This is a genomic window from Microbacterium imperiale (assembly GCF_017876655.1).
GTDB lineage: Bacteria > Actinomycetota > Actinomycetes > Actinomycetales > Microbacteriaceae > Microbacterium > Microbacterium imperiale.
Window position 1 is genome coordinate 1698257 of the sequence record NZ_JAGIOK010000001.1, and the last position, 54896, is coordinate 1753152.

General features: G+C 70.2%; 60 protein-coding genes, 1 tRNA gene and 1 pseudogene (2 of these 62 running past the window's edge). 17 read left to right on the plus strand and 45 right to left on the minus strand.

Features of this window, described 5'->3' with window-relative positions:
• The 16 genes and pseudogenes from JOF37_RS08305 to JOF37_RS08380 form a co-directional block, all read right to left on the minus strand.
• A protein-coding gene (locus JOF37_RS08305; protein WP_210007726.1) for a bifunctional copper resistance protein CopD/cytochrome c oxidase assembly protein crosses the window boundary here: on the minus strand, positions 1–390 show its 5' portion. 1590 nt of this gene lie to the left of the window's left edge; only the first 390 of its 1980 coding nucleotides appear in the window; the start codon lies at positions 388–390; the stop codon falls past the left edge of the window.
• Positions 391–475: 85 nt separating this feature from the next.
• Positions 476–1477 (minus strand): c-type cytochrome biogenesis protein CcsB, encoded by a 1002-nt coding sequence (gene ccsB / locus JOF37_RS08310; RefSeq protein ID WP_114587696.1) that lies wholly within the window; start codon positions 1475–1477, stop codon positions 476–478.
• 176 nt (positions 1478–1653) lie between these two features.
• A complete protein-coding gene (lnt, locus tag JOF37_RS08315) occupies positions 1654–3261 on the minus strand; it encodes an apolipoprotein N-acyltransferase (RefSeq protein WP_245338124.1) in 1608 nt (535 codons plus the stop codon).
• A gap of 54 nt (positions 3262–3315) precedes the next feature.
• Complete coding sequence (locus JOF37_RS08320) at positions 3316–4254, minus strand: cytochrome c oxidase assembly protein (RefSeq protein ID WP_269268776.1); 939 nt, start codon at positions 4252–4254, stop codon at positions 3316–3318.
• Positions 4251–5930, minus strand: coding sequence for a cytochrome c biogenesis protein ResB (gene resB / locus JOF37_RS08325; protein WP_210006402.1), 1680 nt, complete (start codon positions 5928–5930; stop codon positions 4251–4253). Before resB ends, JOF37_RS08320 begins: the two co-directional genes overlap by 4 nt.
• Entirely contained in the window at positions 5911–6684 is a 774-nt protein-coding gene (locus JOF37_RS08330; protein WP_114587698.1) for a cytochrome c biogenesis CcdA family protein, read from the minus strand. The genes resB and JOF37_RS08330 overlap by 20 nt, the downstream gene beginning before the upstream one ends.
• Positions 6681–7277: a TlpA family protein disulfide reductase gene (locus JOF37_RS08335; RefSeq protein ID WP_210006403.1), complete on the minus strand. Its 597-nt coding sequence runs from the start codon at positions 7275–7277 to the stop codon at positions 6681–6683. Before JOF37_RS08335 ends, JOF37_RS08330 begins: the two co-directional genes overlap by 4 nt.
• Positions 7274–7591, minus strand: coding sequence for a DUF6804 family protein (locus tag JOF37_RS08340; protein WP_210007728.1), 318 nt, complete (start codon positions 7589–7591; stop codon positions 7274–7276). The genes JOF37_RS08335 and JOF37_RS08340 overlap by 4 nt, the downstream gene beginning before the upstream one ends.
• Before the next feature lie 14 nt (positions 7592–7605).
• On the minus strand, positions 7606–8085 hold the full coding sequence (locus tag JOF37_RS08345; RefSeq protein WP_307803451.1) for a signal peptidase II: 480 nt from the start codon (positions 8083–8085) through the stop codon (positions 7606–7608).
• A 67-nt stretch (positions 8086–8152) separates the two neighbouring features.
• Positions 8153–8305 carry a TFIIB-type zinc ribbon-containing protein gene (locus JOF37_RS08350; protein ID WP_210006405.1) on the minus strand — a complete coding sequence of 51 codons (153 nt, stop codon included), beginning with the start codon at positions 8303–8305 and terminating at the stop codon, positions 8153–8155.
• Between the two features lie 42 nt (positions 8306–8347).
• Positions 8348–9064: a copper resistance CopC family protein gene (locus JOF37_RS08355; RefSeq protein ID WP_210006406.1), complete on the minus strand. Its 717-nt coding sequence runs from the start codon at positions 9062–9064 to the stop codon at positions 8348–8350.
• A gap of 13 nt (positions 9065–9077) precedes the next feature.
• A complete protein-coding gene (locus JOF37_RS08360; protein ID WP_271175007.1) occupies positions 9078–10070 on the minus strand; it encodes a flavin-containing monooxygenase in 993 nt (330 codons plus the stop codon).
• A 26-nt stretch (positions 10071–10096) separates the two neighbouring features.
• Positions 10097–10765, minus strand: coding sequence for a DsbA family protein (locus tag JOF37_RS08365; RefSeq protein ID WP_114587702.1), 669 nt, complete (start codon positions 10763–10765; stop codon positions 10097–10099).
• Between the two features lie 88 nt (positions 10766–10853).
• Complete coding sequence (locus JOF37_RS08370; protein ID WP_162815388.1) at positions 10854–11300, minus strand: hypothetical protein; 447 nt, start codon at positions 11298–11300, stop codon at positions 10854–10856.
• 208 nt (positions 11301–11508) lie between these two features.
• Positions 11509–13389, minus strand: coding sequence for an alkaline phosphatase (gene phoA / locus JOF37_RS08375; protein ID WP_210006408.1), 1881 nt, complete (start codon positions 13387–13389; stop codon positions 11509–11511).
• A gap of 354 nt (positions 13390–13743) precedes the next feature.
• Positions 13744–14046 (minus strand): annotated as a pseudogene (locus tag JOF37_RS08380) (Dyp-type peroxidase); the annotation flags it as partial.
• Positions 14047–14165: 119 nt separating this feature from the next.
• Between JOF37_RS08380 and JOF37_RS08385 the strand changes: the two are divergent.
• Genes JOF37_RS08385 through JOF37_RS15775 form a run of 3 tightly spaced genes read left to right on the plus strand, consistent with a single transcriptional unit; the run spans position 14166 to position 15294 of the window.
• Positions 14166–14492, plus strand: a complete 327-nt coding sequence (locus tag JOF37_RS08385) for an ArsR/SmtB family transcription factor (protein ID WP_210007729.1) — start codon at positions 14166–14168, stop codon at positions 14490–14492.
• A complete protein-coding gene (locus JOF37_RS08390) occupies positions 14489–15097 on the plus strand; it encodes a cadmium resistance transporter (protein ID WP_210006410.1) in 609 nt (202 codons plus the stop codon). Before JOF37_RS08385 ends, JOF37_RS08390 begins: the two co-directional genes overlap by 4 nt.
• Positions 15094–15294: a hypothetical protein gene (locus tag JOF37_RS15775; RefSeq protein WP_307803452.1), complete on the plus strand. Its 201-nt coding sequence runs from the start codon at positions 15094–15096 to the stop codon at positions 15292–15294. The genes JOF37_RS08390 and JOF37_RS15775 overlap by 4 nt, the downstream gene beginning before the upstream one ends.
• Before the next feature lie 24 nt (positions 15295–15318).
• Here JOF37_RS15775 and JOF37_RS08400 read toward each other — a convergent pair whose 3' ends face one another.
• On the minus strand, positions 15319–15681 hold the full coding sequence (locus tag JOF37_RS08400; protein WP_307803453.1) for a hypothetical protein: 363 nt from the start codon (positions 15679–15681) through the stop codon (positions 15319–15321).
• A gap of 86 nt (positions 15682–15767) precedes the next feature.
• Here JOF37_RS08400 and JOF37_RS08405 point away from each other — a divergent pair, with 86 nt between their 5' ends.
• The gene (locus tag JOF37_RS08405) at positions 15768–16055 is read left to right on the plus strand and encodes a hypothetical protein (RefSeq protein ID WP_114587654.1); all 288 of its coding nucleotides are present in this window, start codon (positions 15768–15770) and stop codon (positions 16053–16055) included.
• A 12-nt stretch (positions 16056–16067) separates the two neighbouring features.
• Here the strand turns inward: JOF37_RS08405 and JOF37_RS08410 are convergent, their stop codons facing one another.
• The 6 genes from JOF37_RS08410 to JOF37_RS08435 form a co-directional block, all read right to left on the minus strand.
• A complete protein-coding gene (locus tag JOF37_RS08410) occupies positions 16068–16475 on the minus strand; it encodes a thermonuclease family protein (RefSeq protein WP_271175006.1) in 408 nt (135 codons plus the stop codon).
• Positions 16476–16594: 119 nt separating this feature from the next.
• A complete protein-coding gene (locus tag JOF37_RS08415; protein ID WP_162815384.1) occupies positions 16595–16894 on the minus strand; it encodes a hypothetical protein in 300 nt (99 codons plus the stop codon).
• 24 nt (positions 16895–16918) lie between these two features.
• The gene (locus tag JOF37_RS08420; protein WP_210006411.1) at positions 16919–17305 is read right to left on the minus strand and encodes a single-stranded DNA-binding protein; all 387 of its coding nucleotides are present in this window, start codon (positions 17303–17305) and stop codon (positions 16919–16921) included.
• 22 nt (positions 17306–17327) lie between these two features.
• Complete coding sequence (locus JOF37_RS08425; protein WP_307803454.1) at positions 17328–18284, minus strand: M23 family metallopeptidase; 957 nt, start codon at positions 18282–18284, stop codon at positions 17328–17330.
• Between the two features lie 23 nt (positions 18285–18307).
• A complete protein-coding gene (locus JOF37_RS08430) occupies positions 18308–19225 on the minus strand; it encodes a hypothetical protein (RefSeq protein WP_245338125.1) in 918 nt (305 codons plus the stop codon).
• 155 nt (positions 19226–19380) lie between these two features.
• Positions 19381–19471 (minus strand) — tRNA-Ser (locus JOF37_RS08435).
• A 71-nt stretch (positions 19472–19542) separates the two neighbouring features.
• Between JOF37_RS08435 and JOF37_RS08440 the strand changes: the two genes are divergently transcribed.
• The gene (locus tag JOF37_RS08440; protein ID WP_210006413.1) at positions 19543–21054 is read left to right on the plus strand and encodes an MFS transporter; all 1512 of its coding nucleotides are present in this window, start codon (positions 19543–19545) and stop codon (positions 21052–21054) included.
• Here the strand turns inward: JOF37_RS08440 and JOF37_RS08445 are convergent.
• Positions 20960–21811, minus strand: coding sequence for a helix-turn-helix transcriptional regulator (locus JOF37_RS08445; protein WP_210006414.1), 852 nt, complete (start codon positions 21809–21811; stop codon positions 20960–20962). The two genes, JOF37_RS08440 and JOF37_RS08445, sit on opposite strands and share 95 nt — an antisense overlap.
• Before the next feature lie 100 nt (positions 21812–21911).
• On the opposite strand from JOF37_RS08445, the gene JOF37_RS08450 reads away from it, so the two are divergent.
• The 3 genes from JOF37_RS08450 (at position 21912) to radA (ending at position 25268) form a co-directional block, all read left to right on the plus strand.
• A complete protein-coding gene (locus JOF37_RS08450; protein WP_210006415.1) occupies positions 21912–22679 on the plus strand; it encodes an SDR family oxidoreductase in 768 nt (255 codons plus the stop codon).
• A 91-nt stretch (positions 22680–22770) separates the two neighbouring features.
• Entirely contained in the window at positions 22771–23727 is a 957-nt protein-coding gene (locus JOF37_RS08455; RefSeq protein WP_210006416.1) for an L-lactate dehydrogenase, read from the plus strand.
• A 173-nt stretch (positions 23728–23900) separates the two neighbouring features.
• Complete coding sequence (radA, locus tag JOF37_RS08460) at positions 23901–25268, plus strand: DNA repair protein RadA (RefSeq protein WP_210006417.1); 1368 nt, start codon at positions 23901–23903, stop codon at positions 25266–25268.
• 770 nt (positions 25269–26038) lie between these two features.
• Here the strand turns inward: radA and JOF37_RS08465 are convergent.
• From JOF37_RS08465 to JOF37_RS08475, 3 genes are all read right to left on the minus strand, one after another.
• Entirely contained in the window at positions 26039–26446 is a 408-nt protein-coding gene (locus JOF37_RS08465; RefSeq protein ID WP_210006418.1) for a dehydrogenase, read from the minus strand.
• A 256-nt stretch (positions 26447–26702) separates the two neighbouring features.
• Positions 26703–27371 (minus strand): hypothetical protein, encoded by a 669-nt coding sequence (locus JOF37_RS08470; protein WP_210006419.1) that lies wholly within the window; start codon positions 27369–27371, stop codon positions 26703–26705.
• A gap of 45 nt (positions 27372–27416) precedes the next feature.
• Positions 27417–27929 (minus strand): amino-acid N-acetyltransferase, encoded by a 513-nt coding sequence (locus JOF37_RS08475; RefSeq protein ID WP_210006420.1) that lies wholly within the window; start codon positions 27927–27929, stop codon positions 27417–27419.
• Between the two features lie 99 nt (positions 27930–28028).
• On the opposite strand from JOF37_RS08475, the gene JOF37_RS08480 reads away from it, so the two are divergent.
• Together JOF37_RS08480 and JOF37_RS08485 are read left to right on the plus strand one after the other, a co-directional pair.
• Positions 28029–30527, plus strand: coding sequence for a circularly permuted type 2 ATP-grasp protein (locus tag JOF37_RS08480; RefSeq protein WP_271175110.1), 2499 nt, complete (start codon positions 28029–28031; stop codon positions 30525–30527).
• Positions 30524–31408, plus strand: a complete 885-nt coding sequence (locus tag JOF37_RS08485) for a transglutaminase family protein (RefSeq protein WP_210006422.1) — start codon at positions 30524–30526, stop codon at positions 31406–31408. Before JOF37_RS08480 ends, JOF37_RS08485 begins: the two co-directional genes overlap by 4 nt.
• A 42-nt stretch (positions 31409–31450) precedes the next feature.
• On the opposite strand, the gene JOF37_RS08490 is transcribed toward JOF37_RS08485, so the two are convergent.
• From JOF37_RS08490 to JOF37_RS08510, 5 genes are read right to left on the minus strand one after another with little or no spacing between them, the layout of a single operon-like run.
• Positions 31451–32164 (minus strand): FadR/GntR family transcriptional regulator, encoded by a 714-nt coding sequence (locus tag JOF37_RS08490; RefSeq protein ID WP_210006423.1) that lies wholly within the window; start codon positions 32162–32164, stop codon positions 31451–31453.
• 16 nt (positions 32165–32180) lie between these two features.
• The gene (locus JOF37_RS08495) at positions 32181–32954 is read right to left on the minus strand and encodes a 3-oxoacyl-ACP reductase (protein WP_210006424.1); all 774 of its coding nucleotides are present in this window, start codon (positions 32952–32954) and stop codon (positions 32181–32183) included.
• Positions 32955–32987: 33 nt separating this feature from the next.
• Entirely contained in the window at positions 32988–34340 is a 1353-nt protein-coding gene (locus JOF37_RS08500; protein WP_210006425.1) for an aldehyde dehydrogenase family protein, read from the minus strand.
• Complete coding sequence (locus JOF37_RS08505) at positions 34337–35104, minus strand: gamma-glutamyl-gamma-aminobutyrate hydrolase family protein (RefSeq protein ID WP_210006426.1); 768 nt, start codon at positions 35102–35104, stop codon at positions 34337–34339. The genes JOF37_RS08500 and JOF37_RS08505 overlap by 4 nt, the downstream gene beginning before the upstream one ends.
• On the minus strand, positions 35085–36440 hold the full coding sequence (locus JOF37_RS08510; protein ID WP_210006427.1) for a glutamine synthetase family protein: 1356 nt from the start codon (positions 36438–36440) through the stop codon (positions 35085–35087). Before JOF37_RS08510 ends, JOF37_RS08505 begins: the two co-directional genes overlap by 20 nt.
• Before the next feature lie 171 nt (positions 36441–36611).
• Between JOF37_RS08510 and JOF37_RS08515 the strand changes: the two genes are divergently transcribed.
• Entirely contained in the window at positions 36612–38159 is a 1548-nt protein-coding gene (locus JOF37_RS08515; RefSeq protein ID WP_210006428.1) for an amino acid permease, read from the plus strand.
• Positions 38160–38250: 91 nt separating this feature from the next.
• Here JOF37_RS08515 and JOF37_RS08520 read toward each other — a convergent pair whose 3' ends face one another.
• Positions 38251–40776: an ATP-dependent Clp protease ATP-binding subunit gene (locus JOF37_RS08520; RefSeq protein ID WP_210006429.1), complete on the minus strand. Its 2526-nt coding sequence runs from the start codon at positions 40774–40776 to the stop codon at positions 38251–38253.
• A gap of 174 nt (positions 40777–40950) precedes the next feature.
• Here JOF37_RS08520 and JOF37_RS08525 point away from each other — a divergent pair, with 174 nt between their 5' ends.
• The 3 genes from JOF37_RS08525 to JOF37_RS08535 are packed head-to-tail and all read left to right on the plus strand — an operon-like array spanning position 40951 to position 42634.
• Positions 40951–41613 (plus strand): hypothetical protein, encoded by a 663-nt coding sequence (locus JOF37_RS08525; RefSeq protein ID WP_210006430.1) that lies wholly within the window; start codon positions 40951–40953, stop codon positions 41611–41613.
• A complete protein-coding gene (locus JOF37_RS08530; protein ID WP_210006431.1) occupies positions 41610–41840 on the plus strand; it encodes a helix-turn-helix domain-containing protein in 231 nt (76 codons plus the stop codon). Before JOF37_RS08525 ends, JOF37_RS08530 begins: the two co-directional genes overlap by 4 nt.
• 14 nt (positions 41841–41854) lie before the next feature.
• Positions 41855–42634, plus strand: coding sequence for a hypothetical protein (locus JOF37_RS08535; protein ID WP_210006432.1), 780 nt, complete (start codon positions 41855–41857; stop codon positions 42632–42634).
• A 30-nt stretch (positions 42635–42664) separates the two neighbouring features.
• Here the strand turns inward: JOF37_RS08535 and JOF37_RS08540 are convergent, their stop codons facing one another.
• Both JOF37_RS08540 and JOF37_RS08545 read right to left on the minus strand, forming a co-directional pair.
• On the minus strand, positions 42665–43534 hold the full coding sequence (locus JOF37_RS08540) for an SDR family oxidoreductase (RefSeq protein ID WP_210006433.1): 870 nt from the start codon (positions 43532–43534) through the stop codon (positions 42665–42667).
• Positions 43535–43635: 101 nt separating this feature from the next.
• The gene (locus tag JOF37_RS08545; protein ID WP_210006434.1) at positions 43636–44391 is read right to left on the minus strand and encodes a DeoR/GlpR family DNA-binding transcription regulator; all 756 of its coding nucleotides are present in this window, start codon (positions 44389–44391) and stop codon (positions 43636–43638) included.
• Positions 44392–44437: 46 nt separating this feature from the next.
• On the opposite strand from JOF37_RS08545, the gene JOF37_RS08550 reads away from it, so the two are divergent.
• Positions 44438–44836 carry a DUF4406 domain-containing protein gene (locus JOF37_RS08550; protein ID WP_210006435.1) on the plus strand — a complete coding sequence of 133 codons (399 nt, stop codon included), beginning with the start codon at positions 44438–44440 and terminating at the stop codon, positions 44834–44836.
• Positions 44837–44883: 47 nt separating this feature from the next.
• On the plus strand, positions 44884–45390 hold the full coding sequence (locus JOF37_RS15780) for a septum formation family protein (RefSeq protein ID WP_210006436.1): 507 nt from the start codon (positions 44884–44886) through the stop codon (positions 45388–45390).
• Between the two features lie 51 nt (positions 45391–45441).
• Here the strand turns inward: JOF37_RS15780 and JOF37_RS08560 are convergent, their stop codons facing one another.
• Positions 45442–45840, minus strand: coding sequence for a VOC family protein (locus JOF37_RS08560; protein ID WP_210006437.1), 399 nt, complete (start codon positions 45838–45840; stop codon positions 45442–45444).
• Positions 45841–45908: 68 nt separating this feature from the next.
• Entirely contained in the window at positions 45909–46361 is a 453-nt protein-coding gene (locus JOF37_RS08565) for a hypothetical protein (RefSeq protein WP_210006438.1), read from the minus strand.
• 325 nt (positions 46362–46686) lie between these two features.
• Between JOF37_RS08565 and JOF37_RS08570 the strand changes: the two genes are divergently transcribed.
• A complete protein-coding gene (locus tag JOF37_RS08570) occupies positions 46687–47622 on the plus strand; it encodes a cation diffusion facilitator family transporter (protein WP_210006439.1) in 936 nt (311 codons plus the stop codon).
• On the opposite strand, the gene JOF37_RS08575 is transcribed toward JOF37_RS08570, so the two are convergent.
• The 8 genes in view from JOF37_RS08575 to JOF37_RS08610 are tightly spaced (at most 45 nt apart) and all read right to left on the minus strand, a layout consistent with a single transcriptional unit that may run on beyond the window.
• Positions 47619–49091, minus strand: a complete 1473-nt coding sequence (locus tag JOF37_RS08575) for an aldehyde dehydrogenase (NADP(+)) (RefSeq protein ID WP_210006440.1) — start codon at positions 49089–49091, stop codon at positions 47619–47621. The two genes, JOF37_RS08570 and JOF37_RS08575, sit on opposite strands and share 4 nt — an antisense overlap.
• Positions 49088–50641, minus strand: a complete 1554-nt coding sequence (locus JOF37_RS08580; protein WP_210006441.1) for an FAD-dependent oxidoreductase — start codon at positions 50639–50641, stop codon at positions 49088–49090. Before JOF37_RS08580 ends, JOF37_RS08575 begins: the two co-directional genes overlap by 4 nt.
• Positions 50638–50949: a (2Fe-2S)-binding protein gene (locus tag JOF37_RS08585; protein ID WP_245338126.1), complete on the minus strand. Its 312-nt coding sequence runs from the start codon at positions 50947–50949 to the stop codon at positions 50638–50640. The genes JOF37_RS08580 and JOF37_RS08585 overlap by 4 nt, the downstream gene beginning before the upstream one ends.
• Positions 50946–52112, minus strand: a complete 1167-nt coding sequence (locus JOF37_RS08590) for an NAD(P)/FAD-dependent oxidoreductase (protein WP_210006442.1) — start codon at positions 52110–52112, stop codon at positions 50946–50948. The genes JOF37_RS08585 and JOF37_RS08590 overlap by 4 nt, the downstream gene beginning before the upstream one ends.
• The gene (locus JOF37_RS08595; protein ID WP_210006443.1) at positions 52109–52816 is read right to left on the minus strand and encodes a GntR family transcriptional regulator; all 708 of its coding nucleotides are present in this window, start codon (positions 52814–52816) and stop codon (positions 52109–52111) included. Before JOF37_RS08595 ends, JOF37_RS08590 begins: the two co-directional genes overlap by 4 nt.
• On the minus strand, positions 52813–53781 hold the full coding sequence (locus JOF37_RS08600; protein ID WP_210006444.1) for an ornithine cyclodeaminase family protein: 969 nt from the start codon (positions 53779–53781) through the stop codon (positions 52813–52815). Before JOF37_RS08600 ends, JOF37_RS08595 begins: the two co-directional genes overlap by 4 nt.
• Positions 53778–54779, minus strand: coding sequence for a proline racemase family protein (locus JOF37_RS08605; protein ID WP_210006445.1), 1002 nt, complete (start codon positions 54777–54779; stop codon positions 53778–53780). The genes JOF37_RS08600 and JOF37_RS08605 overlap by 4 nt, the downstream gene beginning before the upstream one ends.
• Positions 54780–54824: 45 nt before the next feature.
• A protein-coding gene (locus JOF37_RS08610; protein WP_210006446.1) for a dihydrodipicolinate synthase family protein crosses the window boundary here: on the minus strand, positions 54825–54896 show its end. It continues 831 nt past the right edge of the window; only the last 72 of its 903 coding nucleotides appear in the window; its start codon lies off the right edge, out of view; it ends in the stop codon at positions 54825–54827.

The window sequence follows — 54896 nt, forward strand, 5'->3', positions numbered from 1 at the left end:
CTCAACGAGGAACCGGCCGATCTGCGCGCCGAACACCGGTCCGGCGTCCAGCGCGGGGTTGAACACATTGACGAAGGTGAGGAACCCCGTCGCTCCGGAGGCCACGGTGAACACGGCGGCAGCGATCGAGGCAGTGTCTAGGGCGACGTCGATCTCCCGCTCCCCGGCCCGCAGAGTGAACAGGGCCGTCACGAGCACACCGACCATGCCTGCCGCGGCGAGGTTCACAATTAGTTTCGCGACCGGCAGGCCCCACCGCACGACGGGGCCAGCGTCGCCCAGCTGAAGCCCTGCCGCGCCCCCGCCGAACGCCAACCCCGCAATTAGTGCGACCAGCGCGGTCACGGCCAGGACCGTGGGGCCCGCAGCGCGGAGGGCGCGCGGACTCAACCCGAGGACGATCACGTCCTGGTCGGTGGTACGGGTGGCTGTCGGGGTCACGGCGGGCTTTCGGCTCTTGCGGGGTGGACGGGGGTCAGCTCAGGCCGGAGTAGGCGTGGAGTCCCTTGAAGAACATGTTGACGATGGTGAAGTTGAACAGCACCGTGACGAACCCGATTATGGACAGCCAGGCCGAACGGGTGCCGCGCCAGCCCCGGGTCGCGCGAGCGTGGATATACCCGGCGTAGAGCACCCAGATCACAAAGGTCCACACCTCCTTGGTGTCGAACCCCCAATAGCGTCCCCAGGAATCGTTTGCCCAGATCGCGCCGGCGATCAGCGTGAAGGTCCAGAACACGAATCCGACGATCACGAACCGATACGCGAGGGACTCAAGTACCTCCGCAGTGGGCAGAGTCGCCAGGAACCGGGGGCCGGCCGCACGTGCGTCCTCTCGGGACGCCACAGTGGTGCGGCGCTCCCGGCGGGCCTGCAGCAACTGGGTGACGGCGAGGCCGCAGGCAATCGCGAACAGCGCGGTGGCCAGCGACGCGACGAACACGTGGATGACCAGCCAGACACTCTTGAGCGGATCCATCAACGGGACGACCTCGACGTAGAACGTGATCGTCGCCCCGCCCAGCAGCAGCACCACCATGCCGATCAGGAATGCGCCCAAGAAGCGGAGGTCATAGCGGCGCAGGACGACGAGATAAACGGCGACGATCAGGACCGTGCCGGTCAACGCGAACTCGTACATGTTCGCCCACGGCACGCGTTGTGCGGAAACTCCCCGCAGGATGGTGCCGGCCAGGTGGAACAGGAACGCGAGAACCGTCAGCACCGTCCCAATCCGCGCCCACAGCAGGCGTGACCGCTGGGACGGCGGAACCCGGATATCCCCCGGCGGGACGGGCACAGGTTCCCCCACCTCGGAGTCCGCGGCCACGCCGACCAGCGCAGGCGCTCTGGCGGGGACGGAGCGTTGGGCGAGGTCGATGGTGTATGCGATGAACGCGAGCAGGTAGGTGGCGATCGCCGTCCACACGAGCAGCAGCGAGATACCGTCGAGGGAGAGCGGGTCGGGTCCGGTCATGGCGGGGGTTTCCTCTTCATCATCAGGGGCGGTCCGGTCGTGTGGAGGGTCAGCCTGCGTTCACTTGCAACTAGACCAGCGAGTCCACGGCGGTGCCGTCGATGTACACCTCGAAGGGCTGATTGCAGCCGAGCGCATTGCCGGTGTTGCTTGGCTGCCGATCAGGCCGCCCCGGTCTATGTCGCATCCCGATCTCCGATCGCTCGGGCGGCCTGTGGGCCGCGTCGCTGCTTCGGCCGCCGGTCGCTGTGGTCCGCCGTGCCACGCAGACGGCCCCGGTGTAGGAGGCCAAGCGCGCCCAGAGCGACAATTACCGAGACAGGGAGCGTCCCGGTGACCCACGGGCCCACCACGACGGCCGGGGTGAGCCCGCTGCGCAGCGGAACGGTGGTGACCCGGTTGGCGGCGATGTCCACGCCGATGCTGTCGATGGTGGCGCCGTCTGGTGCGATGACCTGACTGGTGCCGACTGTGGAGACATTGACCACGGTGCGGCCGGTCTCGATAGCCCGCATCCGCGCGAAGGCGAGCTGCTGAATGTTCTCGTCGGTGCCGCGGAAGTCGGCGTTGTTGGTCTGGAACACATACAGCTGCGCGCCGGCGCGGGCGCTGTCCCAAATCACGGTGTCGTAGATCACGTCGAAGCAGATCGCCAGCCCCACCCCGACGTTCCCGACCTTCATCAAGGGCGGGTTAGTGCCGGGGGTGTATTCGCGTTGGATGAGGCCGACAAGGTCGGGGGCAAGGAGCTCGTAGAACCACCGGTCGGGCACGTACTCGCCGAACGGGACCGGGTTGACCTTGTCGTGCCATTGCCGGTCCGCGGGATCCGCGGACCACAGCAGCGAGGTGTTGAACACGTCCGCGCCTCGTGTGGTGGCGGCGTTCACGAGCAGCGGCGCACCCGCGTCTCGCACCAGCCGGTCCAGCACCGCGGCGGTGGCGGAAGCTGTGAGGGGATCGGAGTCGACGGAGCCCTCGGGCCACACAATGAGGTCCATCGGCTGCCCCATCAGCGGCTCGGTGGTGGTGGTCTGCGCGGCGAGCATGTCGCCGGGGAGGCGGTCGTCGAAGTAGCCGGCGGGGCCGTTACCCTGCACCCATCCGACGGTGAACGTGCCGGCATCCGTAGTGGGGAACTGCGGAACCGCGACGAGGAGCAGCACACCAGCCGCGGTCGAGAAGGCACCGCGCGGAAAGCGAATGCCGCCTGCGCGGAGCCACTGCAGGAGCGCGGCACAAACGGCCGCGAGGAAGAAGGATAGCCCGGTGACACCAGTCCATGACGCAAGTTGCGGCAGGGGCCCCTCGACTTGGGTCATGCCCAGCCGCGCCCAAGGGAATCCCGAGTACGGCCATGCCCCCATCGCGACCTCGCGAGTCGCCCAGAGCCCGGCGACCAGCAGCGGAATCCCGACCAGCTGCCCTGGCCCTCGGGCGCGGAACCGCGCGGTCCACCGGTAGGCGAGGGTGATCGGGATAGCCCCGAGTCCGAACAGCACCGCTTCCAGGCCTGCCAGCGCAATCCATGGCACCGGGCCAAGGAACTCGCCCACCCAGACCAGGTGGGTGAAGTAGAACACGACTCCGAACATCGTGCCCACCAGCAGCGCGCCGCCGATGCTGCGGCCCATCAGGGTGGCAAGGGCGAGGACGACACTGACGAAAGCGAGCGGCCACCACCCCAGCGGCGGCGACGCGAGATCCAACGCAAGCCCGGCGGCCGCGGCGACCGGCGTCGCCGCCCACAACGGCAGCAGCGGCCTCGAGTTGGGGTTGTCCATCGACGGACGTGCCGGGGCGGCGACAGTGAGGAGGGGCGTGGTGGGGGACATCCGTCAGGTGTCTTTCTGGCGGAGGGTGGCGAGGTAGGTGTTGTAGGCGTCCAACTCGGGGTCGCCGTGGGTGTCGGCGTACCGGGCGGCGGCGGCGTCTCGGGCAGTGTCGTCGCGGAACCACCGGTGCATGACGAACATCAGCATCAGTAGGGTGGGGGCCTCGCCGTAGGACCAGGCGAGCCCGCCCGCGACCCGCTGGTCTTCGATCGGGTCAATCCCCAGCGCCAGCGTAGGCGCGGCGAAGTGGTCCACGAGCAGGCTGGTGGCCATCATCAGGAACACGCCGAAGAACGCGTGTAGCGCGGCTTCGGCGAACACGTCGAGAGCGCGGCCGCCGTGGCTGAGCCGGACCGGCAGCGGGTCGGCGGAGAGCACCGGGATGGTGAACAGGATCCCCGCTACCAGGAACGCGATCTCGAGGGTGATGTGCCCTTGGGGGGTGGCGAGGATGCGGTCGGCGAAGTCGGCGAGGTAGAGCCCGTAGAACGCAAGCAGATACAGCGGCAGCGCTACCCAGGGGCTCAGTGCCCACCGCGCGGCCCGGCTGCGCAGGCCGGCGTGGGCTGCGCGGAGGACGAACCGGCCGGCGCCGTGGTGCGGAGCGGCGCGCAGCAGCAGGGTGCCGGGGGAACCGAGTACGAGCAGCGGCGGGATCGCCATCATCAGGGAGAGTTGCTGGAACATGAACACCGACAGCAGCGCATACCCGTACGCTTCGACTCCGAGCCCGGTGACCGCCGCCAGGAGGAGGCACCCCAGCAGGAAACTGACGGTGCGCCACACGGGCCAGCGACGCCCCCGCGTCCACAGCCGGATCGCGCCGATCAGGTACCCGGCGGCCAGGAGCGCGGCGAGAGTGGGTAGGACCGGGAACGGCAGCGGCACGGGTGTCAGGAACCCGAGCAGGGTCGGCGGAGTGTCAGGAATCCACTCGTTCACCGCTCCCCCTCCGCGGTCTCGACCGCGTAGGCGGTCGCGTGCTGCGCGGCGAAGTCGGTGACGGCTCGGGAGAGGGCAGGATCCTCACCGCGGGCAAGTCCGGCGTACTCGACCTGCACACCCTCCGTGCTGAGCCGGGCCTTCACCCAGAGCCGGCGGCGCGGCACGAACAGGCCGGCGAACAGCCCGAGGGTGGCGAGGATCGAGAACGCGAGCACCCAGCCGCTGCTGGGGTCGCGCTGGATCTGCAGCGACGCGAACCGCTTCACCGGATCGGTGTCGCCTGCGATCTCCCACGTGACCGTTCCCCATCCATTCGGCAGGTCCACCGTGTCGCCGAGGGTCAGTTCCAGGGAGTCGAGGCCGGTGTCGCCGCCGGTGTGCTGGGTGAGCCCGTTGACATCGAGCGTGTACACCGACCGGGGTGTGCCGTCGTCGATGCCGAGGTCCCCGCTGAACACGTTGAAGGTGATCACTGGGTTAATGACGTCGGGGTAGATCGAGGTGAACGCCCCGGAGGGCAGCACCCCTTGGGTGGGGTAGAAGAACCCGACCAGGCCGAGCTGCTCGGGCAGCCCGTCCGGGATCTTGATGATCCCCAGCGAAGTCATGTTGGAGTCCTGCGGCAGAAACGGTTGCGACTCGCTGAACACCACCTCCCCCGCCGCGTCACGGACGGTGAGGGTGGGGGCATACCCGTTGCCGAGCAGATAGATGCGGTCGCCTTGGACGGTGATCGGATAATTCACCACCACGCTCTGCGCCTGGTCGTCTTGTCCGGGCTGGCGGATCGTGACATCGGCGGCGAAGTCGCCGGCCTGCCCCGCGCCGGGGGTGCCGGGCAGTCGGTAGGAGACCTGGAAGTCATCGAGGGTGAGTGAGTAGGGGGCAAGGCCCGTGCCGTCGATGAATCGGCCGGGGTTGAATGAGGAGTAGTCGCTGAGCGCGTTGACGAACGTGGTGCCCTCCACCACGACCCGCTGCCCGGTGTATGCGAACGACCCGCCGACCGCGACGGAGACGAGCACACCGACCAGGGCGACGTGGAAGAGCAGGTTGCCGGTCTCGCGGAGGTAGCCGCGTTCGGCCGACACCGACACCCAGCCGCGGCCGTCGTACCGCTGCACCCGGTAGCCGGCCCGGCGCAGCTGCCGCTGAGCCACCCCGATCGCCTGTTCGACAGGGTCGGAAGCCTGGCCAGCGGGAAGGGTCGCCTCCTGGTAGTCGGAGAGGCGGGACAGGCGGGCGGGGGTACGCGGGGGCTGGGAGCGGAGCGCCTTGTAGTGGTGGCGGGCGCGGGGGATGACGCAGCCGATGAGGGAGGTGAACAGCAGGAGGTAGATCGCGGAGAACCACGGCGACAGGTACACGTCGAACAGGCCGACCGCGTCCGCGAGGGCGAAGACGTCCGGGTTGTCGCGTTCCCACTGGATTACACCGTTGGGGTCGGCGCTGCGCTGCGGGAACAGGGAGCCAGGGACGGCGGCGATCGCGAGGAACAGCAGCAGGACGATGGCGGTGCGCATGCTGGTCAGTTGCCGCCACGCCCACCGCAGCCACCCCGCCAGACCGAGCGCGGGCTGGATGATCTTGGGGCCGTCGGAGTCCGCGTGGTCGCCGGGGCGAAGCGGGTCGATCGGGTTCTCCCTGGGGGTGTCAGAGCGGGAGGGGGACATTGATCACCACCTGTTGCAGGGCGGACATCAGCGCCGTCCATAACCCGGTCACCATGAGGAGTCCGAGGAGGACGAGCAGGCTGCCGCCGATGATGTTCAGGGCGCGGATGTGGCGGCGGAGAAACCCGACCGTGCGGGACGCCCACCCCCAGCCGAGGGCGAGCAGCAGGAACGGGATGCCTAATCCGAGCGAGTACGCCAGGCCGAGCAGTCCGGCGCGGGCGGGGTCGCCGAGGTTCCACGACATCGACAGGATCGCCGCAAGCGTGGGGCCGATGCAGGGGGTCCAGCCGACGCCGAGCGCGAACCCGAGCAGGGGCGCGCCGATCAGGCCGGCGCGACCCCGGATGCGGGGGCGGAGGGTGCGCTGGGAGATACCGAAGAACCCGATGAACACCAACCCGAGCAGGATGATCACGATCCCGAAGATGCGAGTGAGGATGTTCGCGTACTGCAGCAGCAGGAACCCGAACGTGCCGCCGAGGATCGTGACGGTGACGAACACCACCGTGAACCCGCCGATGAACAACGCCACCCCCACCAGCAGCCGCCTCCGCTCCCCCGCCGTGGTGCTCGCTCCAGCGGCCGACGTCGATGTGGGGCTGTGGGCGCTGGCGGCGCCGCCAAGGTAGCCAAGGTAGCCGGGAACCAGCGGTAGCACGCACGGGGAGACGAACGAGACCAGCCCGGCGAGCACGGCGAGAGGGAGCGCCACCCATAGCGCACCGTCCACGACCACCGAACCGGGGTTCATGAGTACTCCGCTAGGGCGTCGTCAACGAGAGTGGACAGGATGGACGCGCTGGCCAGCTGCCCGATGACCCGTGCCGCAACCCGCCCGTCCCGGTCGAGCACGAGGGTGGTGGGGGTGGCTTGGATGGGGGTGACCTGCGCGAACGCAAGCTTGACGCGCCCATCGTTGACGTCGATCACGCTCGGGTAGGTGACGTTGTTGTCCCGCGCGAACGACAGGGCGGTGGCGGGCTGGTCGTAGGTGTTCACGCCCAGGAACGCGACGCCCTGATCCTGGTACTCCTGCCACACTTCCTCGAGCAGGGGCGCCTCGACGATGCATGGTCCGCACGCGGCGTACCAGAAGTTCACCACCAGCACCCCGCCCCGGTAGTCGTCGCTGGACACCGTCTCCCCGGTCTCGGTGACGCCCTCGAACACCACCGGCTCACCCCGGTCGGCGGTCGGGATCTCGACGACCTGGAAGTCGCCGGCGATGTAGCCCTTCTCGTTCCCGTCCCGGTACTGCTCGGCCAGGGTGTCGTTGCTGGTGCAGCCGGTGAGCGCGATGGCTGTCAGCAGCAGCGCAGCGATGAACGGCGTGGGGCGTCTCATGCGCGTTTGACCTTGATCATCGCCCCGGCGACCAGGAACACGATCGCGGCGACCGGTTGCGCGGTGGTCCAGACCGGCCCGTTGAACGGGAACGGGAATACCGGGTTCCACAGCACCGCGATCGCCGCGAATACCGGCGCCCACCACCACTGCCGCGCCTGGATCGCGAACCAGCCGACAATGACGGCGAGGATCGCTGCCACGAACAGCGGCACCAGGTACCAGTCACCGCCCTGCAGCAGCGGTGCGAGGAATAGCACCGCTGCTGCGAGCAGGCTTGGGGCGAGAGCGTTGCGCTGGTACAGGGACGGCATCCGCTTGTTGTCGGTCACAGCCCACCCACCGAGGAGTTCGAGCCCAGGTGCGCGCTGGCGTCGCTACGGGTGGTGGCGCGGTGGCTGCCCCAGACCCCGATTGCCAGGATCAGCACTCCGATTCCGAGGGCGACGTCGGCGAGGTTGCCGATGAACCAATTCCCATAGGCGAGGAAGTCGGTCACGTATCCGCGTCCGAAGCCCGGTGGGGCGAGCAGCCGGTCGATCACGTTCCCGAGTGCGCCGCCCAGGATGAACCCGATGCCGGCGGCCCACCATTCGGTGCGGGCTCGCAGCGCAGCGATGAACAGCACCACGGTCGCGGCCACGCCGAGCAGGGTGAGCAGCCAGGTGGCTCCGGACCCTAGGCCGAGAATCGCGCCTGGGTTGAAGGCCAATTGCGGCCCCAACACGTCGCCCAACAGCGGGATGCGATCGGTCTCGCTCAGCTCGGACAGGGCCGCCGCTTTGCTGGCCTGGTCAATCAGCACCACCACGCCCGCGGTGACGCTAGCGACCGCGAACCGGCGGGCCTGGGCGGGTCTTCTGGGGGGTGCCGTGTCAGAAGCCGAAGAACTCACCGACGAATCCCTCCCGCTTGCGGCGGCTCGTGCGGCCATGCTGATCCCGCTCCCTGCCGTGCGGGCGGTAGTCGATCTCCACGCCGGATCGCTCGGTGATGAGCAGGTCGGTGGCGTCGACGGGGCATTTCATGATGTTCTCCTTCGGATGCAGGGGCTCGGCCCCGGCCCAGGTTCACGTGTCGATGGGACGGGGTGCCTGCCCCGTCTCATTTGGGTTCCCCGTTGCGGCGGCCGCCGCAGCAGCAGCAGCGCGGTCGCGGCGGCGGCGTTCCCTTCCCGCCATCAGCACGACCACCAGCGCACCTCCGAAGACGACCACGCCGCCGATCACAGCCATGACTGGCAGGAATTCCCCACCGCCGGAGGGGCCCGTGTGCACATCCGACCCGGCCGTGCCGGCGGTGGTGGCGGTCGGAGACGGTTCGGGGGTCTGCTCCGTCGTTGCCGTGGGGTTCGGTGTGCTGGTAGGGATGGTGGCGGGTTCCACCGTGTACGTGTACTGGTCGCTGATCGGGTGCCCGTCGCTGGAGACCACCCGCCACAGCACGGTGAACACGCCCGCAGAGGTCTCGGGTTCAAGCTCCTGGGTGACGGTGGTTCCGTCGACGACCGGTTCGCCCTCAGCGATGTTCCGCCCGTCCGGGGAGGTCACCTCGATCACCACGGCGCTGGTCGCGGTAAGCAGCTCTCCGCTGAAAGCGAGGGTGACCTCCGCCGGAGAGATGCCGACCGTCGAGCCGGATTCGGGAGTGGAGGAGATCAGATCGTCGTGCGCGGCGGCGGGGACCGCGCTGGCCAGCAGCAGTCCGCTGGCCGCGAGCAGCGCCGTCAGACCGGCGATAACGGGAGAAGCGGTTCTGCGAGACCAGGGTGTGGGTGTTCTCTTCATAAACGGTGCTCCTTCAGGGGCGGTGGATGATGTGGTGAGCAATCGTGGTGGCGTCCCGCCAGACACCGGCGATGGTGTCGGCGCCGCGGCCGCCGTAGCGCGGCATGCCCGCCACGAACAGTCCCGGCATCCCGGTCAGGGTGCGCCTGGATGTGCCTTTGCGCGCCGCATCCGGGAGCCACCCGTCGCCGGGCAGGTAGCCGGTGGCGAGGATCACCGAACCGGGCTGGGCCTGGCTGCTATCCGCGAAGCTCACCGTCGTCCCGGCCGCAGCGGTGACCGCCGGGCGAAGGGTGACCCCGGCGCGGCGCAGCTGCTCGTAGCTATCGCCGAATACCGGCTCGGCGCGCCGCTCACGCGACAGCCATGACACGCTCTCCCCCGCCGCTGCCGCGTACCCGGCAGTCGGCCGGAGGCGGCGGGGTGTTCGGACTGCAAGCGTCACCCTGTGCGACGCGGAGAGCTCTCGGGCCAGCTGCACCCCGCTGTTGCCGCCGCCGACGATCAGCACATCACTCGTGGGAATCTGCCGCGGGTACAGGTAGTCGCGGCTGTGCAGCGCGACGCCGGGAACGGTCAGTCCTGACGCCCACTTCGGCACCCTCGGATGCGCAGCGGCGCCGGTCGCGCACACCACGTTGCGGGTCTGCACCTCCCCCGCCGTGGTGGCCAGCAGCAACGTGGACCCGTTGCCGCGATGCTCTACGCCGACCGCACGGATGCCCCAGACCGTCTCTACGCGAAGCCCCGCCTCGACGAACCTGAGGTAGTCGACCATCTCGTCGACCCGGGGATGCCGCCGCTGATCCCCCGGCAATCGCCGCGTCGGCAAGCTGCTGTGCCGGGCATCGCTGAGCAGCATCATCGAATGCCACCGGGACCCCCACGAACGCTGACCTTCCGGCGCAGCGTCAATCACCACGAACTCGTGTTGCGGCCGCAGCCCTTTCGCGCTTAACGCGGCGGCCACGGCAAGACCGGCCTGCCCGGCGCCGACGATGATCACTCGCCGGTGCGACAACCCCGCGGGCATCAGGATTCGCCGTTCACCGCGGCCTGGATCGCGGCTTCCAGGTCACCCCACTCCTGCAGCTCCTGCAACTCGCCGTCGACGAAGAAAGTTGGCGTGCTGCCCACCCCGAGCGCGCGGCCCTCGTTGAAGTCCAGCTCCACTCGCTCTGCCGTGGCCGGGTCTGCGACCGCGGCATCATACGCTGCCATATCCAGCCCGAGTTCTTCGGCGAAGCTGCGGAACAGATCAGCGCGGGACTCTTGTGCCTCGCCCCACTCCGCCTGCGTCTCGAAAAGCCGGTGATACATGTCCTCGAAACGGTCCTGACCTGCAGCGGCCTCTGCCGCGATCGCCGCGTTCTTCGAGTTGAAGTGCCCGGGCAGCGGGAAGTAGCGGACCACGTATGTGATTTCCCCCGCGTACTGTCCCCTCAGGTCTTCGACGATCGGGTAGAACGCGCCACACGCCTCGCACTCGAAGTCGAGAAATTCCACCACGGTCACCGCCTCCGGGCCGCCGTCGTCGAGGACGTGGGAGCTCTCCCGGACCACTGACAGGGTCCCCGGGCCGGCGCCTCCCTCCGGCGGTGCGGCCGGACTCCGGTTGACGAGGGCATAGATGATTGCGGCTAGCACCAGCAGGGCGGCGACCGCGACGGCGATCAACGTCGCTTTGACAGGGGTTTTCATCGGGTACTCCGAACACTTCACACGGCACAGGACAGAACCCGGGCACAGCCCGGGACGAGCGCCGCCCAGACAGGCGGCGTGCCGGATTTCAGGTTCGGGAAAGACCCAACTGAGGAAGAGACAGAGCGCTCACACGCGGGCGAGCAGGAGAAGCAAGAAGCGACAAAGCGTGAAGCGGCTGCCACTCAGGCACAGAAGGAGGACGGGAGCGCCACATCAACCTCGCCAGCACCAAAAAGACGAGGCCACACAGTACGCCCAGAACACACAGAGCGACTCCTGCCAGCGCGTCAGGTTGGAGCGTTACCTCGGCAATCACCGAGACCTCCGAGTCCGGCGCGGCGGGGTCGATGTGCGGATCCACCAAAGCACTGATCACTAGGGGAACCGGCGCGGTTCCTTTACCTTCAAGATGGCTAGCCGCCGCGATCCCCATCATCAGAAGCAATGCCAAACCGACACTGGTAATGAAACGCATTATCAGCAGACGCTCACTCAGCATCACGGATCGCGGAGTCCGGGCCGAGGAGACCATCTCTTACAGCTTACCCGCGCGCGTGAATGTCAGTTGCGGTGTATGCGCCGGAAGCGGCGCGTGCGAACGACGGCGGCGGAGGCGGTTGGAGACGTTGGTGCGGGAGAGCTCCAGATCGCGGGCAAGATCCGGGGCGTAGCCGGGGGCACGCACCCGGATACGACGATGCCGGGAACCTCCCAATGAGGTTCCCGGCATCGCGAAGGGATCAGACCGTGCGGCGGCGACGGCGGGATGCCAGGTGAGCGCCCAGGGTGACGGCCAGGAGGCCGGCGACGAAGAAGCCGATCGGGAGCGCCCCGCCCGTGCGGGCCAGGGGGTTGTTGGTGTTGCTGCTGCCACCGGCTGCTGCGGCGCCGGTCTCGGTGGGCAGCGGCTCCGGCGTCGGGTTCGCCGACGCGGCGTCCGTGACGGCGAACTGCGCGGTAAGAACCGTCCCGGTCTGGGCGCCGGTGAGGGTCACGGAGTGAGCGCCCGCCTCCATCGGCGCGGTGACTTCGTAGGTCACGGTGCCGTTGAGAACATCGCGCGCGCCAAGGTCGACCGGCTCAGAGGCCAAGGTGGCGTCGGTCTGCCAGTCCGCGTTGAGCCCAGCCGCGGTGACCGAGAAGGTGGCACCCGGCTGCACCTCTGCCGGCGCGGAGATCGTGGCGTTGGCCGACAGCGACGCAAGATTGCGCTCGAGGGCCAGGCCGTTTGCCGCCGTGAAGAACAGGTCGGTTTGATCGGTCAGCCCCACCACATTCGCAGCGCCGGGGCCGTAGCCGGCGATCCGCACCTGCGCTCCGGTGTGCTGCTGCGATCCGCCCTGGGCGGAGGTGCCGTACGCGACTATCATCTCCTGGCCATCTGCTGTGAGCAGGTGCGTGTTCAGGCCGGGAATCGGCGAGCCGACGATCTGGCTGGTGTGTGCGTGGTCTGCCGTGACGACGACGAGGGTGTCCTTGCGCTCCTGGGCGAAGGCGAGAGCGACCTGCACTGCTTCGTCAAGGTCGACCGTCTCGCCGATCTGCCCACACGCGTTGGCGGCGTGGTCCTGCTTATCGATGCTCGCGCCCTCAACCTGGAGGAAGAATCCGTCCTCGCCGTCCAGCAGGGAGATCGCCTTCTCCGTCAGCGATCCGAGCGAGAGGTCGCTCGCGAGACGGTCGGGGTTCTCCGTGCAGGCCACTGCGGCGGGCAGGGAACCACCCGAGGTGAGGTCGGTCGCCGCGGGACCCTGCCAGCGGACGGGGAAGTTACCTTCGGTGAAGAGTCCCAGCAGCGGCTGATCCGCATCGGCGACGGTGACCGCATCGAGGCTCGCGGCGTCACCGACCAGCTGAAAACCGCGGGCTTCCGCCTGCTCGAAGAGGGTCTTTCCCTCCCACGGGCCGGCCTTGGCGGTCTGCTCGAAGGAAGCCGAACCGCCGCCGAGCGTCACGTCGGGACGCACGTTGAGCATCTGCTCGCTGATGGACCCGAGGCCGCCGTTCTCCAACGCCTCGGAAGCGCAGCGCTGGCTGGTCTCGTTGGGACCGTAGCAACCACGCGCGGAGATGTGCGCGACCTGGGCGCCGGGGGTGGCGTCCTGGATCTCCGAGGTGGAGACGTTCCCTGTCTTCATTCCGTTCGCGCGAGCGATCTCCAGGAGAGTGGCCTGCGGCGCGTTGGCGACGTCGACGCTGAGGCGGCCGTTGACGGTCTTGGTGCCGGTAGACCACGCACTCGCGGTCGAGGCCGACTCGGGCGCATAGTTCGGCGCACCCGTATCCGTCAGGGCGTAGGTCGTGTACTGGCCGGTCAACGGCAGAGCGTCGATACCAGCGAACTCACCTGCAGCGCCCTCAGCGTAGTTACGGGCAATCGTGATCTCGCTGTCGCCCATCCCGTCGCCGATGAGCAGGATGACGTTCTTTGCGGGGCCGTCAACAATGGAGTCCCGCAGCAACTGGGTCATGTCGCCGTCGTTGCGGGTGGCTCCGCCGTTCTCAGTAAGGTCATCAGCCATCGCTGAGGCGGGCAACGCGCTCATCGAGACGAAGCCAACCATGGTCACAGTGGCGCCCAACGCAGCGATGACGCGCCGTCGGCGAATGAACGATTTCATGCGGGGGAAGCCTCTCGAGTAAAACGCGCCGCATGGGACGGGACGCGTGGACCAATACAGAAAACCTGCCGTGTCGGGCCGTGGGCTGGCTCGTGAGTGAACACCCGATGAAACATCGAGCTCAGCAGACTCGATCGTGGCGAAGAGTCGGACGCAGCATCTGGGTGAGACCCACAGAAGACGGAGTGTGAGTGGCCCGGGTGGGCGGCACTTCCGTGCGCGCTCACCCGGGCCGGTCACCTTCGGCGCACCACCACCTCTGGCGACCGTGGGACGTCGGGAGGGAAAGGTGACGCCCCACCTGCCTGCACCTCAGAAGCGATGCGGCAGCTTTTCGTCCCGGCGTTTGCCGGTTCAGTTCAAAAGTGTGTCCCCGATGTATCCGCCTTCGGCGCAGCCAGGTGGGATGGCGAAGACCGCAGAACCGATCGGGACGGTCCACTCGTTGAGGAGGTCGAGTTCGTCGAGGCGTTTCTGCAGCGGAGTGAACTGGGTGTCGACGTCGGCTTGGAAGGACACGAAAATCAGGCCCGAGTCGGACACGGACCCGTTTCCAGGTGGGATGTCGTAGTTGTATGCGCGGCGGAAGATCCGTTGACGGCCATCTTCGAACCGGGCTCGGCGCATGTGGGAGAACTCCGGGATCACCGGGAACCCAGGTATCGACTCACGTTTCTGGTAGCGCTTCCGAACGACCGGCGCACGGTATGCCAAGAACGATCGTTTCCGGACGCTTAGATCTCATCGACGAACTCCGATATGATCGGTGAGTGACGATGACCACTGAGATGACCGCCGCTGTATCGCTGTTCCACTCGCTTGCCGATCGCAGTCGCTTGTCGATACTGCGGCGACTGTCGATGGGTGAGGCTCGGGTGAGGGACCTCACCGACGAGCTCGGGTTGGCGCAGTCAACCGTGTCGGAGCACGTGGGATGCCTCCGCGAATGCGGACTTGTCGTCGCCCGCAGTGAAGGTCGACAGAACTTCTACTCCGTTTCCACTCCGGAAGTCATCGACATCCTGGAAGCCGCCGAGCGACTCCTCGCCACGACCGGCTACAAGGTCGATCTGTGCCAGACCTACGGGCGTGATGCCCGATGATCGGAACCATCGCGGCCGCCATCGGACTGTTCGCGGCCACGAACATCGACGACATCGTTGTCCTCACGGTGCTGTTTCTCGCGTCGACGCGCGGCTCCCTTCCAGGATGGAAAGTCGTTGCAGGGCAATACCTCGGCTTCATCGCTCTCGTAGCGATCAGCGTCATCGCCGCCGCCGGCCTCACCATCGTCCCGAACGAATGGGTCGGGTTCTTGGGCCTGATCCCACTCGCAATTGGTGTCTATGGTCTGATCCGAACCCTCCGGCGCCGGGGCGACGATGACGAGGACGACAGCGCGATCAGCGCAGGAGGACTGCTCGGAGTCGCCGGCATCACGATCGCCAACGGCGCCGACAACATCTCCCTCTACACGCCGGTCTTCCGCACCAACCCCGTTCCGGACACCATCGTCACCATCATCGTCTTCTTGGTGCTCGTCGCCGTGTGGTGCCTCGTCGCGCGCTTCGTCGGCACCAACAAGACCGTCACAGAGGCATTGGAGAAGATCGAGCATTGGCTCGTGCCCGCCGTTTTCATCGGGCTCGGCCTGTACATCCTGATCGAGTCGGGCGTAGTCCTCCGTCTCATCGACGTTCTGTCATGACCAAGGTCGCCAGATTGGCCGTCGCCGCCCAAGCGGCCGCGCAGCAGGGCCAGTTCGAAGACATGTACCACCGGCTGTTCGAGACACAGGAACAGTGGGGCGAGGCACAAGAGTCACACGCGGCACTGTTCCGCGACTTCGCCGCCGACCCGACAACTGAGGAGCGCGTGCGATTCGAGGCCGCTCTCCAAGACTGATCGAGCCGTCCGGGCCGGTACTGGTCAGTCGGTCGTCACTGTAGGAGCGCTCTGCCGAGCAATGCGGGGCACCAAGCGTACGAGCACGACCATCGCGACGAGTTCCACCAACGTCTGAGTGACGACGGCAAGCGGCGCGATGCTCAACGAGGCAGGCAGGGCTAGCGCGAGTGGCAGCACGACAAGGGAGTTCCGGGTGGCCGCCGAGAACATCACGGCACGAGTGGGGGGAACGTCGAGCTGCGCGAATCGAGCAGTGAGGAGGCCTGCCGCGACAGCGACTACGACGAATGCTATGTAGAGCGGCACCACTCGCAGCAGCGTCAGCGCCTGGGAGCCGACCGCGGCGATCTGCGATCCGACGACCACCGCCAGCGTCACCATCATCAGCGGGACCATCGCACCCGCCATCACCTGTTCTAACGCGCGACCGATGCGGTGTCGTCGCGCGACCGCCGGCGGTCGATCGCCGGATGGACGCGAAGATCCTCGAACGCGCAGCTCGCGAGGGCGGCCCGCTGCAATCGCTCACCGCGGCCGAACTGGAACTCGACAAGGTGGCCGTCACGATCGACCCGCAGCCGAAGCCGGTTCGCGCGTGGGTGCGGTTCGGCTCAACACCTGTGTGGGTTGACGCCGAGGCGTGCCGGTGGACACCGGATGCCGTAGCTATTCGGTTCTCCGTAGGCGGGGTCGAGCATCGCGCGTGGGTATGGGCATCTGCGGTGACGCCCCTCAGCGCGAAGCCGCCGGCTGGGTGAGCACGAACGCGATCACCTGCCGCCGCCCGTCGCGCACGCGGCCCACAGGCCGCGGCGGTCGCGCTCGGCGGCGTCCTGGGCGGCCCTGTGGGCGTCCTGGCCGTCATAAGCGGCGTCGTAGGTGTATTCATACCCGGCGCCGGCCTCGATGAGAGTCAGGGCGACGCTGTGGCCCTCGTGCTGCACGTGTCGCAGTAGCCGGCCGTACCGGTCGACGTCGGCTTGGGTGGGGTCCGCGATCAGCTCGACGTCGCTGCGGTAGATCAGCTCGTCGAGGATCTCGCGCGCCTCCTGCGCGTAACACTCGTCTGCCTTCCCACCTCGGCCGATCTCGGGGGTATCTATTCCGATGATCCGCACCCGCTGCGCGCCGGCGCCGGTGTCGACGTCGATCGTGTCGCCGTCGACGACTGCGACCACGACACCGCTCGTCGACGAGCTTGCTGCGTTAGGACTGCTGGGCGGCACGCACGCGCTGACGCTGATGCTCACCCCGAGCAGGATCGGAGCGAGCATCAGGCGTCGCGGGCTCATCGTGTTCAAACCCGGCTGCGCTTTAATGTCACCGCTACGGCAACGACGACAGCGAGAACGAGGCTGGCAACGACCGCGATCGCGGGCCTCCACTCATCGACGGTCGCGCCGGCCAGGATCGTGATTAGGGCGGTAGTGAACCCCGTGATGCCAGCTCGAATCGCCCAGGTCGTGTAGTCGAGAGCACCGAACAGCGCGGCCAGGATGATTGCGACAGACGCAACGCATGCGGTGACGGTCGCGAAGCCAGTGACAGCTTCGATGAGCCCGGGTATGGGTGGGATCCGCGGCTTGATATCGGGCATGCCGGACTGCGAGAACATCGTCGGTCAGCTCCCCGCCGGCGTCGGCTCTTCTGTAGCAGGGGCACGACGGACGGGCTCGACGGCGGCAGTCGCGTGGGCGAGGTCGGGGCCGATCGCGGAGGCATCGATGATGCGCCGGTACACGGTGCCTTCACGGCCCTCGAACGATGCATCCCGTTCGACGCCGGCGACAATCACCGCGTGCCCCTTGCGCAGCGAGCTCGCGGCGTTCGCGCCAAGCTCGAACTTCGCCTCGACGTAGTGAGCGAGGGGCTGGTGCCCCTCGATTCGCTCGTCGCCGCGGTACTCGTAGGTGTTCTCGAGCACCGTGAACTTGGTGATCTGGATGCGGCCTGCCTGCTGCACCTCGGGGTCAGCGGAGAGCCGGCCGGTGACGAATCGTGCGGACATGGGGGTTCCTCTCTCTTGGTGGTCAGCGCGGCAATGGCGCGCCGGCGTTCTGCATGAACGGCTCGGGATTGATCGGCTTGCCGTTGTTGTGGATCTCAAAGTGGAGGTGGCACCCGAACGAGAACCCTGTCTCGCCCATCGTGCCGATCTGCGTTCCTGCGGCGATCTGGTCGCCCTTGGCCACCCGCAGGCTGCCGTCTTCCATGTGGAAGTAGCCGGACTCGATGCCGTTCCCGTGGTCGATCCACACGACGTTTCCCCGGTAGGGCTGCACGCCGGCGAAGGTCACGGTGCCGCCACCGGCTGCCCAGATCGGGCTCCCGCATGAGCCGGTAGCCAGGTCGGTGCCCTTGTGGCACTCATCGCCGGGGCGGTTAACGGTGCAGGTACCGAACGTGTCGGTGACCGTCCCGCGTGCGGGAACAACCCACTCCCCCGTTCCGGCGCTACACGCAGTGGTCAACGCCGTCACGATCGCTTTCGCGTCCGTCTCGAATCGGGCGTAATGCTCGGGGTCGTCGTTGACCTGGGTCTTGTGGATCGCGAGCGTGGCAGGCATGTCCTCCCACCCGTCGACCTGGGTCAACCGGTCGTAGAACAGCGCTGCGGAGCGTGCGGGGTTGAGCCGGTCCTCAACGCTCCCCCATGAGTCCTGCTGCTGGAACAGTCCGATCGAAGTCGTACGGGTGCCGTTGGGGTTGGTGACACCGGAGGTCTCCCAATCGCCGTAAGTGATGTTCCGCAGTGACGATTCGCCCATCGCGGTCATGACCGCGAGGAGCTGGCCGTGCTGGTTGATACCGAGATCCATGCCGGCTCGAATGATCGCCGCGGCGTTGGTGAGCTGGTCGCGCTTGTACCCATTCACCTCCGCCGGCAGCGCGCCGGTGTCGGCCATGCACATGCCGGCGGCGTCGGCTCGCTGCACGGAGGAGAGGACGAACATCGCCCCGAACATGAGCGCCACGGCGACGGCCACGACAGCGGCGATCAGCTTGGTCTTCATGCCGCGCCCTGGTCGCCGTCTCCTCGCATCCCCTCGTCGGTGTCAGTCAGGCTGACCTCGATAGATGAACGCACGTGCTGCACGTGCGTTTCGGGGACGCTGCCGTACTTGAACACGAAGTGACCGGGTGCGAGGTTCTGCAACGTCTCGGCCGTCGACGAATCGAATCCGAAAGTCTGCACCGCCCAGTCGGCATCCTCCTGGCGGTCCTGCCGGAAGATGTAGATGCTCTGCGCCTCGCTGATGACGGTTCGCCCGGGAGAATCAGCGGGGATATCGGCGCCCTTGTGGAACACGAAGACGTTGCTCAGGCCGAGGCCACGAGAGAGCTTCTGGTTCGACTTCAACAGGTGCGCGGTGGGGCCTTGAACCATGTCCCACCCCTCCTCGTTGATGCAGGTCGTCTGCCAGCCCGGATCGGCACGGAGCCGGCCCAGCATCCACTGGTTGCCGATCGCGCGGACAACGTGCGAGGACGGGCCCTCTCCGGGGAGCTGAGAGATATCGAAGCTCGTCAGCTTGCCGGTCAGCGCCACCTCTTTGCTGGTGTCGCCGTCGAGCAGCCCGCCGTACTCCTCCAAGAGCCCTTCGAGGGTGAATCGCACGCCGAGGCCCGCCTGGTGCAGCCGGTCACGGGCCGACTCGCTGCCGTTCAGCTCCTCCGCGTCGACGTCGCCCAGCAGCGGCAGGAGGTCGCTCATCGTGGGAGCACGACCGCCCTCAAACTGCATGAGAGCCCGCGTGAGGGCCGATCGAGCCGCCTTCTCTTCCCATTCGTCGATGCGCTCACCGTCTCGCGCGATACGGAGGATCGCGTGCAGCAGCCGGTACGTGCCGGCGGAACCGATCTGGGAGACGATCAGCGGGTCGAGGCCTTCGCCCCCCCTGAGCCCACCCTTGGTGTCCAGCACCACCGACGACCTGACCCTCGATCAGCTTCCGTGACAAGCCAGCCAGGTGAGCCGTCGGCAGTCTGCATTGTGGAAACGATGAACCCAGACTTGCACCGAAAATGCACCACGCCCGCCCGCCACATGCAGAAAACCCCCGGATAACCGGGGGTTTTCACTGGCGGTGACGGTGGGATTTGAACCCACGGTAGGGGGTTACCCTACACAACTTTTCGAGAGTTGCACCTTCGGCCGCTCGGACACGTCACCGCCGACCAGTTTACGACATCCGAGGGGATGCTGCGAACCACGGTGTCCGCGGTCGGGCGTAGCGTGGCCTCGTGACGCGATCATCGGCCCCGCAGACAGCACTCATCGTGGCGATCGCGTCGCTCGCGTCATCCGTCGCGTTCCTCGACAGCACCGTCGTGAACGTCGCTCTGCCGGCCATCGAGCGCGAGCTCGGCGGCGGGCTGGCGACGCAGCAGTGGACGGTCGACGCGTACCTGCTGACGCTGTCGTCGCTGATCCTGCTCGCGGGTTCGGTCAGCGACACCTTCGGTCGGCTGCTCGTGCTGCGCATCGGCCTCATCGGATTCGGCGTCGCCTCGATCGCCGTCGGCCTCGCCGGCGATCCCCTGTTCCTCATCATCGCCCGCGCGGTTCAAGGCGCGGCGGGCGCGTTCCTGGTGCCGAGCTCCCTCGCACTCATCACGTCGCTGCTGCAGGGGCACGAGCGGTCCCGCGCCATCGGCCTGTGGACCGCGTTCACGACAGGCGCGACCCTCGTGGGTCCGCTGCTCGGCGGTATCTTCGTCGATCTGCTGTCGTGGCGGTACGCCTTCCTCATCAACGTGATCCCGGTCGCCGTGACGCTGTGGCTCGTCGCGCGGCTGCCCGTGCGCGACGAACGGCGGGCCGACGCGGGCATCGACGTCCTCGGCGCCGCGATGTGCACGGCGGGCCTGGGCGGCATGGTCTTCGCGCTCATCGAGCAACCCAACCTCGGCTGGACCTCCCCCGCGATCTGGATGCCGCTGACCGCGGGCGCCGCGCTGTTCGCGGCCTTCCTGCTGCGGCAGCGGACGGCACGGCATCCGATCCTGCCGCTCGACCTGTTCCGGGCGCGCAACTACTGGACCGGCAACCTCAGCACCCTGTTCGTGTACGCGGCACTGTCGCTCAACGGCTTCGTCGTCGGCGTCTACCTGCAAGAGGGCGCCGGGCTCAGCGCCACGCTGGCGGGACTCGCATCCCTGCCGACGACGGTTCTGCTCATCGCGCTGAGTCCGTGGGCCGGTTCTCTCGCCGAGCGCCTCGGCGGGCGCCTGTTCATGACCGTCGGGCCGCTCGTCATGGCGGGCGGCGCGCTGATGCTGCTGCTCGTGGGTGAGGACTTCGACTACTGGTGGCAGGTGCTGCCCGGGCTGCTCGTGTTCGGTCTGGGGCTGGCCGCGACCGTGTCGCCGCTGACCGCGACGATCCTCGGCGCGATCGACGCCGACCGCTCGGGCATCGCCTCGGCGGTCAACAACGCCGTCGCCCGCGTCGCGGGACTCGTGGTCATCGCTTTCCTCGCCCCGATCGTCGGCGGCAGCCTCGATCTGGCGGGGTTCCACCGCGCGGCCATCGTCACCGCGGCACTGATGGCGCTGGGCGGACTCATCGCGTTCGCCGGCATCCGTCGCCCCCCCCGAGCCCGCATCGGCGCCCTGACCCGACCCTGCTCACGGCGCCCACCAGGCACGGCAGCGCGCGTCAACCCGGACGGCGCTCCGCGGCGAGCGGGCCCAGCACCGCCAGCATCCGCAGCTTCTCGGCGCCGGGGCTGCCGGGCTGCGGGGTCAGGGTGAGCAGCGCCTGCGAGCGGTCCTCGGTGAACAGCACCTGGCAGTCCACCTCGATCTCGCCTACGGCGGGATGCAGCAGCACCTTGTGATCGGCGAAGCGCTCGGCGACCTCTTCGAGATCCCACAGCCGGGCGAACTCTTCGCTGCCCGCATGCAGGTCGGCGACCAGCCGCGCCGCGCGTGACGCCGGCCCGCTCCGCCCCGCGACCGCGCGCAGATTCGCGACGATCGCGCGGCTCTGACGATCGTGGTCCGACGCCGGATACACCGCCCGATCGGTCTCGGGACGCATGAACCAGCACCACGCACCGCTGCGCTCGGGTCCGGTGAGCGACTCGCGGGGACCGAAGAGCGCACGTGCGAGGTCGTTCTGCGCGAGGGTCTCGTCGAGCTCCGAGATCACGAGCGCGGGGATGTCGCTCAGGCGGTCGAGCACGCGCTGCAGCGCCGGCGCGACGTGGTCCGCCGATCCTGAGAGTTCGGGCGGCGCGTGCCCGGCCAGGCGGTGCAGGTGGTCGCGCTCGGCGCGTGAGAGCCGCAGCGCCCGCGTCAGCGATGCGAGCATCTGCGGGCTTGGCTGCGGCCCGCGCTCCTGCTCGAGCCGGGTGTAGTAGTCGACGCTCATGAGCGCCAGCTGCGCGACCTCTTCCCGCCGCAGACCTGCCACCCGCCGGCGCACGCCCCCGGGCAGGCCCACGTCCTCCGGGCGCAGGCGCTCGCGGCGAGCGCGCAGGAAGCTGGCGAGAGCGGGTCTGTCCACGCCACCATCATGGCCGGGGCGCGGCGCCCGAACCAGGGACCGCCGATCCCCCGATGAGCGCTGCCTGGAGCGGATCGGATGCCGCGACGAGAGTCGTCGCATGAACATCACCGATCGCACCATCTTCATCCCCGGAGCCACGAGCGGCATCGGCCGCGCCCTCGCCCTCGCATTCGCCGAGCGCGGCAACACCGTCATCGTCGGCGGACGCCGCACCGAGCTGATCGACGAGCTGCGCCGATCGCACCCGGCGATCGACGGCGTCGTCATCGACGTCGCGGACGCGGCATCCGTCCAACGCGCCGCCGACGAGGTGATCGCGCGGCACCCCGACCTCGACACGGTGGTGGCGATGGCGGGCATCATGGCGGCGGAGGACTGGACGAGCCCGGCCGGGTTCCTGGCGAGCGCGGAGCGCACCGTCGAGACGAACCTGCTCGGACCGATCCGTCTCATCGGGGCCTTCATCGAGCACCTGCTGACCTGCCCCGACGCCACCATCGTCACCGTCTCGTCGGGGCTCGCGTTCACACCGCTGCGCGTGACCCCGAGCTACAACGCGACGAAGGCCGCGATCCACATGCTGAGCGAGTCGCTGCGCCTGCAGTACGAGGGCACGTCGGTCGGCATCGTCGAGCTCGTTCCCCCGGCGGTGCAGACCGACCTGCTGCCCGGCCATGCCGAGAACCCGCAGGCACTCCCTCTCGAGGCGTTCGTCGCCGAGGTGATGGGCATCCTCGAGCGCGAGCCGGATGTGCGCGAGGTGCTCGTCGATCGGGTGCGGTTCCTGCGCCACGGCGAGGCGCGCGGCGACTACGACGAGGTCGTGCGCATGGTCAACGCCACCGACCCGCACGGTCAGCGCTGAGGACCGGGCTCCGAGCGTGCGCCGGCCGCTTCCGGCGCACGCTCAGCCTGTGCTCTGGTGACACATAAGCGCTGCCTGCCAGACTGTCAGCATGAGCGCGATCGAGAACTCCAAACTCACCGTCGTCGGCGCGGGCGCCGTGGGATCCAGCGTCGCCTACGCGTCCCTGATCCGTGGTTCGGCCCGCCACGTGGCCCTCTACGACATCGCCACCGAGAAGGCCGAAGCCGAGGTCCTCGACCTCGCGCACGGTGCGCAGTTCACCGGTTCGAGCGACATCATCGGCGGCTCCGACATCTCCGTCGCCGAGGGCTCGCACGTCGTGGTGATCACGGCCGGCGCGAAGCAGAAGCCGGGCCAGACCCGCATCGAGCTCGCCGGCGTGAACGCCAACATCATCGCCTCGATGATGCCGCAGCTGCTCGAGGTCGCGCCCGACGCCACCTACGTCATCGTCACGAACCCCTGCGACGTCCTCACGGTGCTCGCGCAGGAGGCGACGGGCCTGCCGTCCGAGCGCATCTTCGCGTCGGGCACGGTGCTCGACACGTCGCGCCTGCGCTGGAAGATCGCCCGTCGCGCCGGCGTCTCGATCTCGAGCGTCCACGCCTACATCGTCGGCGAGCACGGCGACACCGAGTTCCCGCTGTGGTCGCACGCGACGATCGGCACCGTTCCGATCCTCGATTGGGTGCCCCTCGACGGCCAGCCCAAGTTCACCGCCGAGGAGCTCGACCAGATCGCCGTCGACGTCCGCGACGCCGCCTACAAGGTCATCCAGGGCAAGGGCGCCACGAACTACGCGATCGGCCTGTCGAGCGCGCGCATCGTCGAGGCGATCCTCCGCGACGAGGATGCCGTCCTCCCGGTCTCGACCGTGCTGCGCGACTTCCACGGTGTCGACGGCATGGCCCTGTCGGTCCCGTCGGTCGTCAACCGCCGCGGCGCCTTCCCCGTGCGCGAGATCGAGTTCTCCGAGCGCGAGCTCGAGCTGTTCCAGCACTCCGCGAGCGCGTTGAGCGAGGTCGCGGCATCCCTGCGCCCCTGATCCCGGGCGGCGCGGCCGGCTCCTGATACACGCGTCGGGCCGGTGGTGCTGGTGCGAACTCCCGTTGCGACGGGAACGGCACCGGCACCACCGGCCCGACGGCTGTATCGGCCGTCCTGACGCGAGACCGGACGCGGCGCAGGGATGTCGGTGGGCCGACCTAACCTGGACGCATGGCTTCCCGTCGCCCCTCCCCCACCACGGCCTTCCGTTGCACCGAGTGCGGCTGGACGACCGCGAAGTGGGTCGGCCGGTGCGGCGAGTGCCAGCAGTGGGGCACGGTCGTCGAGGCGGCGACGCAGACCGGCATCACGACGAGTGTGACGGCGGTCAGCCCCGGCGCCGCGCGGGCGGCCCGCCCCATCACCGAGATCGACACGAGCGAGGCACCGCGTCGCTCGAGCGGTGTCGGAGAGTTCGACCGCGTGCTCGGTGGCGGCGTGGTGCCGGGCGCGGCGATCCTGCTGTCGGGAGAGCCCGGCGTCGGCAAATCGACGTTGCTGCTCGAGGTCGCGGCGCAGTCCGCCCGATCGGGGCGGCGCGTGCTCTACGTCAGCGCGGAGGAGTCGCTGGGGCAGGTCCGTCTGCGCGCGGAGCGCACCGGAGCACTGCACGACGCGCTGTACCTCGCGAGCGAGACCGACCTCGCCACGGTCCTGGGCCACATCGACGACGTGCAGCCCGAGCTGCTGATCGTCGACTCCGTCCAGACGGTGTCGTCCGCGCTGTCGGACGGTGTCGCCGGGCACCCGAGCCAGGTGCGCGAGGTCGCCTCGACCCTCATCCGCGTCGCGAAGGAGCGCAACCTCCCCGTACTCATCGTCGGACACGTCACGAAAGACGGCTCGATCGCCGGTCCGCGCGTGCTCGAGCATCTCGTGGACGTCGTGTGCCAGTTCGAGGGCGACCGGCAGACATCCCTGCGTTTCGTGCGAGCCCTCAAGAACCGCTTCGGACCGACGGACGAGGTCGGCTGCTTCGACATGGCCGGAGACGGCATCGCTGAGGTCCCCGATCCGAGCGCCCTCTTCCTCGGTCATGGCGACCCCGTGCCCGGCACCTGCGTGACGATCGCTCTCGAGGGGCGCCGCGCGCTGCCGGTCGAAGTGCAGGCGCTGACGCTGAAGACCGGCGCCCCCAACCCCCGGCGGGTCGTCAGCGGCGTCGACAGCGCCCGCGTCGCGATGATCCTCGCGGTGCTCGAGAAGCGCGGTGTCGCGGTCACGAGCGACCAGGACGTGTACGTCTCGACGGTGGGCGGCGTGCGGCTGGTCGAACCGGCCGCCGACCTCGCCATCGCGATCGCCATCGCCGGCGCCGTGGGCGGCAGGGCGGTCTCGCGACAGGTCGCCGCCTTCGGAGAGCTCAGCCTCGCGGGCGAGATCCGTCCCGTGACCCAGTCGGCGCAGCGTCAATCCGAGGCGAAGCGCATGGGGTATCGCGCGGTGGTCGACGCGTCGTCCCGGACCATCGGCGGGGCCATGCGCGATCTGCAGGTGCGTCAGCCCGCGGCATCCACCGAGGACGCCCCCGACTTCTGACCCCGGGCCGACGCACGCGGCAGGGTCTCACCTGGCAGCTTCAGCCCGCTCGCGCGCGAAGTACCGGCGCGAACTGCCAAGCCAACCAGGGCCCACCAACGCGGTGGCGCCTCATCTGGCAGCTCAAGCCCCTTCGCGCGCGAAGTACCGGCGCGAACTGCCAAGCCAACCAGGGCCCGCCCACGTGGTGGCGCCTCACCTGACAACTCCAGCCTCTTCGCGCGCGGGGTAGCGGCGCGAACTGTCCACTCGACCCGAGCCCGCCCACGCGGCATCCCTCACCTGGCAGCTCCAGCCCCCTCGCGCGCGAGGTGGGGGCGCGAGGTTTCAAGCCAACCCGAGCCCGCCCGCGCGGCATCCCTCACCTGGCAGCTCAAGCCCCCTCGCGCACGAGGTAGCGGCGCGAACTGCCAACCCAACCCGAGCCCACGCACACGGCGCGGCTCACCTGACAGCTCGAGCCCCCTCGCGCACGAGGTACTGGCGCGAATTACCAACCCAAGTCCCAACCCAGCCCGACTCGGGCCCACGCGCGCGGCGGGGCTCACCTGGCAGGTCGAGCCCCCTCGCACCCCAGGTAGCGGCGCGAACTGCCAACCCCCGCCAAGTCCACGCACGCGGCGCGGCTCACCTGGCAACTCAAGCCCCTCGCGCCCCGAGGTACCGGCGCGAACTACCGACCCAACCCGAGCCCGCCCACGCGGCGAGGCCCACCTGGCAGCTCCAGCCCCCTCGCGCGCGAGGCCCCCGCCGCATCGCGGTCGGGGGGGTCAGGCGTCGAGCGCGGCGATCAGGTCGGCGGGTGCGGCCTGCATCGGGTGCGGGCCGGCGATGTCGAAGAAGACCGTCGTGATCACGGCTTCGTGGGCGCCGAGGAAGGCGCGCAGGCCGGCCGGTGACTGCAGCGCGACGTGCGCGGGCAGGGCCTCGGGCTTGTGCGCGGCATCGCTGAAGAGCAGCAGCGCGACGTCGCCGGTGTTGGGGTCGCGGTAGGTCCAGATCTCGCCGACGTCGCGCGGATCGTCACGGTTTCCGGGACGCATGAGCGGCACGACGGTGGGGCCGTGGCGTAGCGCGAAGGCGAGGGCGGCCATGTCCTGCGTCTGCAGGGCGTCGGCCAGTTGCGGGTTGCGGAACTCGGGCAGGGGGTTCTTCGCGCCGCGCTTCTTTCCAGCCATCACCTCAGCCTAGAAGACGGCGAGCGCAGCCTGAACGAGAAGGGGCCCTCTCGGACTCTCCATTGGGGACTGGAGAGATCGAGAGGGCCCATCGCTCACCCGAGGTGGGGATCCGTCGTCGCGGCACTGGGGGGTTTCACGACAACCGCTGCTGGGGGACAGCGGTGGAACTCTGGGAGCTGATCCCAGCGTACGGGCGGCATCCGGGCCTGTCTCGCGGTTTCGGGTGAGAAAAGTCTCACGCGGCAGTCGGCGCTCAGCGCAGCACGAACTGACGGTCCTGCTGGGCCGCGAGGCCGCCGATCTCGACCGCGAGGTTGAAGTACCCGGCGGGCGCGGCGGGGCGGTCGCTTCCGCAGCTCTCGACGGAGGAACGGGTGCGATCCCACGTGATCGGCGTCACGCTCGACACCGTCTGCCCCGGATCGATCTGCACCACCTGGTCGCTCGACTCGCTCTGGCAGTCGGTCGAGCGCCACCACACGTCGGGGCCGCTCGACACGGTCAGCTTCTGCGTCGCGGTGCCGACGTTGAGCAGGCACGGCGCGTCGCCCGAGTTCGTCAGCGAGATCGACAGCTGCGGCAGCTCCCCCGCGCCATAGGCATCCTTGTCGGTCACCGCCGACACCTGCACCGACTGCGCCGAGCAGGGCTCGACCTCCGCGTCCTCATCCGCGGGCGGGGCGTCGGATGCCGCGGGCTCGGCCGCTTCGGCAGACGGCGATGCCGTCGGCGACGCGGGCGCCGACGCGGCATCCGTCGTCGCGGCCGGGGTCGGGCCGCCCTGCGCGGCAGCGCCTTCCCACGGTCGCCACACGGCGAGCACGATCGCGGCGACGATCAGCAGCACGACGAGCAGCACGGCCAGGCGTCGCCGGCGGTAGACCGCGGGCGAGTGACGGCGTCGGGGCGGCGTGTCGGTCATGACTTCAGGGTAGGCGGACGGCTCGGCGCGGCTCGGGCGGCACGCCTACAGGTGCTTGAGCATGCGGGTGTTGCCCAGGGTGTTCGGCTTGACGTGGGCGAGGTCGAGGAACTCGGCGATGCCCTCGTCGGGGCTGCGCAGCAGCTGCGAGTACACATCGGCGTCGACGACCTGCTCTCCGATGACCTCGAAGCCGCGGCGGGCGAAGAAGTCCACCTCGAATGTCAGGCAGAACAGGCGCGAGAGCCCGAGCGCCCGGGCGCCCTCTTCGAGCCGGTCGACGATCGCTCCGCCCACGCCGCGGTGCAGCCAGGCGTCGGTCACGATGAGGGTGCGCACCTCGCCGAGGTCCTCCCACATGACGTGGAGGGCGCCGCATCCGATGAGCTGACCGTCCGCCTCGGCGACGACGAACTCCTGCACCGACTCGAACAGCACGACGAGGTCTTTGCCGAGCAGGATCCGGCGCTGGACCCACGGCTCGAGCATCTCGCGGATGCCGCGGACGTCGCTGGCCCGTGCGGGGCGGACGACGAACTCGGCGGCGGGGGAACTCACGCGTCAACGATAGTCCGCGCCGGTAGGGTTGCTTCAGCCCGAGATCCCACCCGCACGGGGAGTGCCGACGTGAGCGTGCTCCGCGACTACGCAGCCGCAGTGTCCCAGCCGACACTGCCCTTGGCGTCGCTTCCGGCCGGTCTGGGCGAGCCCGAGCGCTACGACGAGGTGGTCGATCCCGAGGGCGGGCTGCGCCCGGCGTGGCAGTCGCTGGCCGGTCTCGCGCTCGCGCTGACTCCCGCCGAGCTCGGCCGGGTCGAGGGCGAGATCACGCGCTTCCTCGCCGATGACGGCGTGACCTACATGCGTCCCGACGCCGGCGCCGCGCCGTGGCAGCTCGATCCGGTTCCGCTCGTGGTCGACGCCGCCGCTTGGGCCCGGCTGGAGGGCGGGCTCGCGCAGCGCGCGGAGCTGCTCAACGCAGTGCTCGCCGACCTCTACGGTCCGCAGACCCTGCTGTCGTCGGGCGTCGTTCCCGCCGCGGCGGTGCTGGGCCACGCGGGGTTCCTGCGTCCGGTCGCCCGGGACGCCGGCGCCGAGCGGCATCCGCTGCTGCTGTCGGGAACCGACCTCGGCCGCGACGGCGACGGCGAGTGGCGCGTCCTCGCCGATCGCGTGCAGGCGCCCTCGGGCCTGGGCTTCGCGATGGAGAACCGCCGGGTCATCTCGCAGGTGTTGCCCGACCTGTACCAGCAGAGCGATCCGCACCGGATGGAGCCGTACTTCTCGGCGCTGCACGCCGCGCTCGTCGGCTCGGCACCCGACGGTGTCGACGAGCCGCGCGTCGTCGTGCTGACGCCGGGCCCGCACTCCGAGACCGCGTTCGACCAGGCCTTCCTTGCGCGCGGTCTGGGCCTGCCGCTGGTCCAGGGCAGCGACCTCGTCGTGCGCGGCGGCCGCGTGTGGATGAAGCCGACGGGCTGGCCCCACCGCGAGCCGACGGAGCAGGTCGACGTCATCCTGCGCCGGGTCGACGCCGAGTGGTGCGACCCGCTCGAGCTGCGCTCCGACTCGCGTCTGGGTGTCGCCGGCCTCACCGAGGCGGTGCGGCGCGGCGCCGTGCGCATCGTCAACGGCCTCGGCGCCGGCGTGCTCGAGAACCCCGCGCTGCTGCCGTTCCTTCCGGCCGCGTGCGAGGCCCTGCTCGGCGAGCAGCTGCGCCTGCCCGGGGTTCCGACCTGGTGGTGCGGCGATCCGCGGGGGCGTGACACCGTCCTCGCGCGCCTGCAGGCACGAGACCCGGGCTTCGTCGTGCGCACGATCGACGGCTCGCGTCGCGACCTGACCGGGATGGATGCCGCGGCCGTCGCCGACCGCATCGCCGCCGCCCCGCACCGTTATGTCGGCCAGGAGCTGCTGCCCCTGTCGCAGGCTCCGGTGTGGACGGGCGACGCCGCTCGCGCTCGACCGCTCGTCCTCCGCGCCTTCACCCTGCGGCACGGCTCGACGTATCGGCCCCTGCTCGGGGGGCTCGCGACGGTGCGCGAGAACCCGGATGCCGCACCCACCACGAAGGACGTCTGGATCCTCAAGGCCGCCGAGGGCGATGCCGACCAGGGCCTGACCGAGATCGCTCCGCTGCCGGGCGGTCGCAGCGCGCCGAGCGTCGCCCCGCGCGCGCTCGAGGACATGTTCTGGTCGGGGCGCTACGCGGAGCGGGCCGAGGACTCGCTGCGTCTCGTGATCACCGCACAGCAGCAGCTCGACCTCGCCGGCACGGGCCGCGTGACGCCGACGAGCGCCCGCGTGCTGCGCGACGCGATCCACCGTCTCGCCGGCGCCGGCACGGCCCGACCGGCCGACGCCGACGCCGACTTCCGGTCGCTGCTCCTCGACGCCGGCCGCATCGGATCGACCGCCCACGCGCTGGCGCGACTGCGCGATGCCCTCGAGGGCGTGCGCGACCAGCTCTCCGGCGACACGTGGCGGGTCTTCGCCGGCATCGAGCGCGCGTCGCGGGCGCTGCGCGCGTCGCCGCACCCCCACCGCACCGCGGAGTCGGCCGGCCGCATGCTCACCGTCGTGCTCTCGCTGCAGGGCGTCACCGCGAACATGATGCGCGACGCCGGCTGGCACCTGCTCGAGACGGGCCGGTTCCTCGAGCGGGCGCTGCAGGTGTGCCATCTGCTGCAGGTGACCGTCGAGCGCCGCGAGGCGCGCACCGACCGCGCCGTGCTCGAAGCGGTGCTCGCAGTATCCGAGAGCATCGTGACCCACCGCCGTCGCCACCGCGGCGCCGTCCGCCTGGCCGACGTGCTCGACCTGCTGCTGCGCGATCCCGACAACCCCCGCTCCCTCGCCTTCGCGCTCGCGTCCCTCCGCACGCACCTCGCGGCCGCCCCCGCATCGACCGGGTCGACGCGACCGGAGCGCCTGGTCGAAGACCTCGAGGCCTTCACGTCGGCGATCGACACCGACGCACTGACCGTCGCCGACGACGGCATCCGTTCCGCCCTCGCCGACGTCCTGCGCGAACTGACGGCGCAGCTCGAGCAGCTGGGCGACGCGATCGACGAGCTGCACTTCGAGAGCGGCCCGCCGCCCGTACCGCTGTCGTCGCTCGCCCTCATCGAAGAGCTGATGGAGGCCCGAGCATGAAGCGGTACCGGGTGTGGCACCGCACCGCCTACACCTACAGTGCGCCCGTCGAAGACAGCGTCGGACAGTTCCATCTGACGCCCCGCGCACTGCCGTGGCAGCAGGTGCAGGATGCCGCCGTCGTCGTGACGCCCGCCCCGGGCGACATCCGTCGTGAGTTCGACTACTTCGGCAACTGGTCGACGTACTTCCATGTCACCGACCCGCATGAGGCGCTGTCGATCGAGTCGTCGAGCGACGTCACCGTGACGACCCCGGCGTACGACGAGGATGCGCTCGCGCAGCCGTGGGAGCTTGCCCGCCCGCTGCAGCATCCCGACCAGGAGGGGGCGTGGCGCGCCACGGAGTTCGCGATGCCGTCGCCGCGGGCGGCGCAGTCCGAGGCGACCGCCGCCTACGGAGCGGTGTCGCTGACGCCGGGGCGTCCGGTCGGCGAGGCCGCGACCGACCTGATGCGCCGCATCCACGCCGACTTCGACTACGACAGCACCGCCACGACGGTCACGAGCACCGTCGGCGACGCCCTCGAGAAGCGCGCGGGCGTATGCCAGGACTTCGCGCACGTCGCCCTCGCGTGCCTGCGCTCGCACGGCGTCGCGGCCCGGTACGTGTCGGGGTACCTCGCGACGCAGCCGCCGCCCGGCAAGGAGCGCGTGTTCGGCGCCGACGCGTCGCACGCCTGGCTGGCCGTCTGGCTGCCGGTCACCGATCAATGGCTCGCGATCGACCCGACCAACGACCACTGGGCCGACGACCGCTACGTGACGGTCGCATGGGGACGCGACTACGGCGACGTCTCTCCCGTGAAGGGCATCATCTTCACCGAGGCGAAGACCTCGACCCTGCGCGTCTCGGTCGACGTCGCCCCGCTCGAGGACTGAGGCTCCGCGCGACGCCCGAATGCTGAAGGCTGAAGGCTGGAATCAGGCGAGGAAGCCGCGCAGCAGAGCCTCGGAGCCGGCGAGGTGTTCGAGCACGGCGGTCTCCGCCGCCTCGGGACGGCCGGCGAGGATGGCCGCGACGATGCGGTCGTGCTGGATGTCGGAGTGCTCGATCGAGCGCGCGAGCAGCGGGAAGGCGTCGAGCCACGCGTTGACGCGCGCCCGGTTCTCGGTGAGAAGCGCGAGCAGCGAGGGGATGCCGGCGAGCTCGGCAATCGCGAGGTGGAGCAGCGTGTCCCGGCGGCGGTACTCGGCCTCGGGCGCCGCATGCACGGCGGCGTGTCGCGCCCGCAGCTCGGCACGCTCGGCCTCCGTCAGCTGCCGCGACGCGACGGCGCGCGCGGCCCCGGCCTCGAGCACACGGCGCAGCCCCAGCACGTCGTCCAGCTCGGCGGCGGTCAGCTCCAGGCGCGCCGGCGCGGGCACCGGATCGGCGACGAACGTGCCGCCGTAGCGGCCGCGACGACGTTCGAGATAGCCGGCGTCGGCGAGTTCGCCGATCGCCTGCCGCACGGTGTCGCGGCTGACCTCGTACCGGGCGGCGAGATCACGCTCGGACGGCAGCGACTCCCCGGGCGCGACGACGCCGAGCCTGACGGTCTGCACGATGCGGGCGACGGTGTCTTCGAGCGCGTTGCCGCCGCGCACCGGGCGGTACACCGTGCGGCGCACATCGGGCGGGACGTGTGCAGTCATCCCTCCGACCCTACGGTCAGAGCGGCGTGACGTAGGCGTTGGTGATTCCGCCGTCGACGACGAAGGCCGTCGCGGTGATGAAGGATGCGTCGTCCGAGGCGAGGAAAGCGACGGATGCGGCGAGCTCCTCGGGCTCGGCGAAGCGACCCATCGGCACGTGCACCAGGCGCCGCTGCGCCCGCTCGGGGTCCTTCGCGAACAGCTCCCGCAGGAGCGGGGTGTTCACCGGCCCGGGACACAGGGCATTGACCCGGATGCCCTGGCGCGCGAACTGCACGCCGAGTTCGCGGGTGAGTGCGAGCACCCCGCCCTTCGAGGCGGTGTAAGAGATCTGCGAGGTCGCCGAGCCGAGCAGCGCGACGAAGGATGCGGTGTTGATGATCGATCCGCGGCCCGCCGGCACCATGTGGCGCAGCGCTGCGCGAGAGCAGAGGTAGACGCTCTTGAGATTGACGTCCTGCACGCGATCCCAGGCGGGCAGCTCGGTCGTCTCGATCGAGTCGTCGTCGGCGGGAGAGATCCCGGCGTTGTTGAAAGCGATGTCGATCGAGCCGAGGTCGGCGGCGGCGCCGTCGAAGAGCGCGTTCACCGACGCCTCGTCGGCGACGTCGACCTGGCGGAAGACGCCCCCCACCTCGTCGGCCGCGCGCCGCCCCGACTCCGGGTCGAGGTCGGCGACGACGACGCGCGCGCCCTCCGCAGCGAATCGGCGGGCGGTGGCCAAGCCGATACCGCTCGCGCCGCCGGTGACGATGGCGACGCGGTCGCGCAGGCGTGCGGTGAGGTCCATTCGGGTTCCTTTCGGTGTTGCGGTGAAGGTCGATCAGCTCGCGAAGAAGACGTTCTTCGTCTGGGTGAACTGCTCAGCGGCATCCGGTCCGAGCTCGCGGCCGAGCCCCGAGGCCTTCATGCCTCCGAACGGTGTGGCGTACCGCACGGAGGAGTGCGAGTTGACCGAGAGCACGCCGCTGCGGACTCCGCGCGAGACGCGGACGGCCCGGGCGAGGTTCTCGGTCCAGATGGAGCCGGCCAGCCCGTAGATGGTGTCGTTCGCGAGTCGGATGGCGTCGGCCTCGTCGTCGAAGGGCAGCACCGCCACGACCGGACCGAAGATCTCCTCCTGCGCGATGCGGTCTCGCGGCGATGCCAGGACGACCGTCGGGGCGAACCAGAATCCGCCGCCGTCGGGGGCCGACCCGCGGAACGCCACGTCGGCGCCGTCGAGGAACCCGGCGACGCGGTCGCGATGACCGGCCGAGATGAGCGGCCCCATCTGCGTCGCCCGGTCGTTCGGATCACCGACGACCCAGTTCCCGACGGCCGGCTCGAGCAGTTCGAGGAAGCGGTCGTAGACCGAGCGCTGCACGAGGATGCGGCTGCGCGCGCAGCAGTCCTGGCCGGCGTTGTCGAAGACGGCCCCGGGAGCCGCCTCGGCGGCTCGTTCGAGGTCGGCGTCGGCGAAGACGATGTTCGCGCTCTTGCCGCCGAGCTCGAGGGTGACCGGCTTGAGCGCGCGTGCGCATCCGGCCGCGACCTCGGTGCCGACCCGCGTCGACCCGGTGAAGACGACCTTCCGCACGTCGGGATGCGACACGAAGCGCTGACCGACGACGGGTCCGGCACCGGGGATGACGGTGAACAGGCCTTCGGGAATCCCCGCCTCAAGGGCCAGCTCCGCCAATCGGATGGCCGTCAGCGGTGTGAGCTCGGCGGGTTTGAGCACGACAGCGTTGCCGGCGGCGAGCGCGGGAGCGAACCCCCATGACGCGATCGTCATCGGGAAGTTCCAGGGCACGATGATCCCCACCACGCCGTACGGCTCGAGGAAGGTCACGTCGAGCCCGCCCGCGACCGGGATCTGCCGACCGCTGAGGCGCTCCGGGGCTCCGGCGTAGTAGTCGAGCACTTGCGCGACGTGCTCGGCCTCCCACTCGGCCGAGGCGATCGGATGCCCCGCTTCGCGCACCTCGAGGCGCGCGAGCTCGTCCACGTGGTCACGCACGACCGCGGCGAACCGGCGGAGGACCGACGCTCGCGCGAACGGCGAGTCGGCGGCCCAGGCGCGCTGGGCGACGACGGCTCGTGCGATGGCGGCATCCGTCTCGTCGGTCGAGGCGCTCGGCACCTCGGCGAACGCGACGCCCGTCGAGGGATCGACCAGGGTGTGCACGCTCATGCCGGCACCGCCGCGTGCTCGGATCGCCGGGCCGCATGCTCGGCAGCCGCCGCGACGAGCCCGAGGAAGAGCCGCCGGTCCTCGGAGTTCTCTTCGGGATGCCACTGCACCGCGACGAGGTAGTCCTCGCCGGGCGCCTCGACCGCCTGGACGAGGCCGTCGTCCGTGCGCGCGGTCACCACGAGGCCGTCGCCGAGGCGGTCGACGCCCTGGTGGTGGTAGCTCTTCACCGACAGCTCCCCCGCACCGACGAGCCCCGCCAGGCGCGTGCCGTCGTCCACGAGCACCACGTTGTCGGCGAACACCCCGCCGCCGATGCGGAACCGGTCCGTGCCGAGCGCATCGGGCAGGTGCTGATGCAGGGTGCCGCCGGCGGCGACGTTGATGAGCTGCAGGCCCCGACAGATGCCGAAGACGGGGATGCCGCGCCGCCGGGCGCCCCGCAGGAGTGCGAGCTCCCAGTCGTCGCGGTCGGGACGCGCGGGGTCGGTCAGCGGGTGCCGCGGGGCGCCGTAGAGCTCGGGCTGCACGTCGAGCCCGCCGGTGAGCACGAGCCCGTCCAGGCCGTCGAGCACCGCCGCGGCGGCCGCTTCGGGTGAGGGCTGGGGCGGCAGGAGCACCGCGACGCCGCCCGACGCGGTGACCGAGTCGAAGTACTGCTGGGGCAGGAAGCTCGCCCGCACGTCCCAGACCCCCTGCTTCGCGCGCTCGAGATAGGTCGTGAGGCCGATGACCGGGCGGGGGTCAGAGTCGTTCGAAGCCACGGATGCGCTCCCAGTCGGTGACGGCGGCGTCGTAGGCCTCGACCTCGATGCGCGCCTGGTTCAGGTAGTGGGCCACCACGTCGTCGCCGAACGCCGCCCGCGCGACGTCCGACCGCTCGAAGAGGGCAGCGGCCTCGCGGAGCGTCGTGGGCAGATGGGCGACGTCGGAATCGTAGGCGTTGCCCGTGAGCGGAGCCGGCAGCGGCAGCTCGTTCTCGATCCCGTGCAGTCCGCCCGCGATGATCGCGGCGATCGCGAGGTACGGGTTGACGTCGCCCCCGGGCACCCGGTTCTCGACTCGCAGCGAGGCGCCGTGGCCGACGACCCGCAGCGCGCACGTGCGATTGTCGACGCCCCAGGCCACCCCCGTCGGGGCGAACGATCCCTTGGCGTAGCGCTTGTAGGAGTTGATCGTCGGGGCGTACAGCAGCGTGAACTCCCGCAGAGTGGCGAGGATGCCGGCGATCCAGTGGCCCATGAGCGGGCTGAACCCGTGATCGCCCTCTCCCGCCATCACCGCCTCGCCGTCGGCGCCCCGCACCGAGAGGTGGATATGGCAGCTGTTGCCCTCGCGCTGATCGAACTTCGCCATGAAGGTCAGCGACTTGCCGTGCCGGTCGGCGATCTCCTTCGCGCCGTTCTTGTAGATCGTGTGGTTGTCGGCCGTCTCGAGCACCTCGGCGTAGCGGAACGAGATCTCCTGCTGGCCGTCGTTGCACTCGCCCTTGACGCCTTCGCAGTACATGCCGGCGCCGTCCATCCCGAGCCGGATGTCGCGCAGGAGCGGCTCGAGGCGCGTGGTGGCGAGGAGGTTGTAGTCGACGTTGTAGTCGGTCGAGGCGCGCAGGCCCTGGTAGCGCTTGGCCCACGCTTCGCGGAATCCGTCGTCGAACACGATGAACTCGAGCTCGGTGCCGGCGAAGGCGGTCAGGCCCCGTTCGGCGAGCCGAGCGCGCTGGGCGCTCAAGATGCTGCGGGGTGACTGCGCGACGGCATCCCCGCCCTCCCAGCCGAGGTCGGCCATCGCGAGAGCCGTGCCCGGCTGCCAGGGGATGCGGCGCAGGGTGTCGAGGTCGGGGACGAGCGTCATGTCGCCGTATCCCTTCTCCCAGCTCGACATCGTGTAGCCCTCGACGGTGTTCACGTCGACGTCGACCGAGAGCAGGTAGTTGCACGCCTCGGCGCCGTGGGGCAGCACCGTGTCCTGCCAGAAGCGCCCCGAGACGCGCTTTCCGACGAGGCGACCCTGCGCGTCGGGGAAGGCGACGATGACCGTGTCGATCTCGCCGGAGTCGATGGCGGCATCGAGTTCCGCCGCTGTCAGGGTGCCCGGCATCCGTCGTCCTTCCCGATCGCGACGCCCGCCCGGTGCGGAGTCGTAACGCAGAACTTACACGCCAAAGGTAGACACGCCATACCAATAGGCTCCACACTTCTGCCCAAGGCGCAGGCGAGCGCCCACCCGAGGCGACCCCCGCGGCCGCCCACCCGACGCCACGGAGGTCGCATGTCCGATTCCACCAGTGCCGCCCAGAAGGTCGGCGGCGCCACGTACACCCGAGCCGGCGACGGCTACTTCGAAAAGCGCACCCTCAAGCGCTCCGCCGGTGTCTGGGGACTCTGGGGGCTCGCCGTCGCGGCGGTGATCTCGGGCGACTTCTCGGGCTGGAACTTCGGCATCGACTTCGCCGGCTTCGGCGGCATGCTCATCGCTTTCGCCGTGCTCGTGCTGATGTACTACGGCCTGACGTTCTCGATCGGCGAGATGGCGGCGGCCATGCCGCACACCGGCGGTGCGTACTCGTTCTCGCGATCGGCCATGGGACCCTGGGGCGGCCTGGCGACGGGACTCGCCGAGACGATCGAGTACGTCGCGACCACGGCGGTCGTCGTCTACTTCTCGGGCTCGTACGCCGACCAGGCGCTCGAGCTGCTGACGGGGGTCAGCCTGCCGGGGTGGGTGTGGTGGGTCATCCTCTACGCCCTCTTCATCGGCCTGAACGCCGCCGGCGCCGCGATCTCGTTCGGCTTCGCGATCGTCGTGTCGGTCATCTCCATCGGGATCATCGTGGTCTTCGGGGTCATGTCGCTCGCCTCGGGCGCGTTCGACTGGAGCTCGCTGTGGAACATGCCCCCCAACCCGGATGCCGTCGGCTCATCCGCTTTCCTGCCCGAGGGCATCGGCGCCGTCCTGTTCGCATTGCCGTTCGCGATGTGGTTCTTCCTCGGCATCGAGGAGCTGCCGCTCGCCGCGGAGGAGTCGCACAATCCCGCCCGCGACATCCCGCGCGCCGGTCTCTGGGCTCGCGGCACCCTCATCGTCACCGGCCTCATCGTGCTGTTCCTCAACACGGGCGTGCTCGGGGCCGAGGCGACCGGTACGTCGGTCGAACCGCTGCTCGACGGCTTCAAGGCCTTCCTGCCCCCTCAGGCGGCGGCCATCCTCGCCCTCCTCGCGCTCATCGGGCTGCTCGCCTCGCTCATGGGCATCATGTTCGCCTACGGCCGCAACATGTACTCGCTCTCGCGCGCCGGGTACTACCCGCGCTGGCTGTCGCTGACCGGCAAGAGCAAGACGCCCTGGGTCGCCCTCGTCGTCGGGGCCGTCATCGGCTTCCTCGCCCTCGTCATCGTGCAGGCCGCCGGCGGCGATTCGAGCCCGGCCGGTGCGATCGTGCTGAACATCGCGGTGTGGGGAGCGGTCCTGGCGTACTTCCTGCAGATGGTCTCGTTCATCATCCTGCGGCGGAAGTTCCCGAACGCCCAGCGCCCCTACAAGAGCCCGTGGGGACTCTTCGGCGCGTACTCGGCGGCGGCCATCGCGGCCATCGTCTTCGTCGGCCTGCTGCTCAATCCGACCTTCTTCCTCGCGATCGTCGCCATCATCGTCGTGTACGCGGTGATCTTCCTCGGTTTCGCGCTCTACGGTCGCAAGCGCCTGATCCTCTCGCCCGAAGAGGAGTACGCCATCTCGGGCGGGCTGCACGGCGACCCGCAGCGCGAGGGCTATGAGTCGCTGAAGACCGAGGTACTCGGCGAGGGACCTCGCGGCTGACCCGCGGCCGTCAGCACGCCCGCGCCACCATCCCGCGCACACGACGAAGGGGCGGATGCCTCAGCATCCGCCCCTTCGTAATCGCTCGGTGTCAGCTCCCGCTGGCCGTGATGTCGGGGGTCGCGGCGATCTCGCCCGCGGCTCCGACACCGATCGCGACCTTGTCCTCGCGGGGCGCGGTCTCGAACACGAACCGACCGTTCTCGGCGTCGACCTTCACGTGGTCGCCGCTGTTGAGCTCGCCGTGCAGGATGCGCTCGCTCAGCTGGTCCTCGACCTCGCGCTGCATGGCCCGACGCAGCGGACGAGCGCCGAGCGCCGGGTCGAAGCCGATCTCGATGAGGCGGTCCTTCGCGGCATCCGAGAGCTCCACCGTCATGTCGCGGTCGAGCAGGCGGTCGCTCAGGCGCTTCGTGAACAGGCCCACGATCTGGCGCAGCTCGTCCTTGTTCAGCTGCGGGAAGACGATGACGTCATCGACGCGGTTGAGGAACTCGGGCTTGAAGTGGCGCTTGAGCTCCTCGTCGACCTTGCCCTTCATCCGCTCGTAGCTGGTCTGCGCGTTGCCCTCGACCTGGAAGCCGACCGGACCACCCGCGATCGCCGACGAACCGAGGTTGGTCGTCATGATGATCACGGTGTTCTTGAAGTCGACCACGCGGCCCTGACCGTCGGTCAGACGACCCTCTTCGAGGATCTGCAGCAGCGAGTTGAAGATGTCGGGGTGGGCCTTCTCGATCTCGTCGAAAAGCACGACCGAGAACGGCTTGCGGCGCACCTTCTCGGTGAGCTGGCCGCCCTCTTCGAATCCGACGAATCCAGGAGGGGCGCCGAACAGACGCGAGACGGTGTGCTTCTCGCCGAACTCCGACATGTCGAGGGAGATCAGTGCACCCTCGTCGTCGAAGAGGAACTCGGCGAGCGCCTTGGCCAGCTCGGTCTTTCCGACACCCGTGGGGCCGGCGAAGATGAACGAGCCGGAGGGACGCTTGGGGTCCTTGAGGCCCGCGCGCTGACGACGGATCGTGCGCGAGAGCGCGGCGATCGCCTCTTCCTGACCGATGACCCGCTGGTGCAGCGCCTTCTCCATGAAGACGAGACGGCTGGTCTCCTCTTCCGTGAGCTTGAACACCGGGATGCCGGTGGCCTGGGCGAGCACTTCGGCGATCAGGCCCTCGTCGACGACGGCGTGGCTGGCCACGTCGCCCGAGCGCCACTGCTTCTCGAGACGCAGACGCTCCGCGAGCAGCGACTTCTCCTCGTCGCGCAGGGCGGCGGCCTTCTCGAAGTCCTGCTCCTCGCTCGCGCGCTCCTTGTCCTCGCGGACCTTCGCGATCTTCTCGTCGAACTCGCGCAGCTCCGGCGGCGACGACAGGATCGACAGACGCAGGCGGGCGCCGGCTTCGTCGATCAGGTCGATGGCCTTGTCGGGCAGGAAGCGGTCGCTGATGTAGCGGTCGGCCAGGTTGGTCGCCGCGACGATCGCGCCGTCGGTGATCTGCACCTTGTGGTGCGCCTCGTACCGGTCGCGCAGACCCTTCAGGATGTTGATCGCGTGAGGGATGCTCGGCTCGCCGACCTGGATCGGCTGGAACCGGCGCTCGAGCGCGGCGTCCTTCTCGAAGTGCTTGCGGTACTCGTCGAGGGTCGTGGCACCGATCGTCTGGAGCTCACCGCGGGCGAGCAGCGGCTTGAGGATCGACGCGGCGTCGATCGCGCCCTCGGCCGCACCGGCACCCACGAGCGAGTGGATCTCGTCGATGAAGACGATGATGTCGCCGCGCGTGCGGATCTCCTTCGTGACCTTCTTCAGGCGCTCCTCGAAGTCACCGCGGTAGCGGGAACCGGCGATGAGCGAGCCGAGGTCGAGCGAGTAGACCTGCTTGTCCTTGAGCGTCTCGGGCACATCGCCCTTGACGATGGCCTGCGCGAGGCCCTCGACGACGGCGGTCTTGCCGACGCCGGGCTCGCCGATCAGCACGGGGTTGTTCTTCGAGCGGCGCGAGAGGATCTGCATGACCCGCTCGATCTCCTTCTCGCGGCCGATGACGGGGTCGAGCTTGTTGTCGCGCGCTGCCTGCGTGAGGTTGCGGCCGAACTGGTCGAGCACCGCCGAGCCGCCCTGAGGCGCCTGAGCCTGCTCGCCCGCACCGACGGTCGCGCCGGCGGGCTCCTTGCCCTGGTACCCGCTGAGCAGCTGGATGACCTGCTGGCGCACCTTGTTCAGGTCGGCGCCGAGCTTGACGAGCACCTGAGCGGCCACGCCCTCACCCTCGCGGATGAGGCCGAGGAGGATGTGCTCGGTGCCGATGTAGTTGTGGCCGAGCTGCAGCGCTTCGCGCAGCGACAGCTCCAGCACCTTCTTCGCGCGCGGCGTGAAGGGGATGTGACCGGTCGGCTGCTGCTGCCCCTGACCGATGATGTCCTGCACCTGCTCGCGCACGGCGTCGAGCGAGATGCCCAGACTCTCGAGGGCCTTGGCAGCGACGCCTTCACCCTCGTGGATCAGACCCAGGAGGATGTGCTCGGTCCCGATGTAGTTGTGGTTCAGCATCTTCGCCTCTTCTTGGGCGAGCACGACCACGCGACGGGCACGATCCGTGAATCTCTCGAACATCGTCAGCCTCCTTAGAGCGCCGGGACTCCGGGCGCTTACGAAAGAGAGTAACCAGGCGCGGATACGGGTATGCCCGTGTTCGCCGTCGGCATAGCGACCGCGGGCTTGCGCCGGCGGCATCCGCGTCATATCGTTTTTCGATAACAACGACTATCGATAAACGAGGAGGCGCGGATGTCGAACGTGCGGGCGGTCGGACGGGCGACCCAGGTTCTCGCTGTGGCGATCGGCGCGATCGTCGTCGCTGGCGGCATCCTCTTCACGATCTTGCGGGCGACGGAGTCGCTCATGTTCACCGTGAACATCGTGCCGCCGGAGGATCGCGAGCCCCGCATCGGCGGAGATGCCGATCTCGAGACCTTCTATCGCACGGTCACCGTCATCGACGAGGACGCGTCGGGGTGGGTCCGCTTCTTGGCCTGGCTTCCCAACGCCGGCATGGGGCTGCTCATCCTCGCGGGGTGCGTGTTCGTCTTCGTCCAGACCCGGCGGATGCTGCGCGGCACGATGTTCGGCCGCTTCACCACCGTCGGCCTCGCCGTCCTCGGCCTGCTGGCCATCGCCGTCGCGGTGCTCGCGCCGGTCATCGATTCGCACGCGACCGTCGTCGCCCTCGGCGACCTCGGCGTCAACATGCTCGACTCACGGTCGGCACTGTACGACTCCCCCGATCTCGCGGGCGCCGACTACGTCGTCCCCGACCCCGTCGGCTCGCCCCGCCAGCTGCTCGCCCGAACGAACTGGCTGCTCGCGGGCGTCGGCGGCATCCTGCTGCTGCTGGCCGTCGCGGCCGGTCGCGGCGAGCGCCTGCAGCGCGACAGCGAGGGGCTCGTATGACCCCCGCCGACGACATCGAGCCCAGCGGCGTGCACTGCCGCCTCGACGAGCTGCTGACCGAGCGCGGGATGACGCTCACCCGCCTGTCGGAGATCGTCGGCGTCTCGGTGGTGAACCTGTCCATCCTCAAGAACGATCGCGCCCGCGCCATCCGCTATTCGACGCTCTCGGCGATCTGCCGCGCGCTCGACTGCGAGATCGGCGACCTGCTGGTGCGCACCGACTGAACCGGAGACACGTCATGCTCGGCCCCCTTCCCGCCGCCCCGGCGACGCCGCCCGACATCGAGGATCGCTTCGCCGACGGCCCCGACCCCCGCCTGTGGATCGACAGCTACCTGCCGCACTGGACCACCCCCGAGCGAGCCCGGGCCCGCTACTCCCGCCGATCCGAGGGGCTCGTGCTGCACATCGACGCGGATCAACCGGATTGGCGGACCGCCGACGCCCCGCTGCGGGTATCGAACCTGCAGACGGGCTCGTTCAGCGGGCCGCTCGGCTCGACCCGTGGCACCCATCGCCATCGACCCGACGGGCTGACCGTGCAGACTCCCACGCCGCTGCAGCTGCTCTGGGCTCCGGCCGCGGGCCGCGTCGACATCGAAGTCAGCGCCAGCCGCGATCCGGACTGCATGCTGGCGGCCTGGCTCGTCGGCACGGAGCATCGCGACCCGCGCGAGAGCGGCGAAGTGTGCATCTTCGAGATCGACGCCCGTGAAAGCGGCGACGGATGGACGGCGCGTACCGGCATCAAGGCGCACCACGACGAGCGGCTGACGACTCGGATGACGCAGGTCAGCCTGCCGTTCGACGCCGGCACCCCGCACGTGTGGACCGCGATCTGGGGCAACGACGAGACGATCATCGGATGCAATGGCGAGATCGTCCAGCGCGTGCCGCAGGCGCCGGACTACCCGCTGTTCCTCCTGATCGACCTGTTCGAGATCGGGGCGCCGCGCGGCACCTACCCAAAGACGGCGATGCTTCACTCCGTGCGAGGCTGGGGCCGAACCGTCGCCTGATGTGCGGGCGCGCCGACCCTCGCCGCAGGATCAGCCGAGACTGAACCCGCCGTCGCTCGTGAGGACCTGCCCGACCATCCACGCCCCCGCGGGACTGCAGAGCCACGCGATGAGCTCGGCCGGATCCGCCGGCCGGCCGACACGTCCGAACGGCGTCGTCGCGAGGTAGCGGTCGAGGTCGTCGAGCGATCGGTCGGTTGTCTCGGGGTCGAGGTAGCCCGTGTTGACCGGCCCCGGGTTCACGGTGTTGAGGATGATGCCGAGCTCGAGCAGCTCCGCCGCCACGGTCGGGGTGATGCCGGCGAGCGCGGCCTTGCTCGTCGCGTAGGCGACCTCGCCGACCATCGGCCCATGGATCTGGCCCGACGTCATCCAGACGACGCGACCGCGCGGAGCGGCGTACGGCTTGTCTCCCGTGATCCGGTCGCCCGGGCGCCGAGGCGATTCGAGTGCGGGCGCGAGGCGCCGGGCGAACTCCGCGGTCAGCAGCAGGGTCGAGCGCGCGTTGACGTCCCAGAACGCATCGAGTCGCTCCGGCGTCATGTCGAGGATGCTGCCGTCGTCGCCGCTCTTGGCGTGGTTGCAGATCAGGATGTCGAGGCGGCCGGTCCGGGCCGCCGCCCGCTCGACGAGGCCGGGGATGACCGAGGCGTCGGCGAGGTCGCCACCGACGTCCTCGAATCGCCCACCGTCGACGAGGTGCTCGCGGATGCCGGCGCGCACGGCATCGAGGTCGTCACCACCCCAAGGCAGGTCGAGGTCGTGCGGACGGTGGTGGTGGATGACGATGTTCGCGCCGAGATCGGCGAGTCGGGTGGCAACGGCGAAGCCGATGCCACGCCGGCGCGAGACGCCGGTGACGAGGGCGGTTTGACCGCGAAGGGAAGCGGAAGAGTGCATGGGCGAGCCTTTCGATGACGTCGACGACGACGTGCGGGAGGGGTCGAAGAGGGGGCTCACCGGCATTGCATGACGCCATGCTAGCGGCGGCTGCAGGCGCGTCAGGTCGCTCGCAGCAGCGGCACGCGGCGCTTCTCGAGCGCGTCGAGCCCGGTCGGCGCCGCGTCGGGATCGACGACGACGCCGGCGACATCCTCGAGCGGGAGCACGGCGAACCGCGACACGGCCCCGATCTTCTCCGCGCTGCCCAGCACGAACGTCTCGGCGGACTGCGCCGCGAGCGCGCGCTTCATCGCCGCCTCGTCGGGATCGCCCGTCGTCAGCCCGGCCTCGTGGTGGACGCCGGTCACGCCGAGCAGGAACCGGTCGGCGCGCAGGCCGCGCACGGCCTCGACCGCCGCGGCTCCACTGGCGACGGCGGAGTGCTTGAACAGGCGGCCGCCGATGATGATGACGTCTGCCGCGTGCTCGAGCAGGGCCGCCGCGATCGTGGGGCTGTGGGTGATGATCGTGCACGAGAGAGCACGATCGAGCGCTTGGATCGTGGCGAGCGCCGTCGTGCCGCCGTCGATGATGACGGTGCTGCCGGGCTCGATCAACGACGCGGCGAAACGGGCGACGCGACGCTTGCTGTCGGTCGCGACCGACTGGCGCGCCCCGTAATCGACGACCGCGGGCGACGCCGGGACCGCCCCACCGTAGACGCGGACCGCGAGGCCGGCGGCATCCAGCTCGCGCAGGTCGCGCCGGATGCTGTCTTCCGAGACGCCGAGCTCGACGGCGAGGTCCTTGGCGACGATTCGCCCGTCGGCTCGCAGTCGGGCGAGCAGCAGGTCTTTGCGTGACGCAGCGAGCATTCCTGTTCCTTCACGTTTGTGCACGTTTATGCATAATATCGGAACCATGACTGAATCGCTCATGATCCTCATCGCCGGCCCCTATGCATCCGGCACCGGCGGCGACCCGGCGCTGATGCGCCGCAACCTCGACCGACTCGAAGAGGCGGCATGGCCGCTGTTCGCCGCGGGGCACATCCCCATGATCGGGGAATGGGTCGCCCTTCCCGTCCTCGCGAGCGCCGGAGCGTCCGGGCCGACCGACCCGCTGGCGAAGGACGTCATGTATCCCGTTGCCCATCGCCTGCTGCAGCGGTGCGACGCCGTCCTGCGCCTGCCCGGCGAGTCCCGCGGTGCCGACCAGGACGTCGCGATCGCCCGCGAGCGCGGCATCCCGGTGTACACCGCCCTCGACGAGGTGCCCGGCGTGTCCGCGACGACCCGCGGGGTCGCGGCATCCAGCTGAGTCATAAATAGCTCTCAGGAAGCTCGTGGAATCGATAGCATTTCGCCGTGACTACGACACGTCGACTCTTCGCTCTGCCCATCGCCGCCCTCGCCGTCGCCCTCGTGGCGACCGGATGCTCCAGCTCGCCCTTCACGACCGCGCAGGCGCCCGTGCGCGACGAGTCGGGTGCCATCACCGAGACCAATGAGAGCACCGACGTGTTCGCGATCCGGGTCGGCGACTGCCTGCTCGACGCCGGCACGATGGAGACCGAGGTCACGGAGGCCCCGACCGTTCCGTGCACCGAGCCGCACGACTTCGAGGCGTTCCACGCGCAGAACATCGAGGGCGACGAGTACCCGGGCACCGAGGGAGTCCAGACGCAGGCCGAGCAGGTCTGCTACGACGCCTTCGCCGCGTTCGTCGGGATGTCGTACGAGGAGTCGGTGCTCGACTTCAACTACTACGTGCCGACCACGGGCAGCTGGGATGCCGGTGACCGCGAGATCCTGTGCATGATCGGTGACCCGCAGGGCCAGGTCACCGGCACCCTCGCCGGCGCCGCGCGCTGACCGGCCCTCGGCTCGACGGGCGACCCGGCGTCGTGACAGCACGTCGCCGGGTCAGCTCTCCGAGAAGCCGATCAGCCAGGTGATCCCCCAGCCGTCGCGCACCTGACCATCGTGGTCGCCCCACGCGCGTCGCTGCAGCGGGTCGACGACGGTTCCCGCTTCTGCGAGCGCGTCGAACCAGCGCCGCGATGTCTCGGCGTCCGCGGCGCCCAGCAGCGCGAGCATCAGGCCGCTGACGGCCACCGGCTCGTCCGTCGCGGCCGCATCGGCGCCGAACAGGTCGACGGGTCCGCGCAGCTCGCCGTGGGCGATGAGCGTCGGCGCGCCGTCCTCGCGCCCGAAGTCCGCGAAGGTGTGCAGTTGCAGCTCGCCGCCGAACACGGATCGGTAGAACGACAGCGCCTCGGCGGCTCGTCCGGCGAAGTGGATGTACGGCACGGGAGCGGGCATGCCCGAACGCTACGCCGCCGGCGAGCGCGGTGCCAGTGCGGCGACGGAGCTCAGCGCAGCGGGCGGCGTCAGGGCTGCTCGTCCTCGGCCTCGGCCTCGGCCGCGGGGGTCCAGGCGTAGAACGTGCCGTCCTGCTGCGCGACGGCCCATGTGCCGCACGCGAAGACGCTGGAGATCTCGTACACGTCGGGCGCGGCATCCACCTCCATCGTGGGAGCGGACTCGCGGGGAACCTCCTCGCAGCCGGTGAGCCCGTCATCGCTGACGAAGACGAGCGACTCCGCGGTCTCGTCGCGCGTGGACGCGACCCGCTGGATCGATCGCGCGTCGCTCGGCAGCCACTCCGGCACGTCGCCGCGGGCCTGGGCGAGACTGCGGGCGTCGTCGTAGGTCGTCTCGGCGCGCCCATAGGCCAGGTTGTCGACGACGGAGCAGCCCGCCACCGTCGTCATCACAGCGATGAGGCCGAGCAGCGCTGCCCCCGGCGGAACCTCGCGAGGGAGGCGTCGTGTTTTCGTCATGCCCTCGACGCTACGGAGCGCCGCCCGCGCCGTCGTCGCCCGCTCGGATGACCGGCATCCCTCGCGAGAATGACCGTGCCCGCCTCGCCGTGGCGGACGTCACCGCTCACCTGACACCTCGCACCCCCACCCCCGGCGCGAAGCGACACCAACCGCCAACCCAACCCCGCGCCACCAAACCCCACACAACCCAACCCCCGCACCCCAACCCCTCGCCACGCCGCGCCCGCGCCGCACAATGCACGGCGCTCGACCCGGGCGGATCGCCGCGGGATTGGTAGCCTCGGGCTCGCATACCGCCCGCCCGATCGAAAGCAGGTCGAACGTGCGCACCGAACAGCACGCCCTCCGCCTCTCGCTCGCGATGATCCTGCTGCTCGGCACGCTCGGGATCACGTTCGGCACGATCACCGGTTCGCAGGCGATCCTGTTCGACGGGATGTTCTCGTTGGCGGATGCCGCGATGTCGCTGCTGGCTATCGGCGCGGCATCCCTCATCACCCGCTCGACGCGGCAGACGGCGGACTCGCAGCTGAACCAACGGTTCTCGTTCGGCGTGTGGCAGCTCGAGCCGCTCGTCGTCGCCGCGACGGCCCTCGTGATGGTGACCGTCGCCGTCTACGCGCTCGTGCAGGCCGTGCTGTCGCTGACCTCGGGGGGACGGCCGATCGAGTTCGGCCCCGCCGTGCTGTACGCCGTGGTGGTCGTGATCCTCACCGCGACGGCGGCGATCGTCGAGTGGCGGGCGAATCGCCGGCTGCGGTCGGCCCTCGTCGCGATCGACGTCAAGGGGTGGGTGATGGCGGGCTCGGTGACGCTCGCTCTGCTCGTCGCGTACGTCGTGGGGTGGTTCCTGCAGGGGACGGATGCCGCGTGGCTGACGCCCTACGTCGACCCCGGCATCCTCGCCGTGGTGGCCTCGGTGCTCGTGTTCGTCCCGCTTCCCGACCTCATCCGCGCCTTCTCGCAGATCGCGCTGCTGACGCCCGCGGCGCTCGCCCGCGAGGTCGACACCGCAGCCGCCGTGGTGCAGGAGCGCCACCGGCTCTCGGGCTTCCAGCGCTCCGTCGCCCAGGTCGGACGATCGCCGCAGGCCGAGGTCGAGTTCTCGGTGGCGCCGGAGCACGCGACGCGACCGCTCGCGGAGTGGGATGCGATCCGCCGCGACTTCGCCCGCGAGCTGGGGTGGGATCCGCAGCACAGCTGGGTGACGGTCTTCTTCACCGAGCAGCGGCAGGTACCCGCCGACATCACCGACTAGACCGTCAGCACGCCGTCCACACGGCGCGGGATGCCGAGGGGGTTCGCGTCGCGCAGGGCCTCGGGCAGCAGCGCATCGGGCACGTTCTGGTAGGCGACGGGTCGCAGGAACCGCGTCATCGCCGCGGTTCCGACCGAGGTCGTCCCGACGGCGGTGGTCGCGGGGTACGGACCGCCGTGCTGCTGCGCCCACGTGACCGAGACGCCGGTCGGCCACTGATTCCACAGCACACGGCCGGCCTTCGTCGCGAGCACGGGAAGCAGGTCGCGCGCGACCTCGTCGGAGTCGTCTGCCACGAGGGTCGCGGTCAGCTGTCCGTCGAGCAGCTCGGCCGCCGTCACCAGCTGCGACTCCTCGTCGTACTCGACGACGAGCGCCGCGGGTCCGAACATCTCCGACACGAGCGTCTCGGGGTCGGCGATCACCGCCGCGACGTCGGCGCGCAGCAGCGCCGGCGCGGGAACGGGACCATCGGATGCCGGCGAGGCGGCGAGCACCGCGACGCCCTCGTGGTCGGCGGTGCGCTCGAACGCCCGGCGGAACCCGGAAGCGATGTCCTCGTTGAGCAGCGGCGCGGGCTCGGGCAGCGCGGCAGCGGCCAGCGCGTCGACGAGGCCCGACCCGCGCGGGACGAACAGGACGCCCGGCTTCGTGCACAGCTGGCCTGCACTGCCGGTCACCGATGCGACGAACTGCTCCGCGATCTCGGCGCCCCGAGAGGCGGCGGCGCTGCGGGTGACGAACGCCGGGTTCACGCTGCCGAGCTCGCCGTAGAACGGGATGGGCTCGGGGCGCGACATCGCGATGTCGAACAGGGCCCGTCCGCCGGCGATCGAGCCGGTGAAGGCGGCCGCCCGGATCTGGGGTGCGCGGAGCGCGTGCACACCGGCATCCGTTCCGTGGATGACCGTGAACAGGCCCGCGGGCGCGCCGGCCGCCGACAGCGCCGCGATGACGATCTCGCCGGTGAGCGCCGAGAGCTGCGGGTGCCCGGGGTGCGCCTTCAGCACGACGGCGTTGCCGGCGGCCAGAGCGCTGGCGGTGTCGCCGCCGGCGACCGAGAACGCGAACGGGAAGTTGCTCGCGGCGAAGACGAGCACCGGCCCGATTCCCTCGAGCTGGCGACGGATGTCGGGGCGCGGCGCCCCCATCGGGTAGTCGGCGTCGGGGTGGTCGATGCGCGCGTCGAGCCACGAGCCCTCGGCGAGGACCTCGGTGAACAGCCGCAGCTGGAACGTCGTGCGCCGCAGCTCGCCGCGCAGCCGGCCTTCGGCGAGGTGGGTCTCGCGCTGCGCGAGCTCGACCAGGTCGTCGGCTCGCGCGTCGAGTCCGTCGGCCACGGCGCGCAGCGCCTCACCGCGCTCGACGATGCTCGATGCCCGCCAGGCGACGGATGCCGCCGCAGCGAGCCCGACGAAAGCGTCGACCTCGGCGATGGGGGTGTCGGCGATGGGCGCGGGAGCGTTCATGAGCTTTCCTTTCCGAGTGCTGCGAGGTCGGCGGGGGCGACGCCGGCGGGGGCGACCGGGTCGTCGGGGTCGGCCGGTGCCACGGGGGCGGCGGCGGGCGCGAGGGCGGCGATGTCGGCGACGCGGATCGGCGTGCCGACCGGGCGGCGCACGAGGGGTTCGAGGTCGGCCGAGCCCGCCGGTCGACCGGTCTGCTCCGACACCAGGCACGACAGCGCGAATCCGCACACCCGGCCCTGGCACATGCCCATTCCGGGCCGGGCGGTGACGCGGACGTCGCGCGCGTCGTCGGCCGCGAGGTCGCCGACGGTGCGGCGCACGGCCGACACGGGCACTTCTTCGCACCGGCAGACGAGCGTGTCGTCCTCGAGCCACGTCGACCAGGCCGCGGGAATCGGACTCGCCCGGTGCATGCCCACGGCGAAGCGGCGGCCGCGCGCGATGCGGCGACGCAGGCCGCGGGCGCGAGCCGACGGCACCCCGAACCCGGCGTCGATCGCGGCGGCGAGGGCGGCGAGCTCTCCTTCGGCGCACGACTGCACCGCTCCCCCGATCCCGGTCGCCTCGCCGGCGGCGTAGACCCCGGGCACGCTGGTGCGCTGGTCGTCGTCGACGACGGCCACGAGGGATCCGTCGACATCGACCCGCGTGCGGGCCCCGATGCCCACGACGAGCTCGAGCTGCGGCGTGAACCCCCAGCCGAGCGCGACGAGGTCGGCCTCGACCGTGCGCTCACTGCCGAGGCGCACACGCCCGGCGGCATCCACGCGCCCGATCGTGACGTGCGAGACCCGACCGTCGCCCGAGATGCGGGTGACGACGGAGCGGGTGCGCAGCGGAATGCGTTCGCGCAGGAAGGTCGCCGCATAGCCCGCGCCCTCGAGCAGCTTGCCGGGCTCCTGCAGGGCGCGCACCGGCGTCGCCGCCCAGCGCGACAGGGCGTTGGCCTCGCACACGGCGACGACCTCGACGCCCGCGCGGGCCAGGCCCGCGGCGACCGAGAGCAGGAACGGCCCCGTACCGGCGACGACGGCGCGACGCCCGGCGCGCACCTGGTTCGCCTTCAGCATCGCCTGCACCCCGCCCGCCGCCATCACGCCCGGCAGCGTCCAGCCGGGCAGCGGCAACTGCCGGTCGTACGCGCCCGGCGCGAGCACGACGCGGCGAGCGCGGATCGCGCGCTCGTCCGGGCTCACGGCGTCGCGTCCGGCGACCGCGGTCGTTCGCAGCAGGAAGGCCGCCGCGTCGCCCGGCCCGTCGGTGCGCCAGACCTGGCGGCCCGCGCGATGGTCCACGCGCCCGGCGGCGACCTGTCGGCGCAGGCGGTCGCGCAGGTCGCGGTAGTGGCCCCAATGGTGGTGGCCCGTGTGCTCGGGCTGGGCGAAGGCGTCGAGGTGGTGCTCGTCCGGGTGGCGCCAGTACTGTCCGCCGGTCTGCGTTCCCGCGTCGATCAGCGCGACGCGCAGGCCGGTCTCGGCGGCGACGACCGCGGCCGAGAGCCCGGCCGGGCCGGCGCCGACGACGGCGAGGTCGAACACGGTCCCGCTCATCGTCGCTCGCCCCCGTCGGTCGTGGTCGGCGACGCGAGCGGCGCGCCCGGATCGTCGCTGCGGACGTCCTGGCCCGCGCCCGCCGGTGTCACGCACGCGCGCTGCGACCGCAGCCCGTCGACCGTCAGCAGGCAGTCGTAGCAGACGCCGATGCCGCAGAACAGGCCGCGCGGTTCGCCCGCCCCCCTGGTCGTGCGCCAGGCCGTGACGCCGGATGCCGCGAGCGCGGCGCCCACGCTCTGCCCCGGCTGGAACGGCACCGGCGTACCGTCGAACGCGAACATTCCGCCCGCGGCATCCCCGCTCATGCGGCCACCGCGTCGGCGAAGCGCTCGGGCCGGAAGGCGTCGAGCGGCAGGTCGGTCGGCTCGCCGCGGAGCGCCTGCACGATGAGCTGCGCCGTGCCGACCGACAGCCCGATGCCGGCGCCCTCGTGTCCGGCGGCGTGCCACATCCCGGGCAGGCGCGCGTCGGGACCGATGACGGGGAGGTGATCGGGGCAGTAGGGGCGGAAGCCGGAGTAGGTCCGCAGAATCTGGACGTCGGCGAGCACGGGGAACAGCTCGGCGCCGGCGCGCGCCACCCGACCGACCGCCTCGGCGGAGAAGGTCGCGTCGAAGCCCACGCGTTCGCGGCTGGCGCCCATGAGGATCGTGCCGCTCGGGGTGCCCTCGACGACCGATGACACCTGCAGACCCGCATCCGACGAGGCGACATTCTGGACGTACTCGGCCGCGTAGACCTTGTGGTGCACGGTGATGGGCACGGGCTCGGTGACGAGCACGAAGCCGCGGCGGGGCAGCACCGGCAGCTCGAGCCCCGCGAGCGCGGCGATCTCGCCCGCCCACGGCCCCGCGCAGTTGATGACGGCGCCGGCGTCGAGCGCGCCCGCGCTCGAGTCGACGCCGATCACGCGGCCGGCGCGCGTGCGGATGCCGGTCACCGTGACGCCCGTGAGCAGGCGCGCTCCCCGGTCGCGGGCGAGCCGGAGCAGGTGGTGGGCGGCGAGCACGGGCTGCACCTGCGCGTCGTCGGGGTAGAACACGCCGCCGGCCATCGCCGGGTTCAGGTGCGGCTCGATGTCGTGCAGCGCGGCGACATCGGGCACGTCCTCGGCCCGGATCCCGAGCCCGCGCTGGTGCTCGGCCAGCGCGTCGAGCGCGCTCTTGCCCGCGGTGCTCGCCGCCACGACGAGCCCGCCCTTGGACTCGAACTCCCAGCGGGCGGCGTGCTCGGCGAGCTCGCCGCGCCAGATGCGCTGCGAGTGCAGCGCCAGCTCGAGCTCGGGTCCGACCTCCTTGTCGCTGACGAGGAGGTTGCCCTCGCAGCGGCTCGTCGTGCCCGCGGCGATCGATCCGCGTTCGACCACCGTGACCGAGAAGCCCGCGGCCGAGGCGAAGTGCGCGACGGCGGCGCCGACGATGCCCGCGCCGATGGCGAGGATGTCGGGGCGTGCGGTGCCCCCGCTCACGTGCCGACGCTCTCGTCGGCGGCATCCGGCGCGGGCGCCTCGCCCGACCAGTCGGTGAGCACGTGCTCGATGTGGCGGTGCACGAGGTCGCGGGCACCGGCGGCGTCGCCGGCCTCGATCGCGTCGAGCATCAGGTCGTGCTCGTGCGCCGAAGCGACCAGACGCCCCTGCTCGTGCAGGCCCGCGAGGCCGAACAGCCGCGTCTGCGACCGCAGCCCCGCGACGAGCTCGACGAGTCGGGCGTTGCCGGCGTACTGCAGCAGCGCGAGGTGGAAGTCGCTGTCGGCGGCGAGGTACTCGACGAGGTCGCCCGACTGCGCGCCGGCGACGATGTCGGCGGCCTTGCGCCGCAGCTCAGGCAGCGCCGACGGCGGGATGAGGGGCGTCGCCCGCTCGACGGCGGGCGGCTCGAGCATCAGCCGCAGCTCGGTGACCTCGCGCAGGTCGCGCTCGGACACCTCGGTGATCTGGAAGCCGCGGTTGGGGATCGTCACGACCAGGCCCTCGCGCGCGAGGTCGAGCATCGCCTCGCGGATGGGCGTGGCCGAGACGCCGAACTGCTCGCCCAGGCTCGGCGCGGAGTACACCCGGCCCGGCTGCAGCTCGCCGCTGATGACCGCGGCGCGCAGCGCCCGTGTGACGGTCGATCGGATGCTCGGCTGCTTGTTCAGTCGCACCACGTTGCGGAACTCGGGCGTGCTCATGTCGTCTCCTCCGGCGCGGCCCCCCGCCGCATGACTCCCATGATCCCCTGCACGACCGCGAGGTCCTCCCAGGCCATGCCGACGCCGCTGTACACCGCTGGCACGCCCGGGCGGCGCACGACCGCGCCCCGCACGAGCTCGACCAGGTTGGCCGGGGCGGCGAGCTCGGCACCGTCGGATGCCGCGGCGGCGAGGTTGCCGCTCTCGCGGGCGGCCGACGCGCGGGCCTCGACGACGACGTCCGCGGCGCGGACCAGGTCGGCTGCCAGTTCGCGGTGGGCGATGCCGTGGGCGCCGATCGCCGCGACGACGGCGTCGGAGCGGACGTCGCCGAGCCCCAGCACGGGAGTGCTCGACGAGGTCGCGGTCACGACGACGTCGGCACGGCGGAGGTCGTCGGGCGTACCGGAGCGCGCATCGAGGCCGCGCTCGCGCAGCGCCGCGACCGCCGTCGCGACCCGGTCGGGCGTGCGGCCGATGAGCGCGACGCGACCGACCGGCAGGACCGCCGCGAGGGTCGTCGCGTGCTCGATCGCCTGCGGTCCCGAACCGAGCACGACGAGCTCCGCGATCTCGGTGCGCGCACCGCCGGGGTCGGCTGCCAGCAGGCCGCGGACGGCGACGGCGGTGACCGCGGGCGTTCGCAGTGTCGTCAGCCGGGTCCCGTCGACAATCGCCGCCGGCTGCAGCGTGGCGGCGTCGAAGATGAGGTACCAGGCGCTGATCTTCGGCAGCCCGAGCCGCGTGTTGCCCGGGGCGATCGTGGCAACCTTGATGCCCACGGCATCCGGCGTCTCGGTCGGCATCAGCAGGAACTCGCCCGCGGCCAGGGGCGCGAAGATGCGCTCGTGGTCCGTTTCGACGTCGAGACCCGACTGCAGCGCGGCGGTCACGGCCTCGACGGCGTCGGCGGGGCTGAAGACCCGCTCGATGTCGGCGGCCGAGACGACGGGGATGCCGGTCACAGGACGAATCCGCGCGGGAACGGGTCGCTCGGGTCAAGCATGTACTGCGCCGTGCCGGTGACCCACGCCCGACCGGTGATGGTCGGGACGACGGCGGGGATGCCGGCCACCTCGGTCTCTTCGACCAGCCGGCCGGTGAAGGCCGTGCCGATGTACGACTCGTTGACGAAGTCGGTGTGCAGCGGCAGCTCACCGCGAGCGTGCAGCTGCGCCATGCGCGCGCTCGTGCCGGTGCCGCAGGGCGAGCGGTCGAACCATCCGGGATGGATCGCCATCGCGTGGCGCGAGTGCCGGACGGTGGAGCCGGGCGCCTCGAGGTACACGTGGTGGCAGCCGCGGATCGTGGAGTCGACCGGGTGCACGGGCGCCTCGGCGGCATCCACGGCGTCCATGATCGCGAGACCGGCGGCGAGCAGATCGTCTTTGCGGGCGCGATCGAACGGCAGCCCGAGGTCGTCGAGGCGCACGATCGCGTAGAAGTTGCCGCCGAAGGCGAGGTCGTACCGGACCTCGCCGAATCCCGGCACCTCGACCGTGCGTCCGAGGGCGACGGCGAACGAGGGGACGTTGCGGATGGTCACCCGGTCGGCGTGACCGTCCGACACCGCGACGTCGGCGATCACGAGACCGGCCGGGGTATCGAGCCGGATGGTCGTGACGGGTTCGACGACAGGCACCATGCCGGTCTCGACCAGCACCGTCGCGACGCCGATCGTGCCGTGGCCGCACATGGGCAGGCATCCCGACACCTCGATGTAGAGCACGCCGAAGTCGGCGTCCGGACGGGTCGGCGGCTGCAGGATCGCGCCGCTCATGGCGCTGTGCCCGCGCGGCTCGTTCATGAGCAGCTGGCGCAGCCCGTCGTTCTCGGCCATGAAGCGCTGGCGGCGCTCCTCCATCGTGGCGCCCGGCAGCGTGCCGACGCCGCCGACGATCACGCGCGTGGGCATCCCCTCGGTGTGGGAGTCCACGGCGTGGAAGACACGCGTCGTGCGCATGCGGGGCCTTTCGGTCGTCGGCGGCGGGTCAGGTCGGCGGTCGGCTCAGCGGTAGCCCTTGCTGAGCACGGCCTCGGTGTCGGCGATGATACGCGCGGCCACCTCGTCGGGCAGGCG

What these genes read in the sequence shown, in the direction of transcription:
- JOF37_RS08355 (WP_210006406.1), bottom strand. Translation starts at nt 9,064, where the DNA reads ATGAAGAGAACACCCACACCCTGGTCTCGCAGAACCGCTTCTCCCGTT.
- JOF37_RS08550 (WP_210006435.1), top strand. Translation starts at nt 44,438, where the DNA reads ATGACTGAATCGCTCATGATCCTCATCGCCGGCCCCTATGCATCCGGC.
- JOF37_RS08540 (WP_210006433.1), bottom strand. Translation starts at nt 43,534, where the DNA reads ATGCACTCTTCCGCTTCCCTTCGCGGTCAAACCGCCCTCGTCACCGGC.
- JOF37_RS08575 (WP_210006440.1), bottom strand. Translation starts at nt 49,091, where the DNA reads ATGAACGCTCCCGCGCCCATCGCCGACACCCCCATCGCCGAGGTCGAC.
- lnt (WP_245338124.1), bottom strand. Translation starts at nt 3,261, where the DNA reads ATGGACAACCCCAACTCGAGGCCGCTGCTGCCGTTGTGGGCGGCGACG.
- JOF37_RS08350 (WP_210006405.1), bottom strand. Translation starts at nt 8,305, where the DNA reads ATGAAATGCCCCGTCGACGCCACCGACCTGCTCATCACCGAGCGATCC.
- JOF37_RS08400 (WP_307803453.1), bottom strand. Translation starts at nt 15,681, where the DNA reads ATGATGGTGACGCTGGCGGTGGTCGTCGGATCGCAGATCGCCGCGGTC.
- JOF37_RS08495 (WP_210006424.1), bottom strand. Translation starts at nt 32,954, where the DNA reads ATGGACCTCACCGCACGCCTGCGCGACCGCGTCGCCATCGTCACCGGC.
- JOF37_RS08390 (WP_210006410.1), top strand. Translation starts at nt 14,489, where the DNA reads ATGATCGGAACCATCGCGGCCGCCATCGGACTGTTCGCGGCCACGAAC.
- JOF37_RS08560 (WP_210006437.1), bottom strand. Translation starts at nt 45,840, where the DNA reads ATGCCCGCTCCCGTGCCGTACATCCACTTCGCCGGACGAGCCGCCGAG.
- JOF37_RS08340 (WP_210007728.1), bottom strand. Translation starts at nt 7,591, where the DNA reads ATGCCGTCCCTGTACCAGCGCAACGCTCTCGCCCCAAGCCTGCTCGCA.
- radA (WP_210006417.1), top strand. Translation starts at nt 23,901, where the DNA reads ATGGCTTCCCGTCGCCCCTCCCCCACCACGGCCTTCCGTTGCACCGAG.
- JOF37_RS15775 (WP_307803452.1), top strand. Translation starts at nt 15,094, where the DNA reads ATGACCAAGGTCGCCAGATTGGCCGTCGCCGCCCAAGCGGCCGCGCAG.
- JOF37_RS08405 (WP_114587654.1), top strand. Translation starts at nt 15,768, where the DNA reads ATGGACGCGAAGATCCTCGAACGCGCAGCTCGCGAGGGCGGCCCGCTG.
- JOF37_RS08370 (WP_162815388.1), bottom strand. Translation starts at nt 11,300, where the DNA reads ATGGTCTCCTCGGCCCGGACTCCGCGATCCGTGATGCTGAGTGAGCGT.
- JOF37_RS08535 (WP_210006432.1), top strand. Translation starts at nt 41,855, where the DNA reads ATGCTCGGCCCCCTTCCCGCCGCCCCGGCGACGCCGCCCGACATCGAG.
- JOF37_RS08330 (WP_114587698.1), bottom strand. Translation starts at nt 6,684, where the DNA reads ATGAACCCCGGTTCGGTGGTCGTGGACGGTGCGCTATGGGTGGCGCTC.
- JOF37_RS08450 (WP_210006415.1), top strand. Translation starts at nt 21,912, where the DNA reads ATGAACATCACCGATCGCACCATCTTCATCCCCGGAGCCACGAGCGGC.
- JOF37_RS08520 (WP_210006429.1), bottom strand. Translation starts at nt 40,776, where the DNA reads ATGTTCGAGAGATTCACGGATCGTGCCCGTCGCGTGGTCGTGCTCGCC.
- JOF37_RS08455 (WP_210006416.1), top strand. Translation starts at nt 22,771, where the DNA reads ATGAGCGCGATCGAGAACTCCAAACTCACCGTCGTCGGCGCGGGCGCC.
- JOF37_RS08490 (WP_210006423.1), bottom strand. Translation starts at nt 32,164, where the DNA reads ATGACTGCACACGTCCCGCCCGATGTGCGCCGCACGGTGTACCGCCCG.
- JOF37_RS08420 (WP_210006411.1), bottom strand. Translation starts at nt 17,305, where the DNA reads ATGTCCGCACGATTCGTCACCGGCCGGCTCTCCGCTGACCCCGAGGTG.
- resB (WP_210006402.1), bottom strand. Translation starts at nt 5,930, where the DNA reads ATGTCCCCCTCCCGCTCTGACACCCCCAGGGAGAACCCGATCGACCCG.
- JOF37_RS08470 (WP_210006419.1), bottom strand. Translation starts at nt 27,371, where the DNA reads ATGACCGACACGCCGCCCCGACGCCGTCACTCGCCCGCGGTCTACCGC.
- phoA (WP_210006408.1), bottom strand. Translation starts at nt 13,389, where the DNA reads ATGAAATCGTTCATTCGCCGACGGCGCGTCATCGCTGCGTTGGGCGCC.
- ccsB (WP_114587696.1), bottom strand. Translation starts at nt 1,477, where the DNA reads ATGACCGGACCCGACCCGCTCTCCCTCGACGGTATCTCGCTGCTGCTC.
- JOF37_RS08525 (WP_210006430.1), top strand. Translation starts at nt 40,951, where the DNA reads ATGTCGAACGTGCGGGCGGTCGGACGGGCGACCCAGGTTCTCGCTGTG.
- JOF37_RS08565 (WP_210006438.1), bottom strand. Translation starts at nt 46,361, where the DNA reads ATGACGAAAACACGACGCCTCCCTCGCGAGGTTCCGCCGGGGGCAGCG.
- JOF37_RS08385 (WP_210007729.1), top strand. Translation starts at nt 14,166, where the DNA reads ATGACCACTGAGATGACCGCCGCTGTATCGCTGTTCCACTCGCTTGCC.
- JOF37_RS08365 (WP_114587702.1), bottom strand. Translation starts at nt 10,765, where the DNA reads ATGAAAACCCCTGTCAAAGCGACGTTGATCGCCGTCGCGGTCGCCGCC.
- JOF37_RS08605 (WP_210006445.1), bottom strand. Translation starts at nt 54,779, where the DNA reads ATGCGCACGACGCGTGTCTTCCACGCCGTGGACTCCCACACCGAGGGG.
- JOF37_RS08580 (WP_210006441.1), bottom strand. Translation starts at nt 50,641, where the DNA reads ATGAGCGGGACCGTGTTCGACCTCGCCGTCGTCGGCGCCGGCCCGGCC.
- JOF37_RS08515 (WP_210006428.1), top strand. Translation starts at nt 36,612, where the DNA reads ATGTCCGATTCCACCAGTGCCGCCCAGAAGGTCGGCGGCGCCACGTAC.
- JOF37_RS08500 (WP_210006425.1), bottom strand. Translation starts at nt 34,340, where the DNA reads ATGAGCGTGCACACCCTGGTCGATCCCTCGACGGGCGTCGCGTTCGCC.
- JOF37_RS08595 (WP_210006443.1), bottom strand. Translation starts at nt 52,816, where the DNA reads ATGAGCACGCCCGAGTTCCGCAACGTGGTGCGACTGAACAAGCAGCCG.
- JOF37_RS08530 (WP_210006431.1), top strand. Translation starts at nt 41,610, where the DNA reads ATGACCCCCGCCGACGACATCGAGCCCAGCGGCGTGCACTGCCGCCTC.
- JOF37_RS08415 (WP_162815384.1), bottom strand. Translation starts at nt 16,894, where the DNA reads ATGCCCGATATCAAGCCGCGGATCCCACCCATACCCGGGCTCATCGAA.
- JOF37_RS08485 (WP_210006422.1), top strand. Translation starts at nt 30,524, where the DNA reads ATGAAGCGGTACCGGGTGTGGCACCGCACCGCCTACACCTACAGTGCG.
- JOF37_RS08335 (WP_210006403.1), bottom strand. Translation starts at nt 7,277, where the DNA reads ATGAGACGCCCCACGCCGTTCATCGCTGCGCTGCTGCTGACAGCCATC.
- JOF37_RS08545 (WP_210006434.1), bottom strand. Translation starts at nt 44,391, where the DNA reads ATGCTCGCTGCGTCACGCAAAGACCTGCTGCTCGCCCGACTGCGAGCC.
- JOF37_RS08510 (WP_210006427.1), bottom strand. Translation starts at nt 36,440, where the DNA reads ATGCCGGGCACCCTGACAGCGGCGGAACTCGATGCCGCCATCGACTCC.
- JOF37_RS08465 (WP_210006418.1), bottom strand. Translation starts at nt 26,446, where the DNA reads ATGGCTGGAAAGAAGCGCGGCGCGAAGAACCCCCTGCCCGAGTTCCGC.
- JOF37_RS08585 (WP_245338126.1), bottom strand. Translation starts at nt 50,949, where the DNA reads ATGAGCGGGGATGCCGCGGGCGGAATGTTCGCGTTCGACGGTACGCCG.